Genomic DNA, 54786 nt, shown 5'->3' on the forward strand with positions numbered 1-54786 from the left:
GCAAGGACGAGCACAAGGACGAGTACGGCAAGGACGAGCACAAGGACGAGTACGGCAAGGACGAGCACAAGGACGAGTACGGCAAGGACGAGCACAAGGACGAGTACGGCAAGGACGAGCACGACAAGTACGAGTACGACAAGGGCTACTACGGCCTCGAGCTACTCGGCGGGCTGCTCGGTCTCTGAGGCGCCAGGCGTCGAGGGCCCACGCCGCAGTGGGTAACGCCGCACGATGGGGCTGCCGCTGACACGGCGGCAGCCCCCGCTTCGGGCGGACAGTCAAGGGGTGTCCGCAGTGGCACCCCTTCCGCGTGCGGGTGCCGGCCTCCCGCGTCTACTGCTTGTGTGAATGCGGCACGCAGACCGACTGGCAGTCGGTGACGTAGCAGCACACGTGCCGCGGTTCGATCCCGCCGTCTTCGTCGGTCCACTGGGAGCCGTCCCAGACGCGGTTGGCAGAGGTGAAAAGGATGTCCATCCTCCCGTCCGGAGCGATGCCCTGTTCGCGTCCCATTCCGCGTTGTTCCAGGTACTTGACGGGATCGGCGAGCAGTGTCGGCAGGTCCTCCGGCGGGACGTCGTAATGAAAGAGCGGCGCGTCACCCTCCATCCCGGGCACTCCGGGGCCCGCCAGCTGCACCACGTTCGACTCCGGATTGTTGTTGGCCATGCGAGTCCTCCCGACTTCATCGTTGTGGCGGCACACGGCGAGAGCCGCCTTGGTTCGGCACTGTATGGCCTGAATCACCGCATATGAGCTATTGATCAGGAAGTGTTGCGAACTGATGTCGGCAGCGCCGACCGAACCGTGGCCGCAGAGCTATGATCGTCCGGTGGTTTCGGCATCTGTGCAGGTCAGGGGCGTTCCGAGTGCCGAGTGCATCGTCGTCGTCACGGCCGTGCACGGCCCGTCGGCTCGGTACCTGCCGGAGGCGTACACGTCACTGTGCGAGCAGTGGCTGCCTCAGGGCTGGGAGTGGCACTGGGTGATACAGGAGGACGGGGAGAGCGCGGATGTACGGCCGTACGTGCCCGATGACGAGCGGGTGACGTTCCGGCAGGGCCGGGCCGGTGGGCCCGGGGTGGCGCGGACCATCGCGCTGGCGCATGCCGAGGGCGCGTACGTGAAGGTCCTGGACGCCGATGACCAGTTGGCGGCGGGCGCCCTCGCCCGGGACCTGGCGGTTCTGGAAGGCGACCGTGACCTCGGCTGGGCGACGTCTCGGGCGCTGGACCTCATGCCCGACGGGTCGACGGCCGGCTTTCCGGGCGACCCCGACCAGGGGCCGATCGAGCGCGGGGCCGTGCTCGACCACTGGAAGGCGAACGGCTTCCTCGCCCCGGTCCATCCGGCGTCCCTGTTCGTACGGCGGGAGCTGCTCCTCGCCCTCGGCGGGTGGATGGCGCTGCCCGCCTCGGAGGACACGGGGCTGCTGCTCGCGCTGAACGCCGTCAGTCGTGGGTGGTTCTCGGGGGAGGTCGGTCTGCTGTACCGGAAGTGGGAGGGGCAGGTGACCGGCCAGGCGGCCCATGTGGACCAGGCCGAGCGGGAGGCGCGGATGGCTGTGGTGGAGGCCAGGGCCAGGGCCTTGTCCCGGCTGCGGTGGGGCTCTCCGACCGCCCTATGAGAGCAGTTCCGTCTGAGCCGGTGCCCTGGTGACCGGGTCGTGGCGGATGTACCACTCCGTGCCGAGCAGCCGCTCCCGCTCGGAGACGGTGAGTGCGGCGATCAGCCCGGGCGCGGCTCCCCGCCGGACCTCCGTCCGGTGGGCCAGGATCGCCGCGACCTTCCGTTCCAGCCAGGGCGTGACATCGACCGCGGCGGTGACGCTTTCGTCCGGGACCGTGTGCATCGCCTTGCCCGTGCCGGCCAGATGTCCGCCCCACACCCGGACGGCGGAGTGCGGGTGCGTGGCCAGATACAGGGCGCTCGGCTGCCAGGGGTCGCCGGCGTCCGGGTAGCGGCGTTCGAGTCCGGCCGCGTGGACCGCGAGCAGGGTCACGCGGTGGGTGTGCACATGGTCCTCATGGCCCGTCAGACCGCCGTAGGCGTCGTGCGTGACGACGATCTCCGGGCGGACCTCCCGGATGTGTCCGACCAGTTCCCGTACGGACTCCTCCAGCGGGACGTCCAGGAAGCGTGGTCTGCCGGGGGCCGATTGCGGGACGCGGGAGTCGGCGTGGCCGAGGAGGCGTGGCTTGTCGGTGCCGAGGATGTGGAGTGCTTCGGCCAGTTCCGCGGCGCGCCGGCTGTCCGGCGCCCAGGTCGCCGTCACGACGGCCGTCCGCGCGCCTGCCGCCGCGTGCCGGGCGAGTACGCCGCCTGCCGCGAGGGACTCGTCGTCGGGGTGCGCGAAGACCGCGAGCAGGCTCGGGGTGGACATGGGCAGGGCCGGTCCGGCTAGCGGGTGCCGGCCGTGGCGAGCCAGTGGGCCACGTGGCGGACGGTGGCCTCGTCGAGCTGTTCCACGAGCGTCCGGACGGTCGTCTCGTCCTCGGGGGAGAGGTCGTAGAGGCCCGCCTTGCTCAGGCCGGCCATGAGGACCTGGTGGCGACGGCCGGTCATGCGTGCGGCCAGGCCGGTCGGTTCGCCCGCGGACGTCTGCGGCGCGGACGGGCTCGGCCGGGGGGCGGGGGCTTGCCTCTGCGGGGTGTCGTGGAGGTGCCACTCGCCGTCCTTCGGGCCCCACAGGGCGAACTGCACGTCCTCCCCACGCGCGCGCAGGGTGTGGGTCATCTCGCCGAGGGCGTACAGCACGGGCGAACGGTGGGGCGACTCCGCGGCCGTCCGCCAGGAGCCGTCGGCCGGGCGGTGGAACATCGCGACCCAGCGGGGGGCGCCTTGCGGTCGTGGGCTCTCGGGACGTGTCTCCACTGCGCTCACCCCTGTACGTCGCTCCGGAAGCGGTAACGGGCCGGCCTGGGCCACGGCAGACCGACCATAACTGACGGTCAGTCAGTTATCCAGGGTTGGAAGACGCCATCCGCAGGGGAGGATCACCACGTCGTCCGGTACCGGTCCCTCCCCTCGTGGGGACCGGTACCGAACGGTGGAGCTACCGTCGCCCGCCTCCGATGGAGGCCGACCGGATGGATGCGCTGCTGGGTCGGGATCCTGCCAGTTTCGGCACCCGACGAGGAGATTCCGGTTCCGGTCGGACATCATCGCCGCAGGTCAGGCGTATAGAGTGAGTTTTCCGGTCCGGACGTCCAGGCGGGGGAAGTGAGGGAGTGGAGACCTTGGGTTCCGACTCGGGGGCACGCACCGCCTTCGCGGAACGCCTCGCACTGCTGTACAAGGAAGCCGGGAACCCTCCGCTCAAACGGGTGTCCGAATCGGTCGTACGGCTGCGGCGGATCGACGAACGCGGGCGTGCCGTGCGGGTGTCCTCCCAGCGCATCAGTGACTGGCGGCGGGCCCGGAACGTCCCCGCTCAGTTCGCCGCCCTCGCGGCGGTGCTGCACGTACTGATACCCGAAGCGCGCCGTGCGAGACCCACTCCGGTGTCCCCGGGGCTGTACGACCTCGCCCAGTGGCAGCGGCTGTGGGAGAGCGCGGTGGCCGACCCGGTCGGCGAGCGCGGCGCGGCCTCCCCCGCGGAGGAGGGGCCTGCGGGTGACGTCCCGCCCCCCGCACCCGGTGGGGTGTGCCCGTACCGGGGGCTGGCCTCCTACCGCCGGGAGGACGCCAACTGGTTCTTCGGCCGGGAGCGCAGCACGGACGCGCTCGTCGCCCAGCTCCGGGCCGTGTCGGACACGGGCGGCCTGGTGATGCTCGTGGGCGCGTCGGGGGCCGGGAAGTCCTCGCTGCTGAACGCCGGGTTGGTGCCCGCGCTGCGGGACGGCGCGCTGGGTGGCGACGGCGGTGACGGGGCTGACGACGAGGTCGGGAAGGGCCCGGCGAGGAAAGTCGTGCAGCTCGTACCGGGCGGCGATCCGCTGGCGGAGCTGGCCCGGTGCATCCCCGAACTCGGGCCCGTCGTCTCGGCCATGGCCGGAACGGCCCAGGGCTTCGGCGCTGGCTCCGACTCCGACGCCGGTGCCGGCTCCGACCAGGGATCCGGCGCTGCGCCGACCTCGGAATCCGGTACCGGCTCCGCCCCCGAGCCCGGCGCCGCCCACGCCCGGGACTTCGTCCCCGCCCCCGCCCAGGAGCCCGACGCCGGTTCCGCCCAAGAGCCCGACGCCGCCCCCGCCCGGGGCTTCGTCCCCGCCCCCGCCCAGGAGCCCGACGCCGGTTCCGCCCAGCAGCCCGACGCCGCCCCCGCCCAAGCATCCGCCTCCGCCCCCACCCCGGCATCGAGCGCCACCCCCACCCCCACACCCGGCCCCATCCCGACCCCCACCCCCACCCCAGAAGCAGCCCGAGTCGCTGTCTCCGTCTGGGCGCGGCGGGTTGCGGTGTCCGGTGTGCGGCCGGTGCTGATCGTGGATCAGTTCGAGGAGATGTTCACCCTCTGCCCGGACGAGGCGGAGCGGCGCGCCTTCGTCGAGGTTCTGCACGCCGCGTGCTCCCCGGCCGGACCCGGTGACCAGGCACCGGCGGTCGTGGTGCTCGGCATCCGGGCCGACTTCTACGAGCAGTGCCTGAGGTACCCCGAACTGGCCGACGCGCTTCAGCACCGGCACATGGTGCTCGGGCCGCTGACCACCGCGGAGCTGCGCGAGGCCGTCACGGGCCCCGCCAAGGCCGTGGGGCTGGAACTGGAGCCGGGCCTGGCGGAGCTGATCGTCCGGGAGGTCAGTGCCGACGGCCCGCGCGGAGCGCACAACGCGGGTGTGCTGCCGCTCCTCTCGCACGCCCTGCTCGCCACCTGGCAGCGCAGGAAGGCCGGCCGGCTGACGCTCGCCGGTTACCGCGCGGCCGGCGGCATCCAGGGCGCCGTCGCGGCGACCGCCGAGCGGGCCTGGTCGGGACTCGACCCGGCGGCGCGCACGGCGGCCCGGCTGCTCCTGCTCCGGCTGGTCCGGCTGGGTGAGGACACCCAGGCCACCCGCAGGCGCGGCACCCGGCGCCAGCTGGCAAAGGAGGCGACCGACCCGGGGAAGACCGAGGAGTCCCTGGAGGCGCTGGTCCGCGCCCGTCTGGTGACGCTCGACGCGGAGACCGTGGAGATCACCCACGAGGCGCTGCTGCACGCCTGGCCGCGGCTGCGCGACTGGATCGACGAGGACCGGCAGGGCAACCTGCTGCGCCAGCGTCTGGAGGAGGACGGCAGGGCCTGGGAGGAGTCGGACCGCGACACGGCCCTGCTCTACCGGGGCTCCCGGCTGGAACAGGCCCACGGGTGGGCGAAGTCCGCCGGGGACACGTTTCTGACCCGCAGCGCGGTGGAGTTCCTGGCCGCGTCGGTCAGGCTGCGCAGGCGCATCATCTGGATCAGCCGGGGCGCGGTGGCGACGCTGGTCGCCCTGGCGATCCTGGCCGTCGGGTCGGCCGTGGTCGCCTGGAAGCAGCGCGACGACGCTGTTTTCCAGCAGGTGCTCGCCCAGGCCGACCGTGTCCGGTCCACGGATTCTTCGCTGTCCGCGCAGCTCGACCTGGTGGCGCACCGGCTGCGGTCGGACGACGCGGGCGCGAACAGCCGTCTGATCTCCATCGTGAACGCCCCGCTGGCCACACCGCTGGTCGGGCACACGGGCGCCGTCTACCTCACGACGTTCAGCCCGGACGGCCGGACCCTGGCCACCGCCAGCTACGACCGGACCGTACGCCTGTGGAACGTGGCCGATCCGCAGCGTCCGAAGCCCCTGGGCAAGCCGCTCACCGGCCACACCAGCTGGGTGAGCAGCGCGGTCTTCAGCCCGGACGGCCGTACGCTCGCCAGCGCCGGTGACGACGGCACGATCCGGCTGTGGGACGTGACCGACCCCGGCCACCCGCGACGGCTCGGCCGCCCTCTGACCGGCCATGACGGCACGATCTACCTGATCGCCTTCAGCCCGGACGGACGCACGCTGGCCTCCGTCGGCGACGACCACACCGTACGGCTGTGGGACGTGGCCGACCCGGGCCGCCCCAAGGCGCTCGGCAAGCCCCTGACCGGGCACACCGCCGCCGTGCGCTCCGTGGCGTTCAGTCCGGACGGCCGGACCCTGGCGGCCGGTGGCGACGACGGCACGATCCGGCTGTGGGACGTGTCCGACCCCCGGCACCCCGCACGGGCCGGTGAGCCGCTGACCGGCCACGGCGCCACGGTGCACTCGGTGGCGTTCAGTCCGGACGGCCGTACACTCGCCAGCGGCAGCGCCGACAACACCATCCGGCTCTGGAACACGGCGGACCCGCGCCGCCCGGAACCCATCGGGGCGCCGCTGACGGGCCACACCGGAGCGGTCTGGTCCGTGGCCTTCAGCCCTGACGGGAGCAGGCTCGCCGCCGCCAGCGCGGACAGCACCGCGAGCCTGTGGAAGGTCGGTGACCCGGAGCACGCGTCGCAGGTTGGCGGCCCCCTGGCCGGAAGCAGCGGCGAGATGTACGCGCTCGGCTTCAGCCCCGACGGGCGGACCCTCGCCACCGGCGCGGGCGACAACACGGTCCGCCTGTGGTCGCTGCCGACGTCGGACATGACCGGCCGGATCGGCGTCTTCCGGCCGGACGGCCGGGTGCTCGTGACGGCGGCGCGTGACGAACGGGTCAGGCTGTGGGACGTGCGTACGCCCGGCCGGCCCGTGCCGATGGGCGAACCGTTCCGGCCGGGGAAGGGGGACGTGCGCTCCCTGGCGTTCTCCGTGGACGGCCGCACGTTAGCGGTGGTGACCGGCAGCCGGGCCGTGCAGCTGTGGAACCTCGACGATCCAGTGCACCCCGTGCGCTACGGGGTGCCCGTCGCCCTGCGTTTCCGGTTCGCCGACGCGGTGGCCTTCAGCCCGGACGGGAAGGTCCTGGCGACCACCTACGACGACCGCACCATCCAGTTGTGGAACGTCGACGACCCCTCCCGCCCCCGCCGGCTCGGCGGTCCCCTCAGCGGTCACAAGGGCTACGTCAACGCGCTCGTCTTCAGCCAGGACGGCCGCACGCTGGCCAGCGGCAGCGCGGACGGCACCATCCGCCTGTGGAACGTGGCCGAGCCCGGCCGTGCCGTCCCGCTCGGCGCACCTCTCGAGGGCCATCTCGGCGCGGTCAACTCACTCGCCTACAGCCCCGACGGCCACACGCTGGCCAGCGGCGGCGACGACAACTCGGTCCGCCTCTGGGACATCACGGACCCCGCGAAGGCCTCCGGTGTCGCGAGCCTCAAGGGCCACACGGAGGCGGTGGTGGGCCTGACGTTCAACCGGGACCGCCGCACCCTGGCGAGCGGCGGCCAGGACGGCACCGTCCGGCTCTGGAACGTCTCCGACCCCGCCCGGGCCACCGCGATCGGCCAGTCGATGAGCCCGGACGCCAAGAGCGGCGGCTTCCTGGCGTTCAGCCCGAACAGCCGTCTCCTCGGGGTGTCGAGCGGCACCGACACGATCCGGCTCTGGGACCTGGACGTCGACCGGGCCGTGGCGCGCATCTGCTCGATGACCCGGGGTGTCCTGACGCAGGACACCTGGCGCGAGTACCTGTCCCGGCTCTCGTACGACCCGCCGTGTGACGGCTGACGGAACCGACTCGGCCAACAGGGCGCTCTGACAAGGAAGTTGAGTGATACGAGTCACAACCTCGCTCACACCCACGGAGTGTAGCTCCGCACGCGTAAGCGCTTGTTACCCTTGGCCATAGCCCGACCGCTGGTGCATCCCCCGTCGCCAGCGGTCGGGTTTTCTCAGTGCAGGTCGAGGCGCATCAGGATCCGCGGATGGCCGGCCAGGACCGAGGTGGTCGCCGCCGCGTAGGTGAAGCCGGCGCGCTCGAAGTTCTTCCGGAGGCCGGCGTAGGCCATGGTCAGGTCGACCTTGGCGTCGCCGTTGTCCAGCGGGTAGGCCTCGACGGCCGGTGCGCCGTGGGCACGGGCGAACTCGACCGCTCCCGTGATCAACGCGTGCGAGATGCCCTGCTTGCGATGACCGGGGCGTACCCGGACGCACCACAGGGACCAGACGGGCAGGTCGTCGACGTGCGGGATCTTGCGGTTGCGGGCGAACGAGGTGTCCGAGCGCGGGGCGACGGCGGCCCAGCCGACCGGTTCGGCACCGTCGTAGGCGAGCACGCCCGGCGCCGGGTCCGCACGGCACAGCTCGGCGACGTACTCCCCGCGGGCCGGTCCGCGCAGCTCGTTGTTGAGCCTGGACGGGATCCGGTGACTCAGGCACCAGCAGACACTCGCCCCGGGCGACTTCGGCCCCAGCACGGCCCGGACGTCCGCGAACTCCGCAGCCGGACGAACCTCGACGGTCATGCCACCACGATGACACGCCGCACGCCGCCCTGCTGTACGGCGGCGCCGGAAGGCCCGGGCCCGGCGGGGCGATCGTCGGTGCCCTGACGCTGGTGCTGCTGCCCCTGCCGTCCAGGGCTGCGGGGCCGGGTCGAGGACGTGGTCGTCGATGATGTGGTGCGCGGCCGGGGGCGCGGGGCTGCTCATCGAGGAGGCCCTGCGGATCGCCCGGCAGGCCGGGGCCCCGCACGGTCGACCTCACGTCCCGGCCCGACCGTGCCACCGCGAACCGCGCTTACGAGCGGCTCGGTTTCCGGGCCCGCCGGTCGACGGTCTACCGCTGCTCGCCGGACTGAAAAGCCGACGCCACCCGCAGCATCCGCAGTTGGCCGATCTCACTGGCGTTCTTCATCAGCTCGGCGTTCACCCAGGCCACCATGTGCGCGACGGTGTACTGGGGGTCGTTCGGCCGGGGGAACGATGCCGTGGCGTCCAGGGCGGTGTCGGTGAGGCCGTCGAGGACCGCCAGCCACTCGGTGCGCAGACCGCGCAGCCACTGGACGGTCGGTTCGCCCTCACCGGGCCATATGACGTCCGTGCGGTCGCGGGGCGGCCGGCCCCGGGCGTGGTCCAGGGTGACGCTCCACCACCAGCCGATGTGCCAGCTCACCCAGGCGAGGGTGGGGACGGGCACCGGGTCGGGCTCGGTCTCCGCCCAGTCGGGCACCCACGTGCCGTCGGGCCCTTCGCGCATCGTCCAGCAGTGCGGGGTGGGCTCCCAGAGGAAGTCGGCCGGCTCCAGCCGCTCCAGGTGGTACTCGAACAGGGACCAGGTCAACTCGAACTGCCAGCGCAGCAGTTCCGTTCGCGAGACGCTCATCGCCCGACCCTACGCAAGCGCCGGCGCGTCCTGGGCCAGTCCCGCCCAGTCGAGGTCCCGCAGCCCGGGCTCCGCGTCGCAGCCGGACGGCAGGCTGGGCGTGGACTGGAACCAGAGGATCGCCAGCCGCGAGCGGTACAGCACCGGGTCGTGGGCCGGGTCCAGGGCGGTGGAGTGGAACGTGCCGAGGCAGGCCACGGCGGGCAGGACCTCGACGGGGCCGAGGCCGCCCGCGTACTGGTCGGGATACTCGCGCGGCGGTGGCACGAGGTGGACGGGCATGCCGGGACGGTCCCGCTCGGCGGCGTGCAGCAGTCCGCGGATCCGCAGGTCGTTGACCGGCTTGCAGGGATAGCCCTCCAGCAGGTCGCCGTACGTGGACGAGAACCGCAGGTCGGCGAGGTCCACCGAGCGGCCGGAGGCCAGGACGAGGCGGGCGAGCGCCATGGCCGGCGCCTTGAGGCGGAGTTGCATGGGGGTCTTTCGGTGTTCGCGGGCGGTGTCCCGTCCCTGCTCGTCGGAGTTGTCCGTCCCCGCTCGTCGGAGGTTCCCGTCCTGGCCGGTTTCCTTCAGGGGCGCGGCCGCCCGGCCGCGTTCAGGGCCGGTGCCCCGTCATCCGTGCCGCCGACGCGATCGTTGCCCGGGCCTCGGGTGCGGACAGGCCGGTGTCGATCGCCGCGTCGACCAGAGCGTCCACGAGCGCGGGGCCGATGCCGTCCTCATAGGCCCGGCAGGCCGCCCAGAACAGCCGGGTGTTGCGCTGGCCCTCGTGCGCGGCGAGGACGAACTGGATCAGGCCCTGGCCGTGTCCGGCGGCCGGCGGGGGCGCGGGGTGGTGGGAGCGGGGCGGCGGGATCAGCAGGCGCAGGAGGGAGCGGGGGCAGGGCGCGGGGGCCAGGTGCGCGGTTCCGGGGGCCGCCGCGTACACGCCCTGGCCGGTGCGGGAACCGGGCCCGACGAGGTAGCCGCCGGCGCCCCGGATGTCGATGCCGGGGGCGAGCCGGCCCGCCGAGTTGGGGACGACCACCTCGGGCGGGCCGCTCAGCCAGAGGTGCCGCCCGCCGGACGGGGTCACGACGACCACGGTCGGCGGGATGGTGAACAGGTGCCGCAGGGCCAGCTCGCGCAGGGCGGCCGAGGAGTCCGTGCCGGTCTTCACGTCCAGGTCGAGGCCGATCAGGTGGTGCGGGGGCAGTCCGCAGGCGATGCCGTACCCGGTCGCCCAGGGGGCGGCGGCGAACAGTTCGCGGATGCGGGCGGGGTCGCTGGAGGCGTCGTAGACCCCGTGGCCGAGGCGGCCGCACTCGCCGTGGCAGGGGGCGGGAGCGGGGTCGTCGCGGTGCGGGGAGCGCAGTGCCGGGAGCTTGGTGCGGGACAGGGGGATGACGGCCAGTCCGCGTTCGGCGGCTGACAGGGCGTGTGCGAGGGCCAGCGTTGTGGCCTGCCGGTCGGTGGTGGCCATGGCTCCATTTTCGTACGTACGTTCGAAAAAAGAAAGAGGGAACGGCTGTGACGCGCCGGGCGGCCGGGCTTCGCCGGGGATCCGGTGGGCAACTCTGGACTCGCGACGTCGAGCAACGGACCAGGGCGGCCGGTCAACTTCCACCACCAACCAGCAGGCCGTCGGCGAGGGCGCCTCGAACACGTCTGAGCGGCGGTACTCCGGTACCGCCGCACAGGCGTTTTCGCGTCCGTGGGCCGCGATGCCTTGACGGGGCAACGTATCTGACGGACAGTCAGAAGCCGTGAGTGGTGAGCCGGAGGTCCACGAGGAGTTCGAGGCGCGGCTGAAGACCTACGAGGGCCGGCCCGCCGCCGCCACCGGGGTCGGCCGGGACCCCGTCAACGAGCCGATGATCAGGCACTGGTGCGAAGCCATGGGCGACACCAACCCGGCGTACACCGGACCGGACGCCATCGCCCCGCCCACGATGCTCCAGGCGTGGACGATGGCAGGCCTCTCCGGCCGCCCCGAACGCGCCGCGGCCTACGACGAACTGCTGCGCCTGCTCGACGAGTCGGGCCACCACGCCGTCGTCGCCACCGACTGCGAGCAGGAGTACCTCCGCCCCCTGCGCCCCGGGGACGAGATCACCTTCGACTCGGTCATCGAATCGGTGTCGGAGCGCAAGACCACCAAGCTGGGAGCGGGTTACTTCGTCACCACCCGCACCGACATCAGGGCGGGCGGCGCACTCGCCGGCACCCACCGCTTCCGCATCCTCAAATACGCGCCCGCACGCCGGCCGGGGCAGCCGGGGCAGCCGGGACACTCCGAGCAGCCGGGGGAGCGCCGCCCCCGCCCGGTGGTCAACCGCGACAACGCCGGCTTCTGGGAGGGCGTGGCCCGCCACGAGCTGCTGATCCAGCGCTGCACCGACTGCCACACCCTGCGTTTCCCCTGGCTGCCGGGCTGCGCGAGCTGCGGTTCGGCGCAGTGGGACACCGTGGCGGCGAGCGGCGAGGGCACCGTCTACTCGCACGTCGTCATGCACCACCCGCCCTTCCCCGCCTTCGAGCCGCCCTACGCCGTCGGCCTGATCGAGCTCGCGGAGGGCGTGCGGATCGTCAGCAACGTGGTCGGCGTGCCGTACGACAAGGTCCGGATCGGGATGCCGGTGCGGCTGGAGTTCCGGCGGTACGACGAGGAACTGGTGCTGCCGGTGTTCGAGGGGGTGCCGGAATGAACGTCGGTGACCGCCTCCCACCCCTGGAGATCCCCGTCACCCGCACCCTGATCGTCGCCGGTGCGATCGCCTCCCGCGACTACCAGGACGTCCACCACGACCCGGAACTCGCCCGGCAGAAGGGCTCCCCCGACATCTTCATGAACATCCTGACCACCAACGGCCTGGTCGGCCGCTACATCACCGACCACTTCGGCCCCCGGACGGTGCTGCGCCGGGTGGCCGTCCGGCTCGGCGCCCCCAACCACCCCGGCGACACGCTGGTGCTGACCGGCACGGTCGAGGAGGTCGACGGCGACACGGTGACGGTCCGGGTCGTCGGCGCGAACGGCATCGGCACGCACGTCACCGGCACGGTGACGGTCACCGTGCCCGAAGGAGGCCCGGCATGAGTCTGCGCCGCCGCGACACCCTCGGCGGCCGGGCGGCCATCGCCGGCATCGGGGCCACCGAGTTCTCCAAGGACTCGGGCCGCAGCGAACTGCGCCTGGCCGTCGAATCGGTGCGCGCGGCCCTGGACGACGCGGGCCTCACCCCGGCCGACGTGGACGGCATGGTCACGTTCACCATGGACACCAGCCCCGAGATCACCGTGGCCCAGGCGGCCGGCATCGGCGAGCTCTCCTTCTTCTCCCGGATCCACTACGGCGGCGGCGCGGCCTGCGCCACCGTCCAGCAGGCGGCCCTGGCGATCGCCGCGGGCGTCGCCGACGTCGTCGTCTGCTACCGGGCGTTCAACGAGCGATCGGGCCGCCGCTTCGGCTCCGGGGTGCGGCACCGGGAGCCGTCGGCGGAGGGCACGGCACTCGGCTGGCCGCTGCCGTTCGGCCTGCTCACCCCGGCCTCGTGGGTGGCGATGGCGGCCCAGCGGTACCTCCACACGTACGGGCTGACGCCGGAGGCCTTCGGGCACGTGGCCGTCGTCGACCGCGCCTACGCGGCGACCAACCCGGCGGCGTACTTCCACGGCAGGCCCATCACCCTGGCCGACCACGGCGCGTCCCGCTGGATCGTCGAGCCGCTGCGGCTGCTGGACTGCTGCCAGGAGACGGACGGCGGCCAGGCGCTCGTCGTCACCTCGGTCGAGCGGGCCCGCGACCTGCCCCACCCGCCCGCCGTGATCGCGGCGGCCGCCCAGGGCGCGGGCCGCGCGCAGGAGCAGATGACCAGCTTCTACCGGGACGACCTGACCGGCCTGCCCGAGAGCGCGGTCGTCGCCCGGCAGCTGTGGCGCACCTCGGGGCTCGCGCCGGCCGACATCGACGTGGCGATCCTCTACGACCACTTCACCCCGTTCGTGCTGATGCAACTGGAGGAGTTCGGCTTCTGCGGCCCCGGCGAGGCGGCGGACTTCGTGGCCGAGGGGCGCCTGCCGCTGAACACGCACGGCGGACAGCTGGGGGAGGCGTACCTGCACGGGATGAACGGGGTGGCCGAGGCCGTCCGGCAGATCAGGGGCACGGCGGTGAACCGGATACCGGGGGCGGAGCGGGTCCTGGTGACGGCGGGGACGGGTGTGCCGACGTCGGGTCTCGTCCTCACGGCGGACGGCCGGGGCGGGCGGCCGTAGCCCTCAGGGGTAAACCCGCAGTACCCCGGGCCCACCGCTCCACCTACAGGAGGTGCAGTCAGCCCTACCCATACAACCTGAGGGGGATCCCGCTTCGGGACCTGCGGCCGATCCGCAGGTGGTGGCCCCGCTCATAGCGTTGAGCCATGACCACAATCGTCTGCACCAGCGCGTCGAAGGCCGCTGCACCGGCGGCGCAGACCCTTCCCTACCCGTCGTTCTCGTCATACGTCAAGGCCCGCCAGCCGGTGCTGCTGCGTACCGCCCGCTCGCTCACCGGCAACCAGAGCGACGCCGAGGACCTGTTGCAGACCGCGCTCACCAAGACGTACGTCGCCTGGGAGCGCATCGAGGACCACCGCGCCCTCGACGGCTACGTGCGCCGGGCGCTGCTGAACACGCGGACCTCGCAGTGGCGCAAGCGCAAGGTCGACGAGTTCGCCTGCGACGAGCTGCCCGAGCCGGAGCCGAGGGCCGGCGGCGACGACCCGGCCGAGCAGCAGGCGCTGCACGACGCGATGTGGCGGGCGATCATGCGGCTGCCCGCCCGGCAGCGGGCGATGGTGGTCCTCAGGTACTACGAGGACCTCAGCGAGGTCCAGACGGCCGAGGTGCTCGGCGTCTCGGTCGGCACCGTGAAGTCGGCCGTCTCCCGCGCGCTGGGCAAGCTCCGCGAGGACGCTGAGCTGGGACTTGTCCGCCAGTGAGCGGATGTGTCGTGCTCCGGTGAGCGGTCGTGTCGCCCGACGTGCACTGATCGATCACCCGGTCCTAGTGACATACCGCGCGGTATGTGCGCAGAATCAGCGCAACCCCTACCACCGCGTAGGCAATGTCGCTCCGGGAGGACGCCGTGCTGAGCACCATGCAGGACGTACCGCTGCTGATCTCGAGGATCCTGACCCACGGGTCCACGATCCACGGGTCATCGCAGGTGACCACCTGGACCGGTGAGGACGCACCGCACCGTCGCTCCTTCGCCGAGATCGGCGCCCGCGCGGCCCAGCTGGCACACGCCCTGCGCGAGGACTTCGGGGTCACCGACGACGACCGGGTCGCCACCCTGATGTGGAACAACGCGGAGCACACGGAGGCCTACTTCGCGATCCCGTCCATGGGCGCGGTCCTGCACACCCTGAACCTCCGCCTCCCGCCCGAGCAGCTGGCCTGGATCGTCAACCACGCGGCCGACCGGGTGATCATCGCCAACGGTTCGCTGCTCCCCCTGCTCGCCCCGCTGCTCCCGCACCTGAAGACGGTCGAGCACGTGGTCGTGAGCGGCCCCGGAGACCGCTCCCTGCTCGCGGACGCCACCGCCCGGGTGCACGAGTACGAGGACCTGATCGCCGGGAAGCCGACGTCGTACGACTGGCCGCAGCTGGACGAACGCCGGGCCGCCGCCATGTGCTACACCTCCGGCACCACCGGCGACCCCAAGGGCGTGGTCTACAGCCACCGCTCCATCTATCTGCACTCCATGCAGGTCAACATGGCCCAGTCGATGGGCCTCACCGACCAGGACACCTCGCTGGTCGTCGTCCCCCAGTTCCACGTGAACGCCTGGGGCCTGCCGCACGCGACCTTCATGACCGGCGTGAACCTGCTGATGCCGGACCGGTTCCTCCAGCCGGCGCCCCTCGCCGCGATGATCGAGAGCGAGAAGCCCACGCACGCGGCCGCCGTCCCCACCATCTGGCAGGGACTGCTCGCCGAACTGACGTCGAACCCCCGCGACGTCTCCTCCCTCGGCCAGGTCACCATCGGCGGCTCGGCCTGTCCGCCCTCCCTCATGGAGGCCTTCGACAAGCTGGGCATGCGGGTCTGCCACGCCTGGGGCATGACGGAGACCTCCCCGCTCGGCACGATCGCCCGTCCTCCGGCCCATGTGGCCGGCACGGAGGAGGAGTTCGCCTACCGCCTCACCCAGGGCCGCTTCCCGGCCGGCGTCGAGGCCCGCCTGACCGGACCCGGCGGGGAGCGCCTCCCCTGGGACGGCGAGTCGGCCGGTGAGCTGGAGGTGCGCGGCGCGTGGATCGCCGGCGCCTACTACAACGGCCCGGACGGGGAACCCCTGCGCCCCGCCGACAAGTTCAGCGAGGACGGCTGGCTCAAGACCGGCGACGTGGGGACCATCTCCCCCGACGGCTTCCTCACCCTCACCGACCGGGCCAAGGACGTCATCAAGTCCGGCGGCGAGTGGATCTCGTCGGTGGAGCTGGAGAACGCGCTGATGTCCCACCCCGAGGTCGCCGAGGCGGCCGTCGTCGCGGTCCCCGACGAGAAGTGGGGCGAGCGCCCCCTGGCCACGGTCGTCCTCAAGGAGGGCGCCACCGCCACCTTCGAGACCCTGCGCGCCTTCCTCGCCGACGAGGGCAAGATCGCCAGGTGGCAGCTCCCGGAGCGCTGGACGATCATCGAGGCGGTCCCGAAGACGAGCGTCGGCAAGTTCGACAAGAAGGTGCTGCGCAGGCAGTACGCGGAGGGGGAGCTGGACATCCACCGGCTCTGACGGACACCGGGCCGCCGCCGTACGCCCTCCCTCACCGGCGTACGGCGGCCGACACCCACCGCATCACCGGCGTACGGCGGTGAGCCCCCACCCCAGCAGCAGCCACACCCCGGCTACCGCGCACACCCCGCCCCAGCCGAAGCCGTAGGCGAACCCGGCGAGGGCCGAGGCGGTGGCGCCGCCCGCGAAGCCCGACACCACGTAGGCGGTGTTGGCGGTGGCCGGGGCGGAGGTGGCCGTCAGGGCCAGGGTCTGGTTGGCGACGTGGGACGCCACGAGCGCCGCGTGGATCGCGATCGCGGCGGCGAACAGCGCCCCCAGCACGTTCCCGCCCAGCCAGAACAGCGGCACGGACACGGCCGCGAGCAGATACGCGGACCGTACGACCCGCGCCGCGCCGAACCGGTCCACGAGCCCACCGGCCAGCGGCGCCACCGCGCTCGCCGTCAGCCCGAACAGGCCGAACAGCCCGGCGGTCGCGGGGGACAGCCCGTACTCCGGTCCGGTCAGCAGCAGCGCGAGCGAGGTCCACAGCGCGCTCCACGCACCGAACATCCCGGCCTGCCGCACACAGGCCCGCCACAGGTCGGGCGAGTGCCGCAGCACTGAGGGCAGTGCGGCGAGGCCGGCGAACAGCGGGCCCTCCCGCCGCCGCTGGGACGGCAGCACGAGCGCGGTCGCGAGTCCGAGCACGAGGGTGAGCACGGACGCGCCCCCGAACACCCACCGCCAGCCGAAGGCCTGCCCGGCCAGGCCGCCCAGCACCCGGGCCGCGACGATGCCGGTGAACAGTCCCGAGATGACGGCCGCGACGTGCCGGGCCCGCCGCTCGGCGGGGGCGCGTTCGGCGACCAGCGGGACGAGCAGCTGGGGGATCACGGTCGCGGCCGAGGCGACGAACAGGGCGACCGCGAGGGCGGCGGCGCCGGGGGCGGCCGCACTGGCGGCCAGTCCGATCGTGGTGACGAGTGTGAGTCCGGCGACCAGCCGGCGCCGATTCGCGCTGTCGCCGAGCGGGGCGAAGAAGAGCAGGCCGACCGCGTAGCCGAGCTGGGCGACCGAGGCGATCCAGGCGATGGCCGAGGGGGCCGAGCCGAAGTCGCGGGCCATGAGCGAGAGCAGCGGCGCGGCGAGGTAGATGTTGGCGGCGGTGACCGCGCTGCACACGGCGAGCAGGGTGAGGAAGAGGCCGGGGGCGGGCGTACGGTCCGCCTGCCGCGCGGGGGCCGTGGCCCGGGCGGTGGTGGTCGCTGACGGCATGGGAAGGGACTCCTTGGAGTCGGCTTTAACAACTAACTGGTTGGTTGGCTGATGAGGGAACAGTCTGTGTCGCCCCGCCATTCCCTGTCAACCAAACAGTTGGTTACCTCGGCGCGCTACCCTCTCCCCCATGGCAGCAAGGGACCCCGAGGCCACCAAGGCACGTATCTTCGAGGCGGCGGTCGCCGAGTTCGCCCGGCACGGGATCGCCGGCGCCCGGATCGACCGCATCGCCGCCGAGGCCAAGGCCAACAAACAGCTGATCTACGCCTACTTCGGCAACAAGGCGGAGCTGTTCGCGATCGTGCTCGAGAAGAAGATGCTCCATCTCGCCGAGGACGTCCCCGTCGACCCGGACGACATCGAGGGCTGGATCGACCGCCTGATGGACTACCACGCCGCCCACCCGGAGCTGCTGCGCCTGCTGTTCTGGGAGGGCCTCGAGTACGGCAGCACCGAACTGCCCCATGAGGCCGACCGCCAGGAGCACTACGCCCGCAAGGTCGCCGCCCTCCAGGACGGCCAGGACCGGGGCGTCGTCACCGACGCCATCCCGGCCGCAGACCTGCTGTTCCTGCTGACCGCCCTGGCCAACTGGACCGCCGTCGTCCCCCAGATGCGGCGCATCCTGGTCGGTGACGGCGAGCCCGACCGGGACCGCCTGCGCGCCTCGGTCAAGGAGGCGGCGCGTCGGCTGACGGCACGTTAGCCCCCCGGGGCCGGTCGCGTCAGTTGGTCCCGATCCTGCTGAGCAGTTCGACGATCCGGGTCTGCACCTCGGCGCTGGTGGACCGCTCCGCGAGGAAGAGCACCGTCTCCCCGGAGGCCAGTCGCGGCAGGTCGGCCTGGTCGACGGCGGCGGTGTAGACGACGAGCGGGGTGCGGTTCAGCTGACCGTTCGCCCGCAGCCAGTCCACGATCCCGGCCTGCCGCCGGTGCACCTGTGTCAGGTCCATCACGACGAGGTTCGGCCGGAAGTCGCTCGCCAGCGTCACCGCGTCGGTGTCGCTCGCGGCCCGCGCGACCTGCATCCCGCGCCGCTCCAGCGTCGCCGTCAGCGCCAGCGCGATCTCCGCGTGCTCCTCGATCAGCAGCACCCGCGGCGGGTGCTGCTCGGTGTCGCGCGGCGCCAGCGCCTTCAGCAGGACGGCGGGGTCGGCACCGTAGGCCGCGTCCCGCGAGGCCTGCCCGAGCCCGGCCGTGACCAGCACGGGCACCTCGGCGGCGACGGCGGCCTGCCGCAGCGACTGCAGGGCCGTACGCGTGATCGGCCCGGTCAGCGGGTCGACGAACAGGGCGGCGGGGAAGGCCGCGATCTGCGCGTCGACCTCCTCGCGCGAGTTCACGATCACCGGCCGGTAGCCGCGGTCGCTCAGCGCCTGCTGCGTGCTCGCGTCCGGCGCCGGCCACACCAGCAGCCGCCGCGGGTTGTCCAGCGGCTCCGGCGGCAACTCGTCGTCCATCGGCTGCGGTCGCGGCGGATCGGCCACCTCGACGGCACCGCCGGGCCCGTCCAGCGGCTCGGGCCCCTCGGCGGCGTTCACGTCCGGCGCGCCTATGGCGTACGACCGCCCGCTGCCCTCGGTCATCTGCGCCAGCCGCGACTGTCCGGCCAGGGACGGCTGCGCGGGGACCGGTGCGGGAACGGGCCCGGAGCCGGGCGCGGGACTCGCGGGACCGGGCGCGGGGGCCGGGGCGCCCTGCGGGGGCGTCGGCTCGGCCGTCGGATGCTGGCGAGCGGCCTGCTCCGGGCGGGCTGCCTGCTGCGCTCGGGCTGCCTGCTGCGGGCGGGGTGCCCGGTCCTGGCGGGAGGCTTGTTCGGGCGGTGAGGGCTGTTCCGTACGCGTGGCCGGGTCGGGCGGCGTGCCGAGCTTGCGGCGCCGGCCCGAACCGCCCGGCTGGTGCGGGGGAGGCGTCGCCGTGCCCTGGGGCCCGGCGGAGGGGTGCGCGCCGGGCGGGCCCGACGGCTGCTGGACCTGGGCCGCCTGCCGGTTGAACGGCACGCCCTGTCCCAGCGTCCGCACGCTGAACGCACGACCCTGCGTCGAGTTGGGATCGACGGGCGCGGCGGCCTCCGCGGGCAACGGCTGAGCCGCCCGCTGGGCCGGCGACACGCCCTCCGGCGGCAGCGGGGTGCCCGGAGCCGGGGTGTTCGACTGCGGGACGGCCGGGGCCGGGGCCGTGGCCGGTGTGCCGTTCGCCGGGGCCGGGTGGGCCGGGTGCGCGGCTCCCTGGGGAGGCACCGACTGCGCCGCACCGCCGGGCGGCACGGCCACACCGGCCCCCGAGCTGTCGTCGGCGGCGGGCCAGGGCTGCGGCCGGGGGGCGGTGGCGGCTTGGGCAGGGGCTCCCTGGGTTCCCGGGGTGGGGGTGCCCTGGGCCGGGGTCATGTGTGCCGGGGTGCCCGGAGCCGGTGTTCCCTGCGCCGGGGTGCCCTGCCCGGGGGCGGCTTCGGCGGGCAGCGGCCGGCCGGTGGAGGGCTGCTGCGGCTGGGGCTGCGTGGCCTGGGGCGGCGGCTGCTGGGCCGGGGAAGAGAGCCCGGGCTGCACGGCCTGACCGGGTACGAAGGCCTGCACGCTGTCCCCGAGACCACCCGGGGCGGGCACGGACACGCCCTGCGGGGGTACGGCGGCGGCAGCCTGCGGCTGAGGGGCGTTGCCCTGCGCCGGAACGGCCACGCCCTGCGGCGGAACAGCGGTGCCCTGCGGCGGCACGGCAGTACGGGCCGGGACCTGGCCGGGAGCCGTGCCGACCTGGCCGGGCGCACCCTGGCCCGGCGCGGCCTGTCCCACGGGGAACTGGCCGGTGACGTCCTGCTGCGCGGGCGCCGCCTGCGCGGGCCCCGCGGGGACGGCACCGGAAGGCGCGCCCGGCACGGGAACCTGCTGTCCGGGCAGCTGCTGTCCCGGCACGTGCTGTCCCGGCACGTGCTGTCCCGGCACCTGCGCCGCGGCCTCTTCGGCGGGCCGAGGCGCCGCCACGGCCCGCCGTCGACGACCCGTGGGAGCACTCGTGGGGTGCGGCTGCGGCGGGGTGTGATCGGCGGACTGGTCGTGCGGGACGGCGTCGTGCCGCCCCTCCTCGACCACCGCGTCACCGGGGGAAGCCGAACCGGGACCGGCCACGATCCCCTGCCCCTGCCCGACCGGCACGCCCTGCCCGGCGGGTACACCTTGCCCGGCCGCCACACCCTGCCCGGCCTGCGGATTCTGCCCGGCCTGCGGATCCCCGGCCTGCGCGTTCTGCTCGGCCCGGGGCGTCTGCTCGGCCCGGGGTGCCTGATCGGCCTCGGCCGGCGGCAGCGCGAACACCGGGCGCGGCCCCGCCGCCTCCTGCGCCGCCGCAGCCCGCTCGTTGGCGGCGGCCAGCGCCCGCCGCCGACGGCCCGTCGGCTGTGCATCCTGCCCCTGAGCCGCACCGGCGGCACCGGCCGCGGCCTCGCCGGACGCCGCGGGCAGCGCCGGCGGAAGTGCGTGCTGCGTACCGGGTTCAGACCGGGCCAGCCCTCCGGCGCCCACGGGCACGCCCTGCGGCGGCACCGTCCCGCCGAGTCCCGTACCCGAGGCGGCGGTCCCCGCCGCATGCTCGGCGGCCGTGACGACGGCCCCTTCGGCGACACCCTGAACGGCACCCCCGACGGGCAGGGCGGCAATGGCGCCGGCGTCCTCGGCCGCACGCCCGCGCCGCCGCCCGGTGCCGCCCGACACGGCCCCACCCTCACCGGTGGCCTGCGCGGGCAGGGCAGCCGGCTCCCCGGCGGCCCGTCGCCTGCGCCGCCCGGTGGGCCCGCCACCTTCAGCACCCGAATCCCCGGCACCGGCCCCGTCCGCGGCCTCCACCGGAACGTCAGCGTCGAGGAAGGCGTCGGTGGTGGCCCGCCGAGCCCGCCGACGCCCCCCACCGGAGGTCTGCCCGGAGGCCGCCTGCTCACCGGAAACGGCGGCGACACCCTCGTCACCCGCGGGCACGGCGGCATCCGCGGCGACCGCCCCGGCCCCACCGCCGATCGGCACCTCGAGGACGTACGCATTGCCGCTCATCCCCGGCACCTCGTGCGTCTGCAGCACACCGCCGTGCGCCCGGACGATCCCGCGCACGATCGGCTCGTGCACGGTGTCACCGCCGGAATACGGCCCGCGCACCTCGATGCGTACGACCTCGCCGCGCTGCGCCGCCGCCACCACGACGGTGTTGTCCAGGTAACCGCCCGCCGACACGGGCGAGTTGCCGGTCGCGTCGACCCCCGCCACGTCCGCGACCAGATGCGCGAGGGCGGTGGCGAGCAGCCGGGCGTCGACCTCGGCCTCGATGGGCGGCGCGTGCACGGCGAACTGCACCCGCCCGGGCCCGATGAGCTCGACGGCCCCGTCGACCCCGGCGGCGACGACGGCGTCCAGCATCACCTTCGTACGGGCGACGTGCTCACCGCCGGTGTCGAGCCGCTGGAACCCGAGGACGTTGTCGATGAGTGTGGTGATGCGTGAGTAGCCGGCGGACAGGTGGTGCAGCACCTGGTTGGCCTCGGGCCACAGCTGCCCGGCGTCGTCGGCGGCCAGCGCGGCCAGCTCGCGGCGCAGTTCCTCCAGCGGCCCGCGCAGCGACCGTCCGAGCAGGGTCAGCAGCTGCTCGTGCCGGGCGGCGAGCGCCTCGTAGCGGTCCTTCTCGCGCTCCCCGAGGGCGGCGTACCGGTCCTCGTTCGCGCCGAGTTCCTCGGCGTGCCGCTCGCGCAGCTCCTCCAGCTCGGTGACGTGCTTCTGGCGCAGGGCGGTGAGCTCGGAGGCGTGCTCCTCGGCGACCCGCTCCAGCTCTTCCTCGTGGCGCTTCTGAGCCGCCTCCTTCTCCTCGACGACGGCGTCGTACGGCCGCCGGTCGGCGAAGGTCATCACGGCACCGACGAGCTGGTCGCCGTCGCGCACGGGCGCGGTCGTCAGATCGACGGGCACCTTGCCGCCGTCCTTGGCGTACAGCACCTGCCCGCGCACCCGGTGCTTGCGCCCGGAGCGCAGGGTGTCGGCGAGCGGCGACTCCTCGTACGGGAAGGGCGACCCGTCGGCACGCGAGTGCAGCACGAGGTCGTGCAGTTCACGCCCGCCGAGGTCGCTGGCCCGGAAACCCAGTATCTGGGCGGCGGCCGGGTTGACGAGCACGATCCGTCCGTCGGTGTCGGTCCCGACGACGCCCTCGGACGCGGCCCGCAGGATCATCTCGGTCTGCCGCTGCGACCGGGCCAGCTCGGCCTCCGTGTCGACGGTGCCGGACAGGTCGCGTACGACGAGCATGAGCAGCTCGTCGCCGGTGTAGCCGTAACCGTCGTAGGCCTGCTGCCCGTTCTCGAGATTCGCACTGGTGACCTCGACGGGGAACTCGGTCCCGTCCGTCCTGCGCGCGATCATCCTGGTCGGCTTGGTCCGGGCATGCGGATCGAGGTGCTCCGGCCGCCGCATGGAGCCCGGGATGAGCTTGGAGTCGAACTGCGGCAGCAGATCGAGCAGTCCGCGCCCCACCAGAGCGGTACCCGGGGTCTCGAAGGCCTCCAGGGCGATGGTGTTGGCGTTGACGACCGTCCCGTTGGCATTGACCAGCACCAACGCGTCGGGAAGGGCGTCCAGTATGGCTGCGAGGCGAGCAGCGCCTCGGGATGGCCTGCTGCTCACGAGACGCTTCCTCCCTGTTACCGCACCTTGCCGACCGCTCGGGCCATCTTGCCAACCGTCCCGCAGCGTGTCACGCGAGGGAGTCTAAGGGCTGTGGTTGCGCTCGCGACGCCGGATGCGGGCGAGGTCGCACGAGCAAGTGACCCCGAACTGACGACCGAGTAACCGTCAAACGCCTGCCCTCCTGCAAGGACGTCGCGGGACCTTCGCGGGACCTTTACGAGGGCAGGGTTTCTGTACCTTTTTGCCCGGGTGGCCGGATGTCGGCTCCCGGTGGCCGGATAGAACTTCAGTGCCGGTTTCCTGACCCCATGGCCGGCAGCAGGGGCACGAGCTGGTCCCAGCGGGCGATCCGGCAGCCGTCGCGGCGGTCGTACCGGGCGTCGACGGGGCGGCCGTCCCAGGTTCCGGTGACGTGGGCGGTGGCCGGCCCGCCGTACTGCATGGTGCAGAAGCCGCCTTCCGGCGCGGGCGCGAAGGTGTCGGTCCCCCACCGGGTGCCGCGCTCCAGGGTGGCGCAGGCGCCCTGCGGGTCGGGGTGGTTGCCGCCGGCGGGTCCGCAGTACAGCTCGAACGTCCCGTCGGCCCCGCCGCCGGCGTTCCGCACGGTCACGGTGAGGTGGTTCCGCTCCACGCCCGGACCGAGGCCCAGGCGCTGCCCCTGCCTCCGGCTCGCGTCGAACCCGGCACCGGACTGCCCGGGAGCCTGGGCGTACGCGACCGGTGACACCGCGGTCAGTGAACCGAGGGCGGCGACGGAGGCGGCGGCCCCCACGACGAGACGCCGCAGAGCGGGACGAGGGGCGATCCGGTCTGCGGTCCGGGACGCACCCCGGCGAATGGTGATCAGCATGCCCTGACTAACGCGGCGCGGCCCACTACGTTGCGCGCCGGTGCGCGAGCGCCGTACGACTCCCGCGCACGCCCCGCGACCGGCCGGACAAGGCCTTTGCCCTGCGCCCTTCCCGCCTAGTACCGTGGGGGTCGATTGGTGACAGCACGCTCGACTGTGTCATCATCGGCAGGCACCGACTCGCGCTCGCGCGGGGTATGTGCACTGGAGGCGTCGCCTAGTCCGGTCTATGGCGCCGCACTGCTAATGCGGTTTGGGTCTTAAAGCCCATCGAGGGTTCAAATCCCTCCGCCTCCGCACCCATCCGAAGCCCCGGTCAGCAGACCGGGGCTTCGCTGTCGTTGGGCCTGTTTTCGCAGGCCACAAGGGGTGCGGGGAACGGATTTCACATGGCGGCGGCAGTCATGTAATGTTCTTCCTGTCGCCGCGAGCGAGCCGGAAGGCCCGAGAGCGGCGAAAAAACAGAACAAGCACTCGTAGCTTAACGGATAGAGCATCTGACTACGGATCAGAAGGTTGCAGGTTCGAATCCTGCCGAGTGCACACAGAGAAGAGGCCCCGGAGAGATCCGGGGCCTCTTGCGTTGCGAGCCGAGACCCGTTCCGTCGCGTTCAGTCTTCGTCGGGGCGGGGCCGGGGCGGGCCGAAGGGTTCGATCTTCGGGTTCGCGTACGGCCCCCGGGCGCCGGGCGTGCCGTGGACGCGCTCGGCGACCGCCTCGGTGACGAGCAGGGCATAGGTGCCGTTGTGCAGATCGACGAGTCCGTAGTCGGTGTCGACCGCCTCACGGCCGATCCCGAGCTGCCGCAGAGCGTCCTCGAGCGTGGCTCCCGACGGGAGCGCGACCGTGATGAGGCTGGCCGGTTTGCCGGGAGCCATCGGTTGCTCCTTCGATGTGAAACGGCATGTGAAACGGCTACCTGCGGTTGCCGTGCCCGTTCTTGCTGCGGCGGCGCAGCGCGTCCATGATCGCCGGTACGTTGACGATGCCGAACCCGTAGTCGTGGTCGAAACCGGCGGCGCCGCGGTCGTCGGCCGTCCGCTGCAGCAGGGTGCGGAGCTCGGCCGGCTTGATGACGCCTGCCGACCACCGCGTGCGCACGGCGGCGACCACGCCCGCGGCCACCGGACAGGCGGCCGAGGTCCCGGAGTCCGGTTCACCCGCTCCGAAGGCGTGTGAGCCCTCGAAGTGGGTGTAGGCGCAGATGTCCGGCTTGTTGGGATCGAGCCGGCCGGGGCCCTGCGAGGAGTAGCCGACCCGGTTGCCCCGGGTGTCGACACCGCCGATGGACAGCACACGCGGGTGCGAGTTGGCGCCGACGATGGGCCGGTCGGGGTACTCGCAGCGGCCGTCAGGGCAGTCCAGGCCGCAGTTGCCCGCCGCGAACAGGACGTCGGCACCCGCGCTCTCCAGCGCGGTCACCATCAGGTTGAAGGGGTGGCCGGGGTTGTCCGAGTAGTTACCGGGGTGGCTGGGCGGGAAGTCCCACCGGGGCGAGAAGGAACCCCAGCTGTTGCTGACGACCAGGGCCCGCTTGTCGTCGGGCATCGTCTCCAGCACGCTCCACAGGTGGGAGTAGGCCGCCACGGCGTCCGAGAGCAGCCCGCTCATGACCGTCGGGCCCTGCTGTTGTGAGAGCAGGACCGGCACGTCGATCAGCGTCGCCTCAGGTGCGGCGATGAGGGCGTCGAAGGCGCACATGGTGCCGTGGTCGACCGGGAACTGGCCCGGCTTGCCGCTCACCCCGGGCGGGTTCCAGCTCCGCGCCGCGTCGACCGTGACAGGACGGTCCAGTTCGTTGCTCAGGTGCCGGGTGTTGATGCCGGTGTCGGTGATCGCCAGCGCGATACCGCTGCCGTCCAGGTCGTCCGCGCCGAGCTCGGCGAGGAGGTGCTTCACGTCCTGCCAGGTGCCGACCGGTCCGTCCCCGGGACATGTGGGTGACGTCTGGATGACCGGGTCGGCGGAGATGCCGACGATCTGTGGGCGGCTGAGGGCCAGCATGGAGATCCGGCCGGCGGCGTCGTAGTCGTGGATCTCTCCACGGACCAGGACGGTGGCGTCTTCCGGCCGCATGGAGAACCGGAGCGGCTGGGTCAGGGACAGCGGGTCCCCTTCGGCCGTGGCCGGCACGGGCCTGGGCAGCGTCACCGGTGTGAACGACTGGTCCAGCTCGACGCCGGGCATCGACCCGGCGACATCCTGAGTGGTCGCGGTGCGTCGCGGGTCGGCGACGGCCTCGACGACGTCGCGTTCGGGCTTCATCTGGATGAGGACACGCATGGTTCTCCTCGATGTGGGACGGGATCCAGCGCGCGAGCGGCGTTTCGTCCACGGCGGCTCGTGGCGGCTCGTGGACGGTGCGGCTGGGTGGGGAGCCGTTGAGAGGCGATGGCCGGCCTCTTCTGCGACCTGCCCTCGACCGGCGGATCGGCCGAGCCGAGCGCGCGGTGGGCAGATGCGGATCAGGCGCCGTAGCCCATACTCACCGCGCACCTGCGGCACCGCACTTCGATCCCCCCGAATGGCCTACTGCCCCCAGAGGGCGAGGCCCGGAGCTCGTGGCAGAACTCCGGGCCTCGTCCTCCGTTCAACGAGTGCTGGGTCGCGCCGGGATCACTCCTCGTCGGCGTCGGTGGTCGGGCGCGTTCGGCCGGGCTCCGGGAGCTCGTGCAGCTGCGCGCGGGCGTGGAGCACGTCGCCGATGAACAGGTCGTACGCCAGCACACCGATCACACCGCCGATGAGCGGCCCGACGATCGGGATCCACCAGTAGCCGCTGAACGCCCCTGACAAGCTGCCTGGGAAGGCCAGACTCTCCCATCCTTCAGTCCAGGTGAACAGGCGCGGACCGAAGTCACGAGCCGGGTTGATGGCATACCCCGCGTTCGCCCCGTAGGACATGCCGATGGCCGCCACGGCGAACCCGATCATGAGCGGGCCGAGGTTCGCCTTCACGGCCGTGTTGCGCAGGTCGATGATCGCCACCACCAGCATGACGAGGAAGAATGTGCCGACTATCTGGTCGATCAGCGGGCCCCAGATGCCGCCGTGGAAGTACGGCGCCGGGAACGTGGCGAAGATCGAGAACGAGGCTAGGGTTTTCCCGTTCGTCTTCGGGCCTTTCGACGCGTCGTCGAAGGCGTTGATGGCGTCGTGGTACACCCAGTAGACCAGAGCCGCCCCTGCCAGGGCGCCGGCGACCTGGGCCACCCAATAGGGGAGCACCTTGACCCATGGGAATTTGCGGCGCACGGCGAAGGCCAGGGTCACCGCGGGGTTGATGTGGGCTCCGCTCACACCACCGGCCACGTAGATGCCCATCATCACGGCCATGGCCCATCCGAAGGTGATCAGCAGCCAGTCTCCGGCAGCGAGGAAGATGACGGTGGGCCCCTCGGCACGCCCTGACCCGGGCAGCGCTGCCACCGCCATGGCCACCACGCCGCAACCGAAGGAAATGAGGACGAAGGTCCCCATGAATTCCGCAATGCATTCGCCCAGCAAGCCTCCGCGGCGCCTGAGCCGTGAGGGCTTCAGAAGGGGCTGGATCTCGACGGCCATGTGATCCTCCCAGACACTCGTGTGGCCGCGTCCGAGCGCGGCTGCCCGTGCCTTGATGCAGCGGGGAAAACGAGACGCATGGGGTGCCGCTTTCCTGCCGCGCTGTCGAGCGTCATTCCGTGTCGCTACCGTAAGTCCGCTCTGCGGCTACCGCGAGTCGGCAACGGTGTGGCCGGGGCGGGGGCCTGTCGGTGCGGGGGAATCCTCGTCCTGATCATGGAGGGGGGCCGCTCGATCTCCCTCGCCGGGCGGCCGCCGAACGCTCTCGGGCGGCGCCCACGCACGTCCCGTCCGGCGCGGCGACCTTGCCGCCGCTGCTTGAAGCAGCAGGTGGGGATGCTGTTGCGCGTGCCGTGGTACCCGCCCTGCGCGAAGCGCACCTCGGGCCCGGCGTCCGGTTGCGCGCCCCCGTTCAGCTCGCCGAGGATCTTCGCGACCTGAGCGGATGTGAGCGCGTCCAGGCCGAGCCCGCTGCCCGCCGACGCGGAAAGCGCGTCCACGGGATTCCTGCGATGAGCTTGTCGGCTTCGGAGCGCTGCTGCTGTGTCGCAATTACCCCCGAGAAAACGCAACCAAGAATTATACGCCCGTTCTCGAATGCAGAGGGTGCTACCGGAAGAATGAATGGCCGCGGCATGTGTTTGCGTATTTCGGTACGGGTCAGGGACCGGCGTCAGTCGGTCCGGCAGTGTTCCTCCAGGTAGTCCGCCGCCAGGGTGCTCGCCCTGGAGAACCAGTCGGTCAGGACCGCGATCTCGGCCGGCGAGTAGTCCGCGAAGAGTTCGGTGAGGCGGGCGTAGTACGGCTCGTAGATCTCTCGGACACGGGCGACCGCGTCCGGCTGGGCGGCCACGCGGATGCGGCGGCGGTCGGTCGGGTCGGGGCGGCGGGTGATGTAGCCGGCGCGTTCCAGGCGGTTGAGGATGCCGGTGACCGCGCCCGTCGTGACATGGACGCGGGCTGCCAGGTCGCCGGCCGTGGGCAGGTTCTCCCCGGCCTCGATGACGTAGGCGAAGCAGGTGAGGTCGGTCACATTCAGGCCCACCTGCTGGGCGATCTCCTGCTGTCCGACCAGGTGCGTAGCGATGAGGTGGTCCATCGCCGACAGCGCCTGCTCCGGTGTGGCGGCCGCGCGCGGCTTGCCTTGCATTCCCAGGTCCCTTAGTTCGTGAGATGTTTGGACTGTAAATGTCTTAGTGAGTGAGGGGTTCGGGGGTCCAGTCTCCATGAACCCCGGTGCAAGGGGGCAGCACGTGAGCGCACATCAGTATGACCACGGGCACACGGTCGCCGGCTGGGTCGGATTCGGGATCGGGAGCGTCGGGGCAGGTCTGGTGGGGGCGGGGGTGTGCTTCGTCTCGGGTCTGCTGATCGCCGGTGGACTCGGGGTCGGTGTGGTCGCCCTGCTCGTCACCTGGGCGCTGCACCTCGCCGGCTGGGGGAAGGGGCCGGGGACCCGGCCCCGGGACGAGTGGAGTTGGCGGGTGCGGGAGTCGGGGGCGGCGGCCGGGCACGCGGAGTGCCTCGGGTGCCGGCTCGCCGGGCGGGGGCGTACGGCGGCTTCGTCCCGTACGGCGGAGGTGGCCGGGGGCGCCTCCCCGCGCGGAGAGGCGAGCCTGGGCGGGGAGCCCGAGGCCGCCGCCGTGGGTGCCGAGTCCGGGCGCTGACCCGCCGGAACGCCGTTGTCAGTGGTGCCCTCTACTCTCGGCAGGGATGGCACGCACATGGAAGTGCACGGGGCTGCGGTGGTCGGCGGACGGCCCCGTGCTGGTGTGGGACGGCGGCCGGCGCAGTGCGCTGACCTGGGGGAAACGGGTGGCCTTCGAGGTCGCTGAAGGGGGTGGGCGGACCTGCCTGGGAGCTCGGGGGCATGCGTGTCCGGTCGGGGCGGCCGTGCCGGGGCGCAGTACGGGGGCGCGGTGCGAGGAGTGCGCGCGGCTGGACCGGGCGCACTCGGTGGCCGCCGACACCATCGCGGACGATCCCCGGCCGTACCACGTGTATCTGGCGTGGTTCGGGCCCGGCATGACCAAGGTCGGCATCACGGCGGAGGAACGGGGATCGGCCCGGCTGCTCGAGCAGGGTGCCGTCTGCTTCACCTGGCTCGGCGTCGGGCCGCTCATGGCCGCGCGGCGCACCGAGGAGCTGTTGCGGGCGGCGCTGCGGGTGCCCGACCGGATTCCGTACGCCGAGAAGCGGGCCGTGCGGGCCGCGTTGCCGGAGTCGGCGGCTGACCGGGCCGGGGAGGTCGCCGAGTTGCACGGCCGGGCGGTCACGCTCGGCGGGTGGCCGGAGTCGCTCGTGCGGGAGCCCCTGCGCGTCGTCGACCATGTCGAGGCGTTCGGGCTCGCCGGGGTGCCCGCCGCCGTCGGGGAGGTGAGCGAGCTCGTCGCCGGTGGGTCCGTCAGTGGGGAGCTGGTGGCCGCCGCCGGGCCGGATCTGCATCTGGCGACCGGGGGCGGGGTCGTCGTGCTGGACACGCGGCTGCTGACGGGGTGGGGGCTGGTGCCTGCGGCGGGTGGGGAACTGACTGTTCCGGTGCGGGAGTTCAGGGAGGCCGCGGGCGTGCAGGACGAGTTGTTCTGAGCCGTCCGGTGAGAGCCCGCGGCACATCCCGATCCGTTCTCAGGCGTTCTCCAGCGTTCCCAGGCGTTCCCTGAGAAGCACCTGTGTGTTTCTCAGGGAATTCACAGGTCGCCGAAAGGGCGCTCTCAGAGGGCCTCGACATCGTGTTCACATGACCACGACCTCGCCCCAGGGGCGCACCGAACTGCTGAGGCCGGACGGGAGCCCCGTCCGCGTGCTTGTGGTGGACGACGAACTGTCGATCACCGAACTGCTGTCCATGGCCCTGCGCTACGAGGGATGGCAGATCCGGAGCGCGGGAGACGGCCAGGGGGCCATCCAGAGCGCGCGCGACTTCCGGCCCGACGCCGTCGTCCTCGACATGATGCTGCCCGACATGGACGGGCTGGCGGTGCTCGGGCGGCTGCGCCGGGAACTGCCGGACGTGCCGGTGCTCTTCCTCACCGCCAAGGACGCCGTGGAGGACCGCATCGCCGGGCTCACCGCCGGTGGGGACGACTACGTCACCAAGCCGTTCAGCCTCGAAGAGGTCGTCGCGCGGCTGCGCGGGCTGATACGGCGGTCCGGTGCGGCCGACCGGCGCTCCGAGTCCATGCTGGTCGTCGGCGACCTCACCCTCGACGAGGACAGCCACGAGGTGACCCGGGCCGGGGACAGCATCCACCTGACCGCGACCGAGTTCGAGCTGCTGCGGTTCCTGATGCGCAACCCGCGGCGCGTGCTCAGCAAGGCGCAGATCCTGGACCGCGTGTGGTCCTACGACTTCGGCGGGCAGGCCAATGTCGTCGAGCTGTACATCTCCTACCTGCGGCGGAAGATCGACGCCGGGCGCGAGCCGATGATCCACACCCGGCGCGGTGCCGGCTACCTGATCAAGCCCGCGGTGTCATGAGCGGACGACGACGGCCGCGTACACAGCAGAGAGCGGGCAGGCAGGCGCGAGCGGGCAAGCCCCGCACTCTGCGGACGCGGCTCGTCGTCGCGTCCGTGGTGCTGATCGCCGTGGTGTGCGCGGTGATCGGGACCGTGACGACGCTCGCGCTCAGGTCCCATTTGTACGAGCAGCTGAACGGGCAGGTCGAGGACACCGGCAAGCGGTTGTCGGGACCCATGAAACCCGGCGGCACGGGCGCCCCCGACTCGACGGACCGGGTCACCGGCTTCGCCAGGGGACCGGCGCGGCCCGGGACCGTCGCCGCCGAGGTCGGTACCGACGGCAGGGTCACCCGGGCGGTTCTCGCCGAGGCTTCGGAGGGCCCCTTCCAGCCGAATACGGCCGTCGACCTCACCGACGAGCAGAAGGCCGCCCTCGCCGAGGTGCCGACCACGGGCATGCACACCGTCGACCTTCCCGACCTCGGCGAGTACCGCGTGCAGTACGTCCCTGGGAAGGACGGAGGCCGCTACTACGTCGGCCTCCCCACCGAATCCGTCAACACCACGATCAACACCCTCATCCTCGTCGAGGTGAGCGTCACCGGCGCCGGACTGATCGCCGCCGCCATCGCCGGGTCCGTCCTCATCGGCGTGGCCACCCGCCCCCTCCGCCGGGTAGCCGCCACCGCCACCCGCGTCTCCGAACTCCCCCTGCACACCGGCGAGGTGAACCTCAGCGAGCGCGTCCCCGACTCCGAGACCGACCCGCACACCGAAGTCGGGCAGGTCGGTGCCGCGCTCAACCGGATGCTCGACCACGTCCACGGCGCCCTGCACGCCCGGCAGCAGAGCGAGACGCGGGTCAGGCAGTTCGTCGCCGACGCCAGCCACGAGCTCAGGACGCCGCTGTCCTCCATCCGCGGGTACGCCGAGCTGACCCGGCGCGGCAGAGAGGAAGTAGGGCCCGACACCCGGCACGCCCTCGGGCGGATCGAGTCCGAGGCGGGGCGTATGACCCTGCTCGTCGAGGACCTGCTGCTGCTCGCCCGCCTGGACGCCGGACGGCCCCTGCAGTTCGAGCAGACCGACCTCGTACCGCTCGTCATCGACACCGTCAGTGACGCCCGGGCAGCCGGCCAGGACCACATCTGGCGCCTCGACCTGCCCGACGAGCCCGCGCTGGTCTCGGCGGACGCGGCCCGGCTCCAGCAGGTCCTCGTCAACCTCCTCGGCAACGCGCGCAATCACACCCCGTCCGGCACGACCGTCACCGCACGCGTGCAGCGGCGCGGGACGTGGCTCTGCGTGGACGTCGAGGACAACGGGCAGGGCATCCCGGCCGAGTTGCTCCCGCACGTCTTCGAACGGTTCGCGCGCGGCGACTCCGCGCGGTCCCGCGCCACCGGCTCGACCGGCCTCGGCCTCGCCATCGTGCAGGCCGTGGCGACCGCGCACGGCGGTGCCGTGACCGTCGACAGCGTGCCCGGACGGACCGTGTTCACCGTGCACCTGCCCGCGCCGCCGCCCCGGCCGCAGCCGGAAATGAGCTGGCAGCAGCACTCACAGGCACGCCACAGCGTCACCACATGGGCACAACAGGGCGCCTGACGAAAGTCGGTTCCATGCGAACCGATTCTTCTCCCGGCACCCTGCCGGCGCGGGAGCACCTCCCGGCCGCACCAGCCGGTACGCCTGTCCTGGACGTAGTGATCCCCGTCTACAACGAGGAGAAGGACCTCCAGCCGTGCGTCCGCAGACTGCACGAGCACCTCGTGCGGACGTTCCCGTACGCGTTCCGCATCACGATCGCGGACAACGCCTCCACGGACACCACCCCCCAGGTGGCGGCGTGGCTGGCGGCGGAACTCCCCGAGGTCACCACCTTCCGGCTGGAGCAGAAGGGCCGCGGCCGGGCCCTGCGGGCCGTCTGGTCGGCCTCGGACGCCCCGGTCCTCGCCTACATGGACGTGGACCTGTCCACCGACCTCAACGCCCTGCTCCCGCTGGTGGCACCGCTGATCTCCGGCCACTCGGACCTCGCGATCGGCTCCCGGCTGGCCCGCAGCTCGCGCGTGGTACGCGGCCCCAAGCGGGAGTTCATCAGCCGGGCCTACAACCTCATCCTGCGCGGCTCGCTCCAGGCCCGCTTCTCGGACGCCCAGTGCGGGTTCAAGGCGATCCGCCGTGACGTGGCGCAGGTGCTGCTGCCGCTGATCGAGGACACCGGCTGGTTCTTCGACACCGAGATGCTGGTGCTCGCCGAGCGTGCGGGACTCCGTATCCACGAGGTGCCGGTCGACTGGGTCGACGACCCCGACTCGACCGTGCACATCGTCAGGACCGCGACCGACGACCTCAAGGGCGTGTGGCGGGTGGGCAGGGCCCTGGCCACGGGTTCGCTGCCGCTGGACCGGCTCACCCGGCCGTTCGGCGACGACCCGCGCGACCGCGAGATCGAGGACGTCCCGCGGGGCCTGGCCCGGCAGTTGGTCGGCTTCTGTGTCGTCGGCGGCCTGTCCACCCTCTTCTACCTGCTCCTCTACAGCGGCTTCCGGGTCTTCACCGGCTCCCAGGCCGCCAACGCCCTCGCCCTGCTGGTCTCGGCGATCGCCAACACCGCCGCGAACCGGCGGCTCACCTTCGGGGTGCGCGGGCGCGGCGGGGCCGTACGGCACCAGGCGCAGGGCCTGGTCGTCTTCGGTATCGGGCTCGCCCTGACCAGCGGTTCGCTCGCCGCGCTGGGCGCGGCCACGTCCGAGCCCGCGCACTCCACCGAACTGGCCGTCCTCATCGCCGCCAACCTCGCGGCCACCGTGCTGCGCTTCCTGCTCTTCCGGGCGTGGGTGTTCCCGGACCGGCGCGAGGACGACTCGCCGGTGCCCGCCTCGTACGACACCACCCGGTTCCGCGCCGGTGAAGCCGCGGACGGCTCCTGGCGGGACATGACCGTGCAACTGCTGCCGGTGCGCCCGCACGACACCGATTCGAGGGACTTCCGATGACCGTCCACTACGACCAGCAGACCACCGACAGAGGCACGAGTCCCGGCACGTGGACCCGGCCCCCGGAACCCGCACCGGCTCCGCACACCGGTGACCCCGAGCGGCCCTTCCCGCAGCGACTGTGGCGCGGCCGGCCCGAGGACCCCCGCTGGGCCCGCCCGGCCTTCCTCGGCCTGCTGCTCGCCACCCTCCTCCTCTACCTCTACGACCTGAGCGCCTCCGGCTACGCCAACTCCTTCTACTCGGCGGCCGTCCAGGCCGGCAGCCAGTCCTGGAAGGCGTTCTTCTTCGGCTCGCTGGACGCCGCCAACGCCATCACCGTCGACAAGCCCCCGGCCGCGCTGTGGCCGATGGCCCTGTCGGTACGGCTCTTCGGCCTCAGCTCGTGGGCGATCCTGGCCCCCGAGGTCCTCATGGGCGTCGGCACGGTGGCCGTGGTGTACGCCGCCGTACGCCGCCGGTTCAGCCCCGCGGCCGGTCTGATCGCGGGCGCGGTGCTCGCGCTCACCCCCGTCGCGGCGCTGATGTTCCGCTTCAACAACCCGGACGCCATGCTGGCGCTGCTGATGGCCGTCGCCTGCTACTTCGTCATCCGGGGGCTGGAGGACGGCCGGACGAAGTGGCTGGTGTGGGCCGGCGCCGCGATCGGCTTCGCCTTCCTCGCCAAGACCCTCCAGGCGTTCCTGATCCTGCCGCCGCTGGCCCTCGTGTACGCGGTGTGCGCCCCGGTCCCGGTGAAGAAGAGGATCGGCCAACTCGCCGCCGGCCTGGCCGCGATCGTCGTCTCCGGCGGCTGGTGGGTCGCGATCGTCGAGCTCTGGCCGGCGTCCTCCCGCCCTTACATCGGCGGCTCGCAGAACAACAGCTTCCTGGAGCTGACCTTCGGCTACAACGGCCTGGGCCGTCTCAACGGCGACGAGACCGGCAGCGTCGGAGGCGGCGGCGGTGGCGGCAACGGCGGCGGCGCCTGGGGCGAGACCGGCTGGGACCGGCTGTTCGGCTCCGGCATCGGCGGCCAGATCTCCTGGCTGATCCCGGCCGCGCTGATCCTGCTCGTCGCCGCTCTGGTGGCCACGCGCAAGGCCCGGCGCACGTCGGTGACCCGCGGCGCGTTCCTCGTCTGGGGCGGCGCACTGCTCACGACCATGCTGGTCTTCAGCTACATGCAGGGCATCTTCCACGAGTACTACACGGTCGCCCTCGCCCCCTACGTCGCGCCGCTGGTCGGCATGGGCTCGGCGCTGCTCTGGGAGAAGCGCGACAAGGCGTGGGCGTCGCTGACCCTGGCGGCGGCGATGACGGCCACCGCGGCCTGGGGGTACGTCCTGCTCAACCGCTCCTCCGACTACCTGCCCTGGCTGAAGTGGCTGGTCCTGGTAGGCGGTCTGACGGCGGCCCTCGGCCTGATCTTCGCGGGCCGGCTCGGGCGCCGGCTGGCCCTGGGCGCGGCCGGGCTGGGGCTCGTCGCGGCGCTGGCCGGTCCGGCGGCGTACACCCTCACCACGGTGAACGAGGGCCACAGCGGCTCCATCGTCACCGCGGGTCCGGCGGTCGCCGGCGGTCGCGGCGGGCCGGGCGGTGGTGGCCCTGGTGGTGGTGGTCCGGGCGGTGGCGGCTTCCCCGGTGGGGGCCAGAACCGGCAGGGCCAGAACCAGCAGAATCAGAACCAGCAGGGCAACGGCTTCCCCGGTGGGGGCTTCCCGGGGGGCGGCCAGAACCAGCGGGGTCAGAACCAGCAGAACGGCGACGGCGGCCGTGCGGGGGGTATGGGCGGCGGTGGCGGCATGGGCGGTCTGCTCAACGGTGCCAGCGTCAGCTCCGAGGCCAAGAAGCTGCTGGAGACCGACGCCGACCGGTACACCTGGGCCGCGGCGGCCATCGGCGCCCAGAACGCTGCGAGTTACCAGCTGTCGACCGGCGACCCGGTGATGGCCATCGGCGGCTTCAACGGCACGGACCCGTCGCCCACACTGGCCCAGTTCAAGCAGTACGTGGCGGACGGAAAGATCCACTGGTTCATCGCCTCGGGCAGCATGGGCGCAGGCATGCGCGGCAGCAGCGACGGCACGTCCTCCCAGATCACCTCCTGGATCGAGGCCAACTTCAAGAAGGTCACGGTCGGTTCGGCCACCTTCTACGACCTCACGCAGAAGACGAGCGGCTGACAGGCGCCTGAAGCAGGCAAGCAGGGAAGGGCGGTGGCCGAGAGCCGCCGCCCTTCGGCATGTCCCGGGAAACTCGGTTGTACAGCGTATGGGAATCGTTCTACGGTGTACAGCATGACGACGTCCTCCCAGGAAGCGGCCCGATCCGAGACAGCGCCCGGCGGTCATCCCCAGCGCTGGCTGATCCTCGGTGTCATCTGCCTCGCGCAGCTCACCGTGCTGCTCGACAACACGATCCTCAACGTGGCGATCCCCTCGCTCACCCGTGAGATGGACGCGACGACCGCCGACGTCCAGTGGATGATGAACGCCTACTCACTGGTGCAGTCCGGCCTGCTGCTCACGGCGGGCAACGCCGCCGACCGCTACGGCCGCAAGCTGATGCTGATGTCGGGTCTGGCGATCTTCGGTGTGGGCTCACTTGCGGCCGGACTCTCCCAGAGCCCGGCACAGCTCATCGCGGCCCGTGCGGGCATGGGCGTCGGCGGTGCGCTGCTGATGACCACGACCCTCGCCGTCGTCGTGCAGATCTTCGACGACAAGGAGCGTGTGAAGGCCATCGCGCTCTGGTCCACGGTCAGTTCGCTCGGCTTCGCGGCCGGGCCGCTGATCGGCGGTGTGATGCTGAACCACTTCTGGTGGGGCGCGATCTTCCTGATCAACCTGCCGGTCGCCCTGCTCGGGCTGGTCGCGGTCGCCGCGCTCGTACCCGAGTCGAAGCACAAGGCCGGTGACCGGCCCGACCTGGTCGGCGCGGTGCTGTCGACCATAGGCATGACGGCCGTGGTGTACGCGATCATCACCGGCCCCGAGCACGGCTGGACCTCCGCGCAGGTGGTGGTCTCGGCCCTGGTCGGCGTGGCCGTACTCGGTGTGTTCGTGACGTGGGAGCTGCGCACCGAGCACCCGATGCTCGACATGCACTTCTTCCGCAACCAGAAGTTCGTGGGCGCGGTCGCGGGCGCGATCCTCGTGGCGTTCGGCATGACGGGCTCGCTGTTCCTGCTCACCCAGCACCTGCAGTTCGTGCTCGGCTACGAGCCGCTGGACGCCGGGCTGCGGACGGCTCCGCTGGCGCTGACGGTGGTCGTGCTCAACTTCACCGGGCTCGGGGCGAAGCTGGTGCTCAAGGCCGGCACGCCCGGGGCCATCGCCCTCGGTATGACCCTGGTGTCGGCCGGGCTGGCGGCGATCGCGGTGCTCGGCGGGCACGGGTACGGGGGGATGCTGCTCGGCCTGGTCGTGATGGGTGCGGGTGTGGCGCTGTCCATGCCGGCCATGGCCAACGCGATCATGAGTGCGATTCCGCCGGAGAAGGCGGGGGTGGGAGCGGGGATCAACGGGACGCTCGCCGAGTTCGGGAACGGGCTGGGCGTCGCTGTCCTGGGAGCTGTGCTCAACTCCCGTTTCGCGTCCCTGGTCGCCGTCTCGGCGGCGTCGTTGCCGGCGGCGCTGGCGGGGGCGGAGTCGGCCGCGGAGAAGGGGCGGATCGCTGATGCGTTCGCCTCCGGGTTGGAGACCAGTCAGCTGGTGGGGGCGGTTGCCGTACTGGCTGGTGGACTGGTCGCGGCGGCGTTGCTGCGGCGGGCGGAGCGGGCAGAATCCGCCTAGGAGCTCGGGGTGTGCGGTCGTGGTGCGAGTGCGGGTCGGTCGTGGCTGGTCACGCAGTTCCCCGCGCCCCTGAAGGGGCGCCTAGCATGATCGGCGTTGGCAAGGTGAGGAAGGTGCGCCATGGCGAAGGCAGCCGAGAAGGCCGCACGGACCAGTGTCTGGCTGGAAGGCAAGGCGCACCGGCGTCGTGGTGGGGGACAGCCGTCGGGGCTGGACCGGGAGCGGATCACCGAGGTGACGGTCCGGTTGCTGGACGCCGAGGGGCTGGCGAAGTTCTCGATGCGGAGGCTGGCCGCCGAGCTGAACGTGACGGCGATGTCCGTCTACTGGTACGTCGACACCAAGGACGACCTGCTCGAACTCGCGCTGGACAAGGTCATGGGCGAGATGCGGCTGCCCGACCCGGAGGCCGACGAGGACTGGCGCGAGCAGGTGCGGGCCCTCGCCCGGGACTACCGGACGTTGCTGGTGCGGCACCCCTGGGTGTCCGCGCTGGTCGGTGTCTTCCTCAACATCGGCCCCAACAACCTGTCCTTCTCGCGGGTCGTCCAGCGCGTGATGCGCAGGACGGGGCTGCCCGCGAAGCGGCTGACGAGCGGGATCTCGGCCGTCTTCCAGTTCGTCTACGGCTACGGCACGCTGGAGGGGCACCTCTCCGCGCGGGCGTCGGCCACCGGTATGACCGTGGACGAGTACTTCCAGCAGGCGCTGAGCACGGTGACCGAGGCCCCGCAGGCCGCCGACGTCATCCAGGAGTCACAGGAGATCATGGCGGCGCGCGGCGGCGACACGGTCGCGGAGATGCTGGAGCGCGACTTCGACTTCGCCCTCGACCTGCTGATCGCCGGCATCGAGACGATGGTCGCCCGGGAGTGAGCCACGCGGCGAGTCCCGCCCCGGGCGGCTACTCCCCCTCGACCAGGCGCGCCGGGAACCCGCCCGTGGCCACCGGGCCCCACCGCTCCGGGGTGATCCGGATGATCGACTTGCCCTGCTTGGCCATGGCCGCGCGGTACTCGTCCCAGTCGGGGTGCTCACCGGCGATGTTCCGGTAGTACTCCACCAGCGGTTCGACGGAGTCGGGGGTGTCGACGACCTCGGCCGTGCCGTCGATCTGGACCCAGGGGCCGTTCCAGTCGTCGCTGAGCACGATCAGGCTCACCCGGGGGTCCCGCTTGGCGTTGCGGGTCTTGGCACGCTCCGGATAGGTGGAGACCACGATCCGGCCGGAGTCGTCGACCCCGCAGGTCAGGGGAGAGCCCTGGGGCCCGCCGTCGGCGCGCCGGGTCAGCAGGATCGCGTGGTGGCGGGGGCGCACGAAGTCGAGCAACTCGTCGAGGGAGACGCGGGTGTTCGTCGCGATGTTCGGTGCCATGGCGCCAGCCTACGACGCCAGGGCCTCCGCGAGATCGTCGTACACGGGGACGTCCCGGCGCAGCCCGGTCAGTTCCAGGACGCGGCTGGTGACCCCCTCCGTCCGGGCCACCAGGCGCACCTGGGTCCCGGGGCGCAGCCGGTGGCGTACGTCGTTGATGAGGCGGACGCCCTGGGAGTCCATGAAGGAGGTGGCGGTGAGGTCGAGGACGAGCACCTCCGGCTGGTCACCGCGGGCCCGGATCCCGGACAGGACGAGCGGAAGCAGCTCCGCCGCGTTGCAGAAGTCGATCTCCGCGGGCATGGTCAGGTGGGCGCGACCCGGCAGGCCCGGCGGTTCGGTGGGATTCGGGAGGAAGGTCACAGCACTCACCTGGCAGACGTTCGTCCGGATTCCGGTAAGGCCGCTTCCTGACCCACGGCCATTTCATCACGCCGGGGGCGTCGGTGGAAGCGCCTGGCGCGCCCGTCGGCCGGACGTCACTTCGAGGCAACCGAGCAGTTAGAGTGCTGTCCGTCCTGTGCTCGCAGTCGGGAATGTGCTGCGGAGCTCTCCTGCGCACGGCCATGGCCGTGCATGCCGAAGAGGTTCGTGGTGGCTGCGTCCGACTTTCCTGATTTGCCCCGTTTTCCAGTCGGTTTCGAGCTGGCCGAAGCCCTGACGGTGGCGTCTCAGCAGCTCCACGAGGCACCCACACCGCAGGGCACACTGCGGACGGCGGCCCGGCTGGCCGTCCACATCATGCCCGGGGCCGAGCACGCCGGTGTCTCCGAGATCGAACGCGGCAACAAGCTCCGCTCGCTCGTCTGGACCGACGAGGTGGTGCGCTCCGCCGAGGCCCGGCACGGCGGCCGCGAACAGCACGGGCACTGGGATCAGTTGTGGCACAGCCCGGTGGCGCGGATAACGGACAGCGAGGCCGAGGACGGCTGGGACGTGCTGTCGGCCCTCGGGCTGCGCTCGGCGCTGTCGCTGCGGCTGCGCTCCGACCGCCGCCGGCTGACCGTGCTCACGGCCTACGCGCGCAAACCGGGCGTCTTCGACGAGGCCGCGACGCGCGTCGGCCGGCTGTTCACCGCGCACGTCAGCCTCGCCCTGGACTCCGTGACCGTACGCGAGCAGCTCACCGAGGCCATGCACACCCGGGACCTGATCGGCCAGGCCACCGGCATCCTCATGGAGCGTCAGGGCATCGACGCGGCCGCCGCCTTCGAGAGCCTGGTGCGGGCCTCCCAACGGGAGAACGTCAAACTGCGTGACATCGCCCGCCGGATCGTCGACACCCACAACACGTCCTGAGGCAGCACCTTCTGAGGCAGCACCTTCCGGGGCGGGCCGAGTCACGTCGGAGGCGTGTTCGCGGGGCGACGGGATACCCGTACGGTCATGAGCTCCGAGACGTCCGACACGCTGGACCAGGCGATGGTGCGCAGCAGTGGTCTCGACACGCTGCTGCGCGATCTGACCGACCGCGCGGTGCAGGAGGTACCCGGGGCCGCCGCGTGCAGCATCACGGTGCGCCGGGCGGGCCGGCTGCTCACCCTGGCCGGCAGCGACGGCCTGCCCAGCGGCCTGGACCAGCGGCAGTACGAGAACGACTCGGGGCCCTGCGTCGAGGCCGCCGAGACCGGATCCGAGCAGTACGCCCCGGACCTGGCGGAGGAGTCCCGCTGGCCCTCGTACACGGCGTACGCGCTGACCACGGGCGTCCGCTGCGCGCTGGCGGTGCCGCTGGCCGTGGAGGGCGAGGCGGGCGCGGCGATCAACTTCTACGGCGTGCAAGCCGGCGCACTGGGCCCGGGCCGGGACACGGCCCGGGCCTTCGCCGCACGCGCGGCAGCCACGATCGACGTGGCGCTGCGCATCGAGCGCCGGCGCGAGTCGGCCGCGGACGTACGCACGGCGCTGCTCTCCCGCAGCGTCATCGACCAGGCGATCGGCATCCTCATGGTCCAGGAGCGGATCGACGCCCGTACCGCCCTGGAGCGGCTGCGCCGCGCCTCGCAGAACCGGAACGTCAAGCTCCGTGATCTGTGCGCCCAGTTGGTGGCGAAGGTCTCCGAGCCGGACTCAGACCGCCGGAAGTGACTCGCCCTGCACGGCCTGGATGTCCAGCTCCACCTTGAGGGTCGTGCCGATGGCGGCGATGCCCGCCTGGAGGACCTGGTTGTAGTTCATCGCGAAGTCCTCGCGGTGCAGTTCGGTCGTGGCGCGGAACGCCGCGCGGGTGCCGCCCCACGGGTCCGGGCCGGTGCCGAGGTAGGCCAGGTCCAGGTCGACCGGCCGTACGACGCCGTGCATGCCCAGCTCGCCGTGGACCGTCCACCGGTCGGACCCGGTGGCCGTCAGCCCCGTGGACCGGAAGGTGATCTCCGGGAAGCGCTCGACGTCCAGGAAGTCCGGCGACTTCAGGTGCCCGTCGCGCATGCCGTTGCCGGTGTCGACGGACGCCGCCTTGATCACCGCCTCCACACGCGACTTGGTGACGTCGTCCGGCGCGATCTCGATCGAGCCGGAGAACTCCGTGAACCGGCCGTGCACGCTGGAGATGCCCAGGTGCTGGGCCACCGCGGCCACGCTCGAGTGCACCGGGTCGACGGTCCAGGGCCCCGGCGGCGGCAGCTCGGTGCCGCCCTGCCGGGCCAGCGTCACCGTGCCGACCTCGGCCCGGCCGCTCGCCGTGACGATCACACTGGACGCCGCGGGCGCGTACCCGACCGCCGTGACGATGACGGTGTACGCCCCAGGCTCCAGCGGCGTCGCGTCCCGCACCGCGCCCTCCGCGTCGGCCTCGGCACGCAGCGCCTGCGCACCGGTCATGTCCGCCACCGTGACGACCGCGTGCGACACGGCCCATCCGTCCCGGGTACGGATCCTCGCGGTCAGTCCCATCTCAGCTACTCCTCGATAAGAAACCGGCCCGCGACAGGGGGCGCACCTCCGCTCAGAGCGCGCCCACCTGCCACGGGCCGGGGTCGTCGCTACTCGCCGGGGTGGGCGAGTTCGATGTCGTGCGCGTCGGTGCCGGCGCCCGTCACCGTCAGGGCGGTGGCCACCGGCGGGTAGCCGGTCGCGATCACGGTGTACTCGCCGCCGTCCAGGTCGGTGAAGGCGTACGCCCCGTCCGTCCCGGTCGTGGCCGAGCCGACGACGTTGCCCGCCTGGTCGACCAGCGTCACCCGGGCGTCGGCCAGCGGACCGTGCGGGGCGCGGACGACGCCCTGGACGCTGGCGCCCGAGTCCAGGTCGATCTCGACCCGGGTGACCCCGGTGCCGCCCACCTCGACGGGCAGGGCGCGCGGCCGGTACCCGGCGGCGTTCACCGCGACGGTCACGGCGCCCGGCACCAGCTCGGCGAAGGAGAACTCGCCCTGCTCGCCGGTGGTGCCGTTGGCCAGCAGGTCCCCGCGCACATCCGTCACGATGACCATGGCGTCCTTGACGGGCTGCCCGCTCCCGGCGGCCCGCACCAGGCCGGTGAGCCCGCTGGTGCCGCTGAGCAGGATGTCGTAGGCCACCGGCTCGTCGTTCACCACGACCGTGGACGCCTGCGGCTGGAAGCCGTCGGCCGAGGCGATCAGGACGTACGACCCGGCGCCCGGCGCGTCGAGGGCGTAGGAGCCGTCGGCCTGGGCCACGGACCGGCCCAGCTGCCGTCCGGCCAGGGAGATCAGGGTGACGGCGGCCTGCGGCACGGGCGCGGACTCGGCACCGCGCACGAAACCGCGGACCGGCACACCGCCCCCACCGGACGCGGGCTCCTCGGCCCGGGCCACGGTCGCGACGGCGGCGAGCCGCTGCGTCCCCTCGGGCCCCCTCTCGCCGGCGGCACCGCTCTCCGACGCGGCCCAGCTCGGCACGGCCTTCTCGCCGGCGGGAGCCTCGGCCGCGACCTCTGCGGGAACCTCGGCGGAAGCCTCCGCGGGGGCGTCCTTCTCCGCCGCCTGCGCCAGCCCACCCTTCGTCTTCAACGGGACCTCCTTGATGAACAGCGACACCAGCAGGGCGAGCAGCGCCAGCGGGGCGGAGTAGAGGAACACGTCCGCGACACCGTGGCCGTAGGCGCTCTCCAGGACGGTGCGGATCGGCGCGGGCATCGCGTCGAGGTCGGGGATGCTGCCCCCGCCCGTGCCGGCGTGGCCGAGGGCCGCGCCCTTCGCCCCGAGGCCGGCGAGGCCGTCCTTGACGTAGTCGGTGATCTTGTTGCCCAGGACCGCGCCCAGCGCCGAGACGCCCACGGCACCGCCCAGGGACCGGAAGAAGGTCACCGTGGAGCTGGCGGCACCCAGGTCGCCCGGCTCCACCTGGTTCTGCGTGCAGAGCACCAGGTTCTGCATCATCATGCCGATGCCGAGACCCATCAGCGCCATGAAGATCGCTATGTGCCAGTACTCGGTGTCGTACCGGATCGTGCCGAGCAGGCCGAGCCCGGCCGTCACCAGCACACCGCCGCCGAGCAGCCAGCCCTTCCAGCGTCCGGTCCGGGTGATGACCTGGCCGGAGACGGTGGAGGAGACGAACAGGCCCGCGATCATGGGGATCGTCATGACGCCGGACATCGTCGGCGATTTGTCCCGCGCCAGCTGGAAGTACTGGCTGAAGAAGACGGTGCCGGAGAACATCGCGACGCCGACGAACAGGGAGGCCAGGGAGGCCAGGGTGATGGTGCGGTTGCGGAACAGCCGCAGCGGGATGATCGGCTCGCTGGCCTTCGCCTCGACGAGGACGAACAGCGCCAGCAGCGCGACCGAGCCGCCGACCATCGCGTAGGTCTGCCAGGAGACCCAGTCGTACTTGTCACCGGCGAAGGTGACCCAGACCAGCAGCAGGCAGACGGCCGCGGTGATGAAGAAGGCGCCGGCCCAGTCGACCTTGACCTTCCGCTTCACGACCGGCAGGTGCAGGGTCTTCTGCAGCACGATCAGGGCGATCACGGCGAAGGGCACGCCGACGTAGAAGCACCAGCGCCAGCCGAGCCAGTCGGTGTCGGTGATGACACCGCCGACCAGCGGACCGCCGACCATGGCGGTGGCGAAGGTGGCACCGAGGTAGCCGTTGTAACGGCCGCGCTCACGCGGCGAGATCATCGCCGCCATGATGATCTGGGCCAGGGCGGACAGACCGCCCATGCCGATGCCCTGGACCGCGCGGAACCCGATGAGCATGCCGGGGTTCTGCGACATGCCGGCCGCCGCCGAGCCGAGGACGAAGACGACCAGGGCGATCTGGATCAGCAGCTTCTTGGAGAACAGGTCGGCGAGCTTGCCCCACAGCGGCGTGGACGCGGTCATCGTCAGCAGGGACGCGGTGACGACCCAGGTGTAGGCGCTCTGGCCGCCGCCGAGGTCGCCGATGATCCGGGGCAGGGCGTTGGAGACGATCGTGGACGACAGGATCGCGACGAACATGCCGAGCAGGAGGCCGGTGAGGGCCTCCATGATCTGCCGGTGCGTCATCGGAGCGCCGCCGCCGGAGGGGCCGTGGGAGCCTCCTCCGTGCTTGGCATGAGCCCGCACACCGGCTGGTGTGGTCGTTGCCATGGGCTTCCTTTTCTTACGTGCTTGCGGGTGTACGGGTGGTCTGTTCGACAGCGGGTGGTGCCGTCCGGGCCGTGGGCCGGCAGTCGAAGCTCTCCCTCAGCCGGGCCATCAGCTGCGTGAGCCGGCCGACGTCCTCGTCGGTCCAGTCGCCGAGGCGCTCGGCGAGGACCTCGGTGGTCCGCCGGGACAGCTCGTCGAGCTGCGCGTGGCCCGCGGGGGTGAGGCGCAGGATGCGCGAGCGCTTGTCCGCGGGGTCGGGGGAGCGTTCGATCCACCCCCGGTCCACGACGTGCGCGACATGGCGGCTGGTGACCGACATGTCCACCGCGAGGAGCTCGGCGAGCTTGCTCATGCGCATGTCGCCGTGGCGGCCCAGCAGGGTCAGCACGGCCGCCGACCCGCCGGGGCACTCGGCCGGCATGATCCTGCCGAGTTCCCGCTTGACGGCGCCGAAGGCACTGAACTGGCGGACCAGCTCTTCGTACTGCGCCCTCTCGGCCATGACACCTCCCGCTTTCGTTGCTTAGGGCAACCATAGGAGCTGTTGGTTGCTGCAGGCAAATAAAAGAGGTGGGTCTGGCATAAAAACTTGGCAAAGGCAAGTATTGCGACAGTAAATGTGCAGGTGGTGAGCCTGGCGGTACGGGTCAGGTGGGGCCAAACGGAACCCCAACCCCCACTTGGGGAGCCCCGGCGTTTTCGCTAGGGTCTCGGGCCATGGCTAACAACCAGGCCCCGCAGGGCAATCACGACCCCGCCGGCAGCACCCAGATGTTCCGCGCGTTCGTCGACGAGGAGCCGCGGGGGCGGCAGGCGGCGGCGACCGGCAGCAGTGGTCCGCGTGTCGGTCTCATCCTCGGCGTTGTCGTCGCCGTCGCGGTTGTCGCGGCGGTGGCGTGGCTGGCGCTGGCGTAGCTCATACGCCGGGTTTTCCGGAACCCGGCGTTGTCGCTGGGGCCGGGTGGGTGCGCAACTCGGCGCGACGAGGTGCCGCTGCGCCCACCCGTGCCGCCGCAGCGGCACGACTGCCCGCAGCTAAAGCGGATTGCGCCGTTCCGAGGACGGACACCCCCCGGCGCGGCCCCGACCCACCGCACCCCGGAAGGCGCTACGCGCACCCCCACCGGAGCAGTGCCGGGCCGCCGCAGGCATCCGTGCTCAGTCCGAGATCAGCCCGTCCCGCAGCTGCGCCAGTGTCCGCGTCAGCAGGCGGGAGACGTGCATCTGGGAGATGCCCACCTCCTCGCCGATCTGCGACTGGGTCATGTTCGCGAAGAAGCGCAGCATGATGATCCGCCGCTCACGGGGCGGCAGCTTCGCCAGCAGCGGCTTCAGCGACTCCCGGTACTCGACACCCTCCAGGGCGGTGTCCTCGTACCCCAGCCGGTCCGCCAGCGAGCCCTCGCCGCCGTCGTCCTCAGGAGCCGGAGAGTCCAGCGAGGACGCCGTGTAGGCGTTCCCGACCGCCAGCCCGTCGACCACGTCCTCCTCGGACACCCCGAGCACGGAGGCGAGTTCCGTCACCGTCGGCGAGCGGTCCAGCTTCTGCGACAGCTCGTCACTGGCCTTGGTCAGGGCGAGCCGCAGCTCCTGGAGCCGGCGCGGCACCCGCACCGACCACGACGTGTCGCGGAAGAACCGCTTGATCTCACCGACCACGGTTGGCATCGCGAACGTCGGGAACTCGACGCCCCGTTCGCAGTCGAACCGGTCGATCGCCTTGATCAGCCCGATCGTGCCGACCTGGACGATGTCCTCCATCGGCTCGTTGCGGGACCGGAACCGCGCCGCCGCGTACCGCACCAGCGGCAGGTTGAGCTCGATCAGCGTGTCCCGGACGTAGGCACGCTCGGGGCTGTCCTCGTCCAGCGCGGCCAGCCGCAGGAACAGGGAGCGGGACAGGGTGCGGGTGTCGATGGCGCCCGCGGCCGGAAGCACCGGGGCGGGCTCGGTCGCGAGCTCGGCCGGAACCCCGTCGATGGGGTCGATGGGGCCGAGTGAGTCGAGAGCATGGGGAGCTGACTCGCTCTCCGCGAGCGTGAGCACCTTCGAGCTGCCCTGTTCTGCGGACATGCCACCCCCTTTGGGTCGCGGGACGGTCGCGGCGACGCCCCCCGTCTGAGGAACGCAGCCTTCACCTGAATACCGGAGCCGAAGCCCCGGCAAACGCGCTTCACGCAGAATGTCACATGTCGGCAACACGCTGTAGTGACATGTCGACATCTGAGACGCGAATCCGCCCTGCAAACAAGGGGTCTGACGCTGTGTCGGCTCAAAACTGTCGGGAACCGCCCTGACCAGCGATTCCCCCACCCCGGTGACCCGTCGATCAGGTTTGCGATTACGCCTCGATCCGGTTGGCAGACCGCAATCGCTGGAAGCTACGCGCGAGCAGCCGCGAGACATGCATCTGCGAAACACCGAGTTCCGCGCTGATCTGAGACTGCGTGAGGTTGCTGTAGTACCGCAGCAGCAGGATCCGCTGCTCCCGTTCGGGCAGTTGGACGAGCAGGTGCCGTACGAGGTCCCGGTGCTCCACCCCGTCCAGTGCGGGATCCTCGTAGCCGAGCCGGTCCAGCAGCCCCGGCAGGCCGTCACCCTCCTGTGCGGCCTCCAGCGAGGTCGCGTGGTACGACCGGCCGGCCTCGATGCAGGACAGCACCTCGTCCTCGGTGATCCGCAGCCGCTCGGCGATCTCCGCGGTCGTCGGGGAACGCCCGAACGAGGTGGTCAGGTCCTCGGTCGCGCTGTTGACCTGCACCCACAGCTCGTGCAGCCGGCGCGGCACGTGGACGGTGCGGACGTTGTCGCGGAAGTACCGCTTGATCTCCCCGACGACCGTCGGCATCGCGAATGTCGGGAACTGCACGCCCCGGTCGGGGTCGAAGCGGTCGATGGCGTTGATGAGCCCGATGGTGCCGACCTGGACGACGTCCTCCATCGGCTCGTTGCGGGAGCGGAAGCGGGCGGCCGCGTAGCGCACCAGCGGCAGGTTGGCCTCGATGAGTGCCCCACGCACCCGGTCGTGCTCCGGCGTGCCCGGCTGGAGCTCCTTGAGCTGTGCGAACAGGACCTGCGTGAGGGCGCGGGTGTCGGCGCCACGGCTGCTGCGCCGGGGAGCCGCTTCCGAGGACGGTGCCTGAGGTGCGGTACTGGCCAGCACGGTCAACTCCACCTCGTCATCCGACAACTCACCCGTCCACGCTTCCACTAAAAGCGGTCATAGCATCACAAGAGATGTGCACTGTGTGCAAGCACCTCATAACTACGTGTTGAGGGGCAAACGCAGAGCCCCCGTCGGGACGACGGGGGCTCGGAACGCTTCGGGGCTCCGGGTGTCGGAACGCGCCGGAACGTGTCAGAACTCGTAGTCGGCGATCACCCAGGTGGCGAACTCCCGCCACAGCGCGACACCCGCCTGGTGGTCGGGGTGCTCCACGTACCGGCGCAGCGCCTCCGCGTCGTCGAAGGCCGAGTTGATGGCGAAGTCGTAGGCGATCGGACGGTCGCTGAGGTTCCAGCCGAGCTCCCAGAAGCGGAGCTCGGGGATCTTGCCGTCGAGCGAGCGGAAGGCTTCGACGCCCTTCACGACCCGGGGGTCGTCGCGCTCGACACCCTCGTCGAGCTTGAACAGGACCAAGTGGCGGATCATCACTTTCCTCCGTTGGCGACCCACGTGGCGAAATCGCCGAGGGCCTGGGCGGCGTCCGATACGCCCTGGAACCCTATCTGCACGTAGTCGGCCGCCTTGGCCGGGTCCGTGACGATCACGTACAGCGCGAAGACCACGAGCACGTAGACGGCGACCTTCTTCGCGTTCACCGCCATCGCGGCCTCCCCTGTCACTGGTGTCTCAAACAGCGCACATGATCGCACGAAGGACCGCGGACACGAAGGGGCAGATCGCACGAAGGGCCCCGTCCTGAGACGGGGCCCTTCACAAGCGGTAGCGGAGGGATTTGAACCCTCGGTGACTTGCGCCACACTCGCTTTCGAGGCGAGCTCCTTCGGCCGCTCGGACACGCTACCGAGGGAGACCTTACAGCAAGGTGCCGCGTGCTTTGAAATCGGTATTCAGCGGGCCCGGAAGAACTCGGTGAGCAGCTGGGCGCACTCCTCGGCGAGGACGCCCTCGATCACCTCGGGCCGGTGGTTGAGCCGCCGGTCGCGGACGAGGTCCCACAGGGAGCCGGCCGCGCCCGCCTTCTCGTCGCGGGCGCCGTAGACGAGCCGGTCGACGCGGGACTGCTGGATCGCGCCCGCGCACATGGTGCAGGGCTCCAGCGTCACGACGAGGGTGCAGCCGGCGAGCCGCCACGCGCCGAGCTCGGCGGCGGCCCGCCGGAGGGCGAGGAGTTCCGCGTGGGCCGTCGGATCACCGCCGGCCTCGCGTTCGTTGTGCCCGGACGCGAGCACGGTCGTGCCGTCCGGGGCGAGTACGACGGCGCCGACGGGGACGTCCCCGCCCCGGACGGCCTCGGCGGCCTCGTCCAGGGCGAGTCGCATCGCGGGCCGCCAGGGGTCCCGTACCGGATCCGGCGGTCCTGGGGTGGTCCGAGCGGTCAGCGGACGGTCTCCAGGGTCTCCGAGGCGCCGAGGGACTCGGCGATCTCGGTGACGGCGTCCGCCGACATCGAGCGCAGTTCCTTCTCGGTCACGCCGAGGTCGTCGAGGATCTGGGCGTCGCCGACCGGGCCGTGCGGCACGAGCTCGGCGGAACCGGCGGCCCCGTCCCCGTCGTCGGACTCGTCGTCCCCGTCGGATTCACCGTCCTCGGTGCCGTCGAGGTCGAGGGCGTCCAGGTCGTCCCCGTCGTCCGGGTCGCGGCCGAGCAGCTCGTCGGTGAGCAGGATCTCGCCGTAGCTGCTGCGGGCAGCGGCGGCGGCGTCCGAGACGTAGATGCGAGGGTCGTCCTCGCCGTCCACGCGGACGACGCCGAACCAGGCGTCCTCCTGCTCGATGAGCACGAGCACCGTGTCCTCGTCGGGGGAGGCTTCACGGGCCAGGTCGGCCAGATCCGACAGGGTTTCCACATCGTCGAGCTCTGTGTCGCTCGCTTCCCACCCGTCTTCGGTGCGCGCGAGCAGTGCGGCGAAGTACACCGTGACTCTCCCACTGGTCATAGGCGTGCCGGTTGGGGGTTCCCCCGGCGGAGGTTGTGGGCGGGGAGTGCTGCTCCGAGCCCCGCCCACTCGGAATCGTGGCAGAAACAAGGCGTTCAGGGGACGTCTTCGGCTCCCTGTGTCCGGCAGTTCTGCTCGCACGCTCGTTGCCGCCACCTGCGGATCGTACGCGGCTTTCCCCTGCTCCACGCACGGTCACACCGACAACGTCCGCGCGGTTCGTGATCTTCCCCGCGCGTTTCCTCACCCTTTTCCTGCCGGCTTTCCTACCAGCGGAACGTGCGCATGCGCATGGCGTGCCGCAGCCGGGCCACCTTGACGCGGCGCGGCTGGACGCGGTCACGCAGCTCCCGGGCCTCGGCGAGGTCGCGCAGGAACCGGGCGCGGCGCCGGCGGCGCTCGGCGTCGGTCTCGCCGGTGTCGTCCGGTCCGGCCCGCCCGGTGAGCCCGGTCAGCGAGGACCGGATGCTCTGGTCGGTCCGTGCGGTCTCCCCGCTCCGGCCCCTCTTGTCGGCCGCCGGGTCCGTCCCGGCTCGTGCGCGCGGCGACGGATCGTCTCGGTAAGCCCGGTCGGGCATCAGTCTCACCACCCCAGTCCGTCCCTCTCGTTTTCCCCCGGACGGGCGGTTGACGCAGGCGAACGGGTGGCGGCCGGGCGGCGGGCTCGCCGTGCGGCCGGGTCATCCGGCCCGGTTACTGTTGTGGACATGCGTCTCCACGTCGTCGACCACCCCCTGGTCGCCCACAAGCTCACCACGCTGCGCGACCAGCGCACCGACTCCGCGACCTTCCGTCGTCTCGCCGACGAGCTGGTCACCCTGCTCGCCTACGAGGCCACGCGCGACGTACGCACCGAACAGGTCGACATCCAGACGCCGGTGGCCGTGACCACGGGCGTCAAGCTGTCCCACCCCCGCCCGCTGGTGGTGCCGATCCTGCGGGCCGGCCTCGGCATGCTGGACGGCATGGTCCGGCTGCTGCCGACCGCCGAAGTGGGCTTCCTCGGCATGATCCGCAACGAGGAGACGCTCGAGGCGTCCACGTACGCCACGCGCATGCCGGAGGACCTGTCGGCCCGTCAGGTGTACGTGCTGGACCCGATGCTCGCCACCGGCGGCACCCTGGTCGCGGCGATCCAGGAGCTGATCCGGCGCGGCGCCGACGACGTGACCGCCGTGGTGCTGCTGGCCGCGCCGGAGGGCGTCGAGGTCATGGAGCGCGAGCTGGCGGGCACGCCGGTGACGGTGGTGACCGCCTCGGTCGACGAGCGCCTGAACGAGCACGGCTACATCGTGCCGGGCCTCGGCGACGCGGGGGACCGGATGTACGGGGCCGCCGAGTAGGCCGGACGGGCCCCTCAGCACCCCTTCTTCGACTTGGGCGTCGGCTCGGGCCTGGCCAGTTCGGTCAGTGCCCGGTCGGCGTCCGGCTTTGTCGCCAGCTCCTTGAAGCCGTCCCCGATGACGAGGTCGACGGCAGCGCCCTTGCGGGCCGCCTCGGTACGCCGTTCGGCGCCCGGGAGCTGGGTGCCGAGGACGGGCAGTGAGGTGTCGAGGGCGGAGGCGGGGCCGAGCAGCATGCCGGCGCCCTTCACCTTCTTGTCGTACTCCTTGGTCGCGTTGCCCACGTCGCCGATCTTGAAGCCGCGCTTCTTCAGCTCGTCGGCGGTCTTCTTCGCCAGACCGCTGCGGGTGGTGGCGTTGAGGACGTTGACCGTGATGGTGCGCGGTTCGGGCAGCGCCTTCGCGCTGGGCGAGGGGCTCGCCTTGGTCGTGGGCGCGCAGTCCGTGCCGTCGGCGGCCGCCGAAGCCTTTCTGCCGCCGCCGGTGAAGACGTCGATGAGCTGCAACGTGCCCCAGCCGCCCACGCCGAGCACCGCTACGGAGGCGACGACCAGGACGACGAGCCTGCCGTGCCGCCGGGGCCTGCGCATCCGGGGGTGCTTGTTGCCCGTGATGCGGTACTTGCCGCCCATGCCGGGGGGAGTCAGCATGCTCATGAGCGCAGCGTAGTGCGCCCGGGCGACGATGCCTACTAGATGATCATTCGACATCGCCCAGCAGAACCCGAAAGGGCCAACCCGTCACCGGCGAGGGTCAGTCGAGCTCGAGTACGCGCGCGTGCAGCACCTGACGCTGCTGCAGCGCGGCACGCACCGCTCGGTGCAGGCCGTCCTCGAGGTACAGGTCGCCCTGCCACTTCACGACGTGCGCGAAGAGGTCGCCGTAGAACGTCGAGTCCTCGGCGAGCAGGGTCTCCAGGTCGAGCTGCTGCTTCGTCGTCACCAGCTGATCGAGGCGGACCGGGCGCGGCGCGACGTCCGCCCACTGCCGGGTGCTGTCCCGGCCGTGGTCGGGGTACGGCCGGCCGTTTCCGATGCGCTTGAAGATCACACGGAAAGCCTACCGGGCGGGACCTTCCGGGCGCAGCCGTGGCGCCGGAGTGCGGCGCTGAAAAAATACCCACAAGGCGGTACGAACCGGGAACAGGGGCGTGAACATGCCTGACCGCGAGACGACCACGCCGCCCCCGCGCCCGCGCCCGAGGTGCGGTCGCTGTACGGCACCGCGCGGGGTCCGGGGCGACGTTCGGGACGGGCGGAGGCGCCAGTCCGGGTGCCTCCGCCGCCGTGGCTGGGTCAGCCGCGTTCCCGTTCCCTGGTGGGCTGCTGCTTGCGTGTGTCGTGTTCGGGCCGGGACGGCTTGGGGGCGCTGCGAACGGCCTCCGCGCGGAGCAGGGCGCGCAGGACCGCGTAGGGGTCTTGAAGCATGGCTGTGTCGTTCCTTCTGGTTCCGTGCGGGAGTGCTGGACCGGTGGCGGGTCCGGTCAGCAGCGCAGGACCTCGGAACGCGGGGGACGCAGGGTGTGCGCCGCGCCCGGTGGTACGGGCACGGCGTGCCGGGAGGTGTACGCGGGCCCGGGGGGCGGGAGCGGCGCGGGGCGCAGGGGTACGGCGGTGCGGCGGTCGACCCGGGCCGGTGGGCGCGGGGCGGTGTCGAGGATGTCGCACTCGACGGCCGTGCTCTCCCCGGAGACTGCGGCCGTCGCCCCCGTGTGCGCCTCGGCGTGCGCGCCGGGCACGAGCAGGGCGAGCAGCAGGACGAGCACCCGCAGCCACGCGTGTGGGCGGGTGCCGCGGGGGGCCGGCTGCTGCGGGGCGGGGTTCACGGGAGGTCGATCCCCGTCGCGCGTGGGTCGTTCATCCCTGGCGCCGCGAGATCCGCCCGGCCGGCGTAGCGCGGCCCCGGACGCGCGGGTCGGGGCAGCCGGGTCCGCCGCCCCCGGACGGGCATCGCATGGTGGACGGCGGCGCGGGGCAGGGCGAGGCCGTGGGACGGCCGGCCGCTGACGGACCGGCCGCCGAGCAGGATCGGCGGCGCGCCGCCCGTGACGGCGAGGACGAGGAGCAGGGCCGTGGGAGGGGCCGGGGGCTCGCCCCCGTCCCTGGGGGAGCCGCTCGGTGGCTCGGTCATGGTCCATGCTCGGACCGGGGCGGTGGGGGCCGCCACCCGGGGCGGGCTATGTGGCTGACGTGGGCCGGTGGGGCCTGCCACCCGGGACGGGCCACGTGGCTGACGCCTGTGTGCTGCCGTCCTGGTGCCTGCCGGGCGGACCTCTGCCTGCCGACGGCCGGTGTCCCGCTACCCGTCGGCGGCCGACGTCCCGTTCTCTGCCGACGGCCGCTCCCTGCTGGCGGCCCGCTACCTGCTGATGTCCTGCTCTCTGTCGGCGCCCCGCTACCTGCCGGAGGCCTTCGCGGCCTTGGCCGCCGCCTTCATCTCCTGCTTGTGCGCCCGTACCTTGGCCAGCGACTCGGGGCCGGTGATGTCGGCGACCGAGCGGAAGGACTTCGGCTCGCCGTAGGAGCCCGCGGCCTCCCGCCACCCGGTGGGCCGCACCTCGAGCTGCTTGCCGAGCAGAGCGAGGAAGATCTGGGCCTTCTGCTTGCCGAAGCCGGGCAGCTCCGCCAGCCGCTTCAGCAGCTCCTTGCCGGTGCCGACGTCCTTCCAGACGGCCTCGGCGTCACCGTCGTAGTGCTCGACGAGGTACTGGCACAGCTGCTGGATCCGCTTGGCCATGGAGCCCGGGTAGCGGTGCACCGCCGGTTTCCGGGAGAGCAGCTCGGCGAAGGCCTCGGGCTCGTGCAGGGCGATCTCGTGCGCGTCCAGGTCGTCCGTGCCGAGGCGCTGGGCGATCGTCGCCGGACCCTTGAACGCCCACTCCATCGGGACTTGCTGGTCCAGCAGCATCCCGACCAGCGCGGCGAGCGGACTGCGGCCGAGCAGCGCGTCGGCCTCGGGGTCCTGGGCGAGGTGAAGAGTGACGTCCATGCCCCGATCATCCCCCGGGCCGGGCCCGGCCGCGTCCGGAGCCCGGCCCGGTCAGCCGGCCCGCCAGTACCCCAGCGCGTGCACCCGCTGCTTGGGCAGGCCCAGCTCCTTGCGGACGTACGCCGACAGGGCCCGGGTCGTCGCCGTGTCGCAGGCGATCCAGACGTACGGGTCGGAGGTGCCCCGGAGCAGACCGGGCAGGTCCTTGCGCACCTGGTCGACGAGACGGGCCCCCGAGTCCTGGCGCGGCACCTTGCGCAGCTCGTGCCGGTCCGGGTCCGTGCGGAACGGCAGGTCGTCGTCGCCGCCCTCGAACCAGACGGTGGCCGGGGCGGATCCCAGCGCGTCCAGCAGGGAGTTGAGGGCGGGCAGCGAGGCCGGGTCGCCGACGGCGAAGACGTGGGAGGGCGTGGGGCTGGGGTGTTCGAAGCCGGTGCCCTGCACGGTGGCCTCGACGGTGTCGCCCGGCTTCGCCGACCTGGCCCAGTCGCTGGCGCAGCCCTCGTGCAGGGCGAACTCCAGGCTGAAGGTCCCGGCCGCCGGGTCCGGGTCGACGAGGGTGTAGGCCCGCTGGTGGGGCCGGCCCGCGTTGTCGAACCACAGGCGGACCCACATGGTGGGATGGACGGCGGTCGCCGCGAGCAGGCCGCCGTCGGTGAAGCGCAGCCTGCGGTAGTCCGGCGTGACGTCCTGCGCGTCGGTCACGGTGCACTCGAAGTCCTTCGCACGCAGCAGTCTGAGGACCGCGCCCTCCCAACCCCGCCCCTGCCCCATCGCGTTTCAGCCCTTCGCGTACGATTCCGGCCACAGCATTGACTTAGGCAAGGCTAACCTAAAGGAAAGTGGGGGCACAGCGTGGCCATCGAGATCTACCGCGACGCCTGGGGCA

The 54786-nt window shown here is 72.1% G+C and carries 54 protein-coding genes, 3 tRNA genes and 1 pseudogene (1 of these 58 only partly in view); 24 read left to right on the plus strand and 34 right to left on the minus strand.

Annotated features, from left to right (window positions below; translation table 11 throughout):
* Positions 1–188 (plus strand): annotated as a pseudogene (locus tag ABZ016_RS18975) (hypothetical protein); the annotation flags it as partial.
* Between the two features lie 148 nt (positions 189–336).
* On the opposite strand, the gene ABZ016_RS18980 reads toward ABZ016_RS18975, so the two are convergent.
* Positions 337–672 carry a hypothetical protein gene (locus tag ABZ016_RS18980; protein ID WP_356917779.1) on the minus strand — a complete coding sequence of 112 codons (336 nt, stop codon included), beginning with the start codon at positions 670–672 and terminating at the stop codon, positions 337–339.
* Between the two features lie 163 nt (positions 673–835).
* Between ABZ016_RS18980 and ABZ016_RS18985 the strand changes: the two genes are divergently transcribed.
* On the plus strand, positions 836–1630 hold the full coding sequence (locus ABZ016_RS18985) for a glycosyltransferase (protein ID WP_356917780.1): 795 nt from the start codon (positions 836–838) through the stop codon (positions 1628–1630).
* Here the strand turns inward: ABZ016_RS18985 and ABZ016_RS18990 are convergent.
* Together ABZ016_RS18990 and ABZ016_RS18995 are read right to left on the minus strand one after the other, a co-directional pair.
* On the minus strand, positions 1625–2386 hold the full coding sequence (locus tag ABZ016_RS18990; protein ID WP_356917781.1) for a PIG-L deacetylase family protein: 762 nt from the start codon (positions 2384–2386) through the stop codon (positions 1625–1627). The genes ABZ016_RS18985 and ABZ016_RS18990 overlap by 6 nt on opposite strands.
* 17 nt (positions 2387–2403) lie before the next feature.
* Positions 2404–2877: a hypothetical protein gene (locus ABZ016_RS18995; RefSeq protein ID WP_356917782.1), complete on the minus strand. Its 474-nt coding sequence runs from the start codon at positions 2875–2877 to the stop codon at positions 2404–2406.
* Between the two features lie 356 nt (positions 2878–3233).
* Between ABZ016_RS18995 and ABZ016_RS19000 the strand changes: the two genes are divergently transcribed.
* Entirely contained in the window at positions 3234–7595 is a 4362-nt protein-coding gene (locus tag ABZ016_RS19000; protein ID WP_356917783.1) for a hypothetical protein, read from the plus strand.
* Positions 7596–7759: 164 nt separating this feature from the next.
* Here the strand turns inward: ABZ016_RS19000 and ABZ016_RS19005 are convergent, their stop codons facing one another.
* The 4 genes from ABZ016_RS19005 to ABZ016_RS19020 form a co-directional block, all read right to left on the minus strand.
* Positions 7760–8332, minus strand: a complete 573-nt coding sequence (locus ABZ016_RS19005) for a GNAT family N-acetyltransferase (protein ID WP_356917784.1) — start codon at positions 8330–8332, stop codon at positions 7760–7762.
* Between the two features lie 313 nt (positions 8333–8645).
* A complete protein-coding gene (locus tag ABZ016_RS19010; RefSeq protein ID WP_356917785.1) occupies positions 8646–9191 on the minus strand; it encodes a DinB family protein in 546 nt (181 codons plus the stop codon).
* Positions 9192–9200: 9 nt separating this feature from the next.
* On the minus strand, positions 9201–9665 hold the full coding sequence (locus ABZ016_RS19015) for a hypothetical protein (RefSeq protein WP_356917786.1): 465 nt from the start codon (positions 9663–9665) through the stop codon (positions 9201–9203).
* A gap of 121 nt (positions 9666–9786) precedes the next feature.
* Positions 9787–10653 carry a bifunctional DNA primase/polymerase gene (locus ABZ016_RS19020; protein WP_356917787.1) on the minus strand — a complete coding sequence of 289 codons (867 nt, stop codon included), beginning with the start codon at positions 10651–10653 and terminating at the stop codon, positions 9787–9789.
* Between the two features lie 283 nt (positions 10654–10936).
* Here ABZ016_RS19020 and ABZ016_RS19025 point away from each other — a divergent pair, with 283 nt between their 5' ends.
* From ABZ016_RS19025 to ABZ016_RS19045, 5 genes are all read left to right on the plus strand, one after another.
* A complete protein-coding gene (locus ABZ016_RS19025) occupies positions 10937–11878 on the plus strand; it encodes a bifunctional MaoC family dehydratase N-terminal/OB-fold nucleic acid binding domain-containing protein (protein ID WP_356917788.1) in 942 nt (313 codons plus the stop codon).
* On the plus strand, positions 11875–12270 hold the full coding sequence (locus tag ABZ016_RS19030) for a MaoC/PaaZ C-terminal domain-containing protein (RefSeq protein WP_356917789.1): 396 nt from the start codon (positions 11875–11877) through the stop codon (positions 12268–12270). The genes ABZ016_RS19025 and ABZ016_RS19030 overlap by 4 nt, the downstream gene beginning before the upstream one ends.
* Positions 12267–13448, plus strand: a complete 1182-nt coding sequence (locus ABZ016_RS19035; RefSeq protein WP_356917790.1) for a lipid-transfer protein — start codon at positions 12267–12269, stop codon at positions 13446–13448. Before ABZ016_RS19030 ends, ABZ016_RS19035 begins: the two co-directional genes overlap by 4 nt.
* A 146-nt stretch (positions 13449–13594) precedes the next feature.
* Positions 13595–14155, plus strand: coding sequence for a SigE family RNA polymerase sigma factor (locus ABZ016_RS19040; RefSeq protein WP_356917791.1), 561 nt, complete (start codon positions 13595–13597; stop codon positions 14153–14155).
* A gap of 125 nt (positions 14156–14280) precedes the next feature.
* The gene (locus ABZ016_RS19045; protein ID WP_356917792.1) at positions 14281–15957 is read left to right on the plus strand and encodes a long-chain fatty acid--CoA ligase; all 1677 of its coding nucleotides are present in this window, start codon (positions 14281–14283) and stop codon (positions 15955–15957) included.
* Positions 15958–16020: 63 nt separating this feature from the next.
* Here the strand turns inward: ABZ016_RS19045 and ABZ016_RS19050 are convergent, their stop codons facing one another.
* Positions 16021–17217, minus strand: coding sequence for an MFS transporter (locus ABZ016_RS19050; protein ID WP_356917793.1), 1197 nt, complete (start codon positions 17215–17217; stop codon positions 16021–16023).
* A gap of 130 nt (positions 17218–17347) precedes the next feature.
* Here ABZ016_RS19050 and ABZ016_RS19055 point away from each other — a divergent pair, with 130 nt between their 5' ends.
* On the plus strand, positions 17348–17926 hold the full coding sequence (locus ABZ016_RS19055) for a TetR family transcriptional regulator (RefSeq protein ID WP_356917794.1): 579 nt from the start codon (positions 17348–17350) through the stop codon (positions 17924–17926).
* 19 nt (positions 17927–17945) lie between these two features.
* On the opposite strand, the gene ABZ016_RS19060 is transcribed toward ABZ016_RS19055, so the two are convergent.
* Both ABZ016_RS19060 and ABZ016_RS19065 read right to left on the minus strand, forming a co-directional pair.
* Positions 17946–22802: a PAS domain-containing protein gene (locus ABZ016_RS19060; protein ID WP_356917878.1), complete on the minus strand. Its 4857-nt coding sequence runs from the start codon at positions 22800–22802 to the stop codon at positions 17946–17948.
* Positions 22803–23160: 358 nt separating this feature from the next.
* Complete coding sequence (locus ABZ016_RS19065) at positions 23161–23724, minus strand: SSI family serine proteinase inhibitor (protein WP_356917795.1); 564 nt, start codon at positions 23722–23724, stop codon at positions 23161–23163.
* A 206-nt stretch (positions 23725–23930) separates the two neighbouring features.
* Here ABZ016_RS19065 and ABZ016_RS19070 point away from each other — a divergent pair.
* A tRNA-Ser gene (locus ABZ016_RS19070) sits at positions 23931–24021 on the plus strand.
* Positions 24022–24194: 173 nt separating this feature from the next.
* Positions 24195–24267 (plus strand) — tRNA-Arg (locus tag ABZ016_RS19075).
* Between the two features lie 68 nt (positions 24268–24335).
* Here the strand turns inward: ABZ016_RS19075 and ABZ016_RS19080 are convergent.
* The 4 genes from ABZ016_RS19080 to ABZ016_RS19095 all read right to left on the minus strand — a co-directional run bounded on the left by ABZ016_RS19080 (position 24336) and on the right by ABZ016_RS19095 (position 28438).
* The gene (locus ABZ016_RS19080; protein ID WP_356917796.1) at positions 24336–24602 is read right to left on the minus strand and encodes a hypothetical protein; all 267 of its coding nucleotides are present in this window, start codon (positions 24600–24602) and stop codon (positions 24336–24338) included.
* Between the two features lie 37 nt (positions 24603–24639).
* Complete coding sequence (locus ABZ016_RS19085) at positions 24640–26007, minus strand: S8 family serine peptidase (RefSeq protein ID WP_356917797.1); 1368 nt, start codon at positions 26005–26007, stop codon at positions 24640–24642.
* A 333-nt stretch (positions 26008–26340) separates the two neighbouring features.
* Positions 26341–27288, minus strand: coding sequence for an MIP/aquaporin family protein (locus ABZ016_RS19090; protein WP_356917798.1), 948 nt, complete (start codon positions 27286–27288; stop codon positions 26341–26343).
* 673 nt (positions 27289–27961) lie between these two features.
* Entirely contained in the window at positions 27962–28438 is a 477-nt protein-coding gene (locus tag ABZ016_RS19095) for a MarR family transcriptional regulator (RefSeq protein WP_356917799.1), read from the minus strand.
* A 103-nt stretch (positions 28439–28541) separates the two neighbouring features.
* Here ABZ016_RS19095 and ABZ016_RS19100 point away from each other — a divergent pair, with 103 nt between their 5' ends.
* The 8 genes from ABZ016_RS19100 to ABZ016_RS19135 all read left to right on the plus strand — a co-directional run bounded on the left by ABZ016_RS19100 (position 28542) and on the right by ABZ016_RS19135 (position 38404).
* A complete protein-coding gene (locus tag ABZ016_RS19100; RefSeq protein ID WP_356917800.1) occupies positions 28542–28955 on the plus strand; it encodes an HGxxPAAW family protein in 414 nt (137 codons plus the stop codon).
* Positions 28956–29001: 46 nt separating this feature from the next.
* Positions 29002–29874: a DUF2797 domain-containing protein gene (locus ABZ016_RS19105; protein WP_356917801.1), complete on the plus strand. Its 873-nt coding sequence runs from the start codon at positions 29002–29004 to the stop codon at positions 29872–29874.
* Positions 29875–30025: 151 nt separating this feature from the next.
* Positions 30026–30766 carry a response regulator transcription factor gene (locus ABZ016_RS19110; protein WP_356917802.1) on the plus strand — a complete coding sequence of 247 codons (741 nt, stop codon included), beginning with the start codon at positions 30026–30028 and terminating at the stop codon, positions 30764–30766.
* Positions 30763–32358, plus strand: a complete 1596-nt coding sequence (locus tag ABZ016_RS19115; RefSeq protein ID WP_356917803.1) for an ATP-binding protein — start codon at positions 30763–30765, stop codon at positions 32356–32358. The genes ABZ016_RS19110 and ABZ016_RS19115 overlap by 4 nt, the downstream gene beginning before the upstream one ends.
* Positions 32359–32372: 14 nt before the next feature.
* Positions 32373–33752, plus strand: a complete 1380-nt coding sequence (locus tag ABZ016_RS19120; protein WP_356917804.1) for a bifunctional glycosyltransferase family 2/GtrA family protein — start codon at positions 32373–32375, stop codon at positions 33750–33752.
* A complete protein-coding gene (locus ABZ016_RS19125) occupies positions 33749–35917 on the plus strand; it encodes a glycosyltransferase family 39 protein (protein ID WP_356917805.1) in 2169 nt (722 codons plus the stop codon). The genes ABZ016_RS19120 and ABZ016_RS19125 overlap by 4 nt, the downstream gene beginning before the upstream one ends.
* Before the next feature lie 114 nt (positions 35918–36031).
* Entirely contained in the window at positions 36032–37528 is a 1497-nt protein-coding gene (locus tag ABZ016_RS19130; RefSeq protein WP_356917806.1) for an MFS transporter, read from the plus strand.
* A gap of 120 nt (positions 37529–37648) precedes the next feature.
* On the plus strand, positions 37649–38404 hold the full coding sequence (locus ABZ016_RS19135; protein WP_356917807.1) for a TetR/AcrR family transcriptional regulator: 756 nt from the start codon (positions 37649–37651) through the stop codon (positions 38402–38404).
* 28 nt (positions 38405–38432) lie between these two features.
* Here the strand turns inward: ABZ016_RS19135 and ABZ016_RS19140 are convergent, their stop codons facing one another.
* Positions 38433–38903: a PPOX class F420-dependent oxidoreductase gene (locus ABZ016_RS19140; RefSeq protein WP_345661587.1), complete on the minus strand. Its 471-nt coding sequence runs from the start codon at positions 38901–38903 to the stop codon at positions 38433–38435.
* Between the two features lie 9 nt (positions 38904–38912).
* Positions 38913–39206 (minus strand): STAS domain-containing protein, encoded by a 294-nt coding sequence (locus tag ABZ016_RS19145; RefSeq protein WP_356917879.1) that lies wholly within the window; start codon positions 39204–39206, stop codon positions 38913–38915.
* A gap of 273 nt (positions 39207–39479) precedes the next feature.
* Between ABZ016_RS19145 and ABZ016_RS19150 the strand changes: the two genes are divergently transcribed.
* A complete protein-coding gene (locus tag ABZ016_RS19150; protein ID WP_356917808.1) occupies positions 39480–40202 on the plus strand; it encodes an ANTAR domain-containing protein in 723 nt (240 codons plus the stop codon).
* Positions 40203–40289: 87 nt separating this feature from the next.
* A complete protein-coding gene (locus ABZ016_RS19155; protein ID WP_356917809.1) occupies positions 40290–40991 on the plus strand; it encodes a GAF and ANTAR domain-containing protein in 702 nt (233 codons plus the stop codon).
* On the opposite strand, the gene ABZ016_RS19160 is transcribed toward ABZ016_RS19155, so the two are convergent.
* The 3 genes from ABZ016_RS19160 to ABZ016_RS19170 all read right to left on the minus strand — a co-directional run bounded on the left by ABZ016_RS19160 (position 40974) and on the right by ABZ016_RS19170 (position 44945).
* On the minus strand, positions 40974–41795 hold the full coding sequence (locus tag ABZ016_RS19160; RefSeq protein ID WP_356917810.1) for a YceI family protein: 822 nt from the start codon (positions 41793–41795) through the stop codon (positions 40974–40976). The genes ABZ016_RS19155 and ABZ016_RS19160 overlap by 18 nt on opposite strands.
* Before the next feature lie 89 nt (positions 41796–41884).
* Complete coding sequence (locus ABZ016_RS19165) at positions 41885–44443, minus strand: MFS transporter (protein WP_356917811.1); 2559 nt, start codon at positions 44441–44443, stop codon at positions 41885–41887.
* A gap of 13 nt (positions 44444–44456) precedes the next feature.
* A complete protein-coding gene (locus ABZ016_RS19170) occupies positions 44457–44945 on the minus strand; it encodes a MarR family transcriptional regulator (RefSeq protein WP_356917812.1) in 489 nt (162 codons plus the stop codon).
* 215 nt (positions 44946–45160) lie between these two features.
* Between ABZ016_RS19170 and ABZ016_RS19175 the strand changes: the two genes are divergently transcribed.
* On the plus strand, positions 45161–45358 hold the full coding sequence (locus tag ABZ016_RS19175) for a hypothetical protein (RefSeq protein ID WP_003991371.1): 198 nt from the start codon (positions 45161–45163) through the stop codon (positions 45356–45358).
* Between the two features lie 243 nt (positions 45359–45601).
* Here ABZ016_RS19175 and ABZ016_RS19180 read toward each other — a convergent pair whose 3' ends face one another.
* The 8 genes from ABZ016_RS19180 to ABZ016_RS19215 all read right to left on the minus strand — a co-directional run bounded on the left by ABZ016_RS19180 (position 45602) and on the right by ABZ016_RS19215 (position 50144).
* Positions 45602–46516, minus strand: a complete 915-nt coding sequence (locus ABZ016_RS19180) for an RNA polymerase sigma factor SigF (protein ID WP_356917813.1) — start codon at positions 46514–46516, stop codon at positions 45602–45604.
* 268 nt (positions 46517–46784) lie between these two features.
* Positions 46785–47633, minus strand: a complete 849-nt coding sequence (locus tag ABZ016_RS19185; RefSeq protein ID WP_356917814.1) for an RNA polymerase sigma factor SigF — start codon at positions 47631–47633, stop codon at positions 46785–46787.
* A 168-nt stretch (positions 47634–47801) separates the two neighbouring features.
* Positions 47802–48095, minus strand: coding sequence for a Dabb family protein (locus ABZ016_RS19190; protein WP_356917815.1), 294 nt, complete (start codon positions 48093–48095; stop codon positions 47802–47804).
* Complete coding sequence (locus tag ABZ016_RS19195; protein ID WP_039933072.1) at positions 48095–48271, minus strand: hypothetical protein; 177 nt, start codon at positions 48269–48271, stop codon at positions 48095–48097. Before ABZ016_RS19195 ends, ABZ016_RS19190 begins: the two co-directional genes overlap by 1 nt.
* 116 nt (positions 48272–48387) lie before the next feature.
* A tRNA-Ser gene (locus ABZ016_RS19200) sits at positions 48388–48472 on the minus strand.
* 45 nt (positions 48473–48517) lie between these two features.
* Positions 48518–48949, minus strand: a complete 432-nt coding sequence (gene tadA, locus ABZ016_RS19205) for a tRNA adenosine(34) deaminase TadA (protein WP_356917816.1) — start codon at positions 48947–48949, stop codon at positions 48518–48520.
* A 56-nt stretch (positions 48950–49005) separates the two neighbouring features.
* Positions 49006–49545: a hypothetical protein gene (locus tag ABZ016_RS19210; protein ID WP_356917880.1), complete on the minus strand. Its 540-nt coding sequence runs from the start codon at positions 49543–49545 to the stop codon at positions 49006–49008.
* Positions 49546–49832: 287 nt separating this feature from the next.
* The gene (locus tag ABZ016_RS19215) at positions 49833–50144 is read right to left on the minus strand and encodes a hypothetical protein (protein ID WP_356917817.1); all 312 of its coding nucleotides are present in this window, start codon (positions 50142–50144) and stop codon (positions 49833–49835) included.
* A gap of 129 nt (positions 50145–50273) precedes the next feature.
* Here ABZ016_RS19215 and upp point away from each other — a divergent pair, with 129 nt between their 5' ends.
* Positions 50274–50909: a uracil phosphoribosyltransferase gene (upp, locus tag ABZ016_RS19220; RefSeq protein WP_356917818.1), complete on the plus strand. Its 636-nt coding sequence runs from the start codon at positions 50274–50276 to the stop codon at positions 50907–50909.
* Between the two features lie 14 nt (positions 50910–50923).
* On the opposite strand, the gene ABZ016_RS19225 is transcribed toward upp, so the two are convergent.
* The 7 genes from ABZ016_RS19225 to ABZ016_RS19255 all read right to left on the minus strand — a co-directional run bounded on the left by ABZ016_RS19225 (position 50924) and on the right by ABZ016_RS19255 (position 54671).
* Positions 50924–51541, minus strand: coding sequence for a LytR C-terminal domain-containing protein (locus ABZ016_RS19225; RefSeq protein ID WP_356917881.1), 618 nt, complete (start codon positions 51539–51541; stop codon positions 50924–50926).
* Between the two features lie 121 nt (positions 51542–51662).
* Entirely contained in the window at positions 51663–51959 is a 297-nt protein-coding gene (locus ABZ016_RS19230; protein ID WP_003991361.1) for a type II toxin-antitoxin system VapB family antitoxin, read from the minus strand.
* A gap of 245 nt (positions 51960–52204) precedes the next feature.
* On the minus strand, positions 52205–52336 hold the full coding sequence (locus ABZ016_RS19235) for a hypothetical protein (protein ID WP_356917819.1): 132 nt from the start codon (positions 52334–52336) through the stop codon (positions 52205–52207).
* A 56-nt stretch (positions 52337–52392) separates the two neighbouring features.
* Positions 52393–52734 (minus strand): hypothetical protein, encoded by a 342-nt coding sequence (locus ABZ016_RS19240; protein ID WP_356917820.1) that lies wholly within the window; start codon positions 52732–52734, stop codon positions 52393–52395.
* Complete coding sequence (locus tag ABZ016_RS19245; RefSeq protein WP_356917821.1) at positions 52731–53039, minus strand: hypothetical protein; 309 nt, start codon at positions 53037–53039, stop codon at positions 52731–52733. The genes ABZ016_RS19240 and ABZ016_RS19245 overlap by 4 nt, the downstream gene beginning before the upstream one ends.
* A 264-nt stretch (positions 53040–53303) precedes the next feature.
* Positions 53304–53897, minus strand: coding sequence for an HhH-GPD-type base excision DNA repair protein (locus ABZ016_RS19250; RefSeq protein ID WP_356917822.1), 594 nt, complete (start codon positions 53895–53897; stop codon positions 53304–53306).
* A 51-nt stretch (positions 53898–53948) separates the two neighbouring features.
* Entirely contained in the window at positions 53949–54671 is a 723-nt protein-coding gene (locus tag ABZ016_RS19255; RefSeq protein WP_356917823.1) for a siderophore-interacting protein, read from the minus strand.
* 81 nt (positions 54672–54752) lie between these two features.
* On the opposite strand from ABZ016_RS19255, the gene ABZ016_RS19260 reads away from it, so the two are divergent.
* A protein-coding gene (locus tag ABZ016_RS19260; RefSeq protein WP_356917824.1) for a penicillin acylase family protein crosses the window boundary here: on the plus strand, positions 54753–54786 show its beginning. The gene runs 2093 nt beyond the window's last position; 34 of the gene's 2127 nt are visible here — the first part of the coding sequence; its start codon is at positions 54753–54755; its stop codon lies beyond the right edge, outside the window.

This window comes from Streptomyces sp. NPDC006372, from assembly GCF_040612515.1.
Lineage (GTDB): Bacteria > Actinomycetota > Actinomycetes > Streptomycetales > Streptomycetaceae > Streptomyces.

Coding starts and splice junctions, on each gene's coding strand:
- ABZ016_RS18980 (WP_356917779.1), bottom strand. CDS start 672: ATGGCCAACAACAATCCGGAGTCGAACGTGGTGCAGCTGGCGGGCCCC.
- ABZ016_RS18990 (WP_356917781.1), bottom strand. CDS start 2,386: ATGTCCACCCCGAGCCTGCTCGCGGTCTTCGCGCACCCCGACGACGAG.
- ABZ016_RS19005 (WP_356917784.1), bottom strand. CDS start 8,332: ATGACCGTCGAGGTTCGTCCGGCTGCGGAGTTCGCGGACGTCCGGGCC.
- ABZ016_RS19010 (WP_356917785.1), bottom strand. CDS start 9,191: ATGAGCGTCTCGCGAACGGAACTGCTGCGCTGGCAGTTCGAGTTGACC.
- ABZ016_RS19015 (WP_356917786.1), bottom strand. CDS start 9,665: ATGCAACTCCGCCTCAAGGCGCCGGCCATGGCGCTCGCCCGCCTCGTC.
- ABZ016_RS19020 (WP_356917787.1), bottom strand. CDS start 10,653: ATGGCCACCACCGACCGGCAGGCCACAACGCTGGCCCTCGCACACGCC.
- ABZ016_RS19030 (WP_356917789.1), top strand. CDS start 11,875: ATGAACGTCGGTGACCGCCTCCCACCCCTGGAGATCCCCGTCACCCGC.
- ABZ016_RS19035 (WP_356917790.1), top strand. CDS start 12,267: ATGAGTCTGCGCCGCCGCGACACCCTCGGCGGCCGGGCGGCCATCGCC.
- ABZ016_RS19040 (WP_356917791.1), top strand. CDS start 13,595: ATGACCACAATCGTCTGCACCAGCGCGTCGAAGGCCGCTGCACCGGCG.
- ABZ016_RS19045 (WP_356917792.1), top strand. CDS start 14,281: ATGTCGCTCCGGGAGGACGCCGTGCTGAGCACCATGCAGGACGTACCG.
- ABZ016_RS19050 (WP_356917793.1), bottom strand. CDS start 17,217: ATGCCGTCAGCGACCACCACCGCCCGGGCCACGGCCCCCGCGCGGCAG.
- ABZ016_RS19055 (WP_356917794.1), top strand. CDS start 17,348: ATGGCAGCAAGGGACCCCGAGGCCACCAAGGCACGTATCTTCGAGGCG.
- ABZ016_RS19065 (WP_356917795.1), bottom strand. CDS start 23,724: ATGCTGATCACCATTCGCCGGGGTGCGTCCCGGACCGCAGACCGGATC.
- ABZ016_RS19080 (WP_356917796.1), bottom strand. CDS start 24,602: ATGGCTCCCGGCAAACCGGCCAGCCTCATCACGGTCGCGCTCCCGTCG.
- ABZ016_RS19085 (WP_356917797.1), bottom strand. CDS start 26,007: ATGCGTGTCCTCATCCAGATGAAGCCCGAACGCGACGTCGTCGAGGCC.
- ABZ016_RS19090 (WP_356917798.1), bottom strand. CDS start 27,288: ATGGCCGTCGAGATCCAGCCCCTTCTGAAGCCCTCACGGCTCAGGCGC.
- ABZ016_RS19095 (WP_356917799.1), bottom strand. CDS start 28,438: ATGCAAGGCAAGCCGCGCGCGGCCGCCACACCGGAGCAGGCGCTGTCG.
- ABZ016_RS19105 (WP_356917801.1), top strand. CDS start 29,002: ATGGCACGCACATGGAAGTGCACGGGGCTGCGGTGGTCGGCGGACGGC.
- ABZ016_RS19110 (WP_356917802.1), top strand. CDS start 30,026: ATGACCACGACCTCGCCCCAGGGGCGCACCGAACTGCTGAGGCCGGAC.
- ABZ016_RS19115 (WP_356917803.1), top strand. CDS start 30,763: ATGAGCGGACGACGACGGCCGCGTACACAGCAGAGAGCGGGCAGGCAG.
- ABZ016_RS19120 (WP_356917804.1), top strand. CDS start 32,373: ATGCGAACCGATTCTTCTCCCGGCACCCTGCCGGCGCGGGAGCACCTC.
- ABZ016_RS19125 (WP_356917805.1), top strand. CDS start 33,749: ATGACCGTCCACTACGACCAGCAGACCACCGACAGAGGCACGAGTCCC.
- ABZ016_RS19130 (WP_356917806.1), top strand. CDS start 36,032: ATGACGACGTCCTCCCAGGAAGCGGCCCGATCCGAGACAGCGCCCGGC.
- ABZ016_RS19135 (WP_356917807.1), top strand. CDS start 37,649: ATGGCGAAGGCAGCCGAGAAGGCCGCACGGACCAGTGTCTGGCTGGAA.
- ABZ016_RS19140 (WP_345661587.1), bottom strand. CDS start 38,903: ATGGCACCGAACATCGCGACGAACACCCGCGTCTCCCTCGACGAGTTG.
- ABZ016_RS19145 (WP_356917879.1), bottom strand. CDS start 39,206: ATGCCCGCGGAGATCGACTTCTGCAACGCGGCGGAGCTGCTTCCGCTC.
- ABZ016_RS19150 (WP_356917808.1), top strand. CDS start 39,480: ATGCCGAAGAGGTTCGTGGTGGCTGCGTCCGACTTTCCTGATTTGCCC.
- ABZ016_RS19155 (WP_356917809.1), top strand. CDS start 40,290: ATGAGCTCCGAGACGTCCGACACGCTGGACCAGGCGATGGTGCGCAGC.
- ABZ016_RS19160 (WP_356917810.1), bottom strand. CDS start 41,795: ATGGGACTGACCGCGAGGATCCGTACCCGGGACGGATGGGCCGTGTCG.
- ABZ016_RS19165 (WP_356917811.1), bottom strand. CDS start 44,443: ATGGCAACGACCACACCAGCCGGTGTGCGGGCTCATGCCAAGCACGGA.
- ABZ016_RS19170 (WP_356917812.1), bottom strand. CDS start 44,945: ATGGCCGAGAGGGCGCAGTACGAAGAGCTGGTCCGCCAGTTCAGTGCC.
- ABZ016_RS19175 (WP_003991371.1), top strand. CDS start 45,161: ATGGCTAACAACCAGGCCCCGCAGGGCAATCACGACCCCGCCGGCAGC.
- ABZ016_RS19180 (WP_356917813.1), bottom strand. CDS start 46,516: ATGTCCGCAGAACAGGGCAGCTCGAAGGTGCTCACGCTCGCGGAGAGC.
- ABZ016_RS19190 (WP_356917815.1), bottom strand. CDS start 48,095: ATGATCCGCCACTTGGTCCTGTTCAAGCTCGACGAGGGTGTCGAGCGC.
- ABZ016_RS19195 (WP_039933072.1), bottom strand. CDS start 48,271: ATGGCGGTGAACGCGAAGAAGGTCGCCGTCTACGTGCTCGTGGTCTTC.
- tadA (WP_356917816.1), bottom strand. CDS start 48,949: ATGCGACTCGCCCTGGACGAGGCCGCCGAGGCCGTCCGGGGCGGGGAC.
- ABZ016_RS19215 (WP_356917817.1), bottom strand. CDS start 50,144: ATGCCCGACCGGGCTTACCGAGACGATCCGTCGCCGCGCGCACGAGCC.
- upp (WP_356917818.1), top strand. CDS start 50,274: ATGCGTCTCCACGTCGTCGACCACCCCCTGGTCGCCCACAAGCTCACC.
- ABZ016_RS19225 (WP_356917881.1), bottom strand. CDS start 51,541: ATGGGCGGCAAGTACCGCATCACGGGCAACAAGCACCCCCGGATGCGC.
- ABZ016_RS19235 (WP_356917819.1), bottom strand. CDS start 52,336: ATGCTTCAAGACCCCTACGCGGTCCTGCGCGCCCTGCTCCGCGCGGAG.
- ABZ016_RS19245 (WP_356917821.1), bottom strand. CDS start 53,039: ATGACCGAGCCACCGAGCGGCTCCCCCAGGGACGGGGGCGAGCCCCCG.
- ABZ016_RS19250 (WP_356917822.1), bottom strand. CDS start 53,897: ATGGACGTCACTCTTCACCTCGCCCAGGACCCCGAGGCCGACGCGCTG.
- ABZ016_RS19255 (WP_356917823.1), bottom strand. CDS start 54,671: ATGGGGCAGGGGCGGGGTTGGGAGGGCGCGGTCCTCAGACTGCTGCGT.